We start from the raw sequence: 42,504 nt of genomic DNA on the forward strand, positions 1-42,504 counted from the left end.
GCCGGAAGGCTCCGGTTCGCGCCGGCGCCTGCGGCGCGGTTCGGCGCTCCGCGCCTCAGTCCTCAAACGCCGGACGGGCTGGGGTGGTGCTGCGGTCCCGCTGCAGCATCCAGTCCCGCCGGCGCCTGCGGCGCGGTTCGGCGCTCCGCGCCTCAGTCCTCAGACGCCGGACGGGCTGAGAGGGTGTCCCGGAGCCGCCGGAGCCCGCCGCCCCCCGCCGGAACCCAAGCGCACCCACCGAGCGTTCCTTATGGTGGGACTCATTGTCCGAAGGGGGCTTCGGTGGCATACGAACCATATGGCGCCCCCGGATCGCCGGGCCCGCCCGGCGACCGGGGTTCCTCGCGTCGTCCCGCGGGGTCGACGGCCGTGCGCGGGGCGGCGGTGCGGGCACGCCAGGCCGGCGTGCTCATGATCGTGTGGGTGTCGCTGCTGTGGATCCTGGAGAGCATCGACCGCGTCTCCGGCGGCGCGCTGGACACCTTCGGCATCCAGCCGCGTGACGCCTCGGAGCTGCGGGACGTGATCCCGGCGGCCTTCACGCACTTCGGCTTCGAGCATCTCGCCGCGAACACCCTGCCGCTGCTCGTGCTGGGCTTCCTGGCTGCGGCGCTGAGCGGGACGCGGCGGTTCCTCGGCGTCGTCCTGATGATCACGCTCGCCAGCGGTCTGGGCGTCTGGCTGGTCGCCCCGGACAACTCCAACACGGCCGGCGCCTCCGGCGTCGTCTTCGGCCTGTTCGGCTATCTCCTGGTGCGCGGCTTCGTCGACCGCCGGATCACGGACGTCCTGATCGGCGTGGTGGTGGCCGTCCTGTACGGCTCGATCCTGTGGGGCGTCCTGCCGACGAACCAGATGGTGTCGTGGCAGGGCCACCTCTTCGGCCTGCTGGGCGGCGTGGCGGCGGCGTTCTACTTCAGCGACCGCAAGGGCCGCGGAAGACCGCCGGCCCCGGCGGCCTAGGGCAGGCCAGGAGCAGCCCTAGAGCCCCAGCCCCCGCACCATCAGGTCCACCAGCGCGCACACGAAGAGCGCGATGCCGATGAAGCCGTTCACCGTGAAGAACGCCCGGTTCAGCCGGGACAGGTCGCCCGGCTTCACGATCGAGTGCTCGTACAGGAACGCCCCGGCCACGATCACCAGGCCGAACCAGAAGAACCCGCCCGCGTCCGTGGCCAGCGCGTACCAGACCAGCAGCGCCGTGGTCACGACGTGGCACGCCCGGGCCCCGTAGAGCGCCGCCGCGATGCCGAAGCGGGCCGGGACGGACCTCACGCCCTCCGCGCGGTCCGCGGCGACGTCCTGGCAGCCGAAGATCAGGTCGAAGCCGCCGATCCAGACGCCGACCGCCACGCCCAGGATCACCGCGTCCCAGGACCACTCCCCCGTCACCGCGATCCACGCGCCGATCGGGCCCATCGACTGGGCCAGGCCCAGGATGGCGTGCGGGAAGTTCGTGAAGCGCTTCCCGTACGGATAGACCACCATCGGGACCACGGCGAGCGGGGAGAGGAAGAAGCACAGGGGGTTGAGCAGCGCGGCCGAGCCCAGGAAGAACGCCAGGGCGATCAGCGCGCCCGTCCACGCCGACCGTACGGACACGACCCCGCTCGGGATCTCCCGGCCGGCCGTCCGCGGGTTACGGGCGTCGATCTCCCGGTCGATGATCCGGTTGCAGGCCATGGCGAAGGTGCGCAGGCCGACCATCGCGATGGTGACGAGCAGCAGCGTCCACCACTCGACGGTCCCGTCGCCCTGGAGGAACATCGCGGTGAGCGCGGCGATGTACGCGAAGGGCAGCGCGAAGACCGAGTGCTCGATCATCACCAGCCGCAGGAAGGGCTTGACCCTGCCCCCGGTGACCGGGGCGGGTTGCGCGGAGGCGGCGGCCATCACAGTCCGTACTCCTTCCAGCGCCGGCTGACCAGGTCCGCGGTGTCCGGATCCGACACCACCATCTCCGGCCACCCCCCGTCCCGCGTGTAGCCCTCCTCGGGCCACTTCGCCGTCGCGTCGATGCCCGCCTTGCCGCCCCAGAACTGCTGGTACGACGAGTGGTCGAGGTGGTCCACGGGACCCTCGACGACCGACATGTCCCGGGAGTAGTCCACGTTCCCCAGCGCCCGCCAGGCGACCTCGTGCAGGTCGTGGACGTCGCAGTCCGCGTCGACCACCACGATCAGCTTGGTCAGCGACATCATGTGCGCGCCCCAGATCGCGTGCATGACCTTCTGCGCGTGCTTGGGGTACTTCTTGTCGATCGAGACGATCGCGCAGTTGTGGAAGCCGCCCGCCTCGGGCAGGTGGTAGTCCACGATGTCCGGCACGATGATCTTCAGCAGGGGGAGGAAGAAGCGCTCCGTCGCCCGCCCCAGCGGGCCGTCCTCCGTCGGCGGCCGGCCGACGACGATGGACTGGAGCAGCGGCCGCTTGCGCATCGTCACGCAGTCGATGGTCAGCGCCGGGAACGGCTCCTGCGGCGTGTAGAAGCCGGTGTGGTCGCCGAAGGGACCCTCCGGAAGCGTCTTGCCGGGCTCCAGCCAGCCCTCCAGCACGACCTCCGCCTGCGCCGGGACCTGCAGCGGGACCGTCTTGCAGTCGACCATCTCGATCCGCTTGCCCGCGACGAAGCCCGCGAACAGGTACTCGTCGATGTCGCCGGGCAGCGGCGCCGTCGAGGCGTACGTGACGGCGGGCGGGCAGCCGAACGCGATCGCGACCGGCAGCCGCTCTCCCTTGCGAGCGGCCACCTGGTAGTGGTTGCGGCTGTCCTTGTGGATCTGCCAGTGCATGCCGATGGTGTTGCGGTCGTGCCGCTGCAGCCGGTACAGGCCGAGGTTGCGGATGCCCGTCTCGGGGTGCTTGGTGTGGGTCAGCCCGAGGTTGAAGAACGAGCCGCCGTCCTGGGGCCAGGTGAAGAGCGCGGGCAGCGCGTCGAGGTCGACGTCGTCGCCCTGCAGCACGACCTCCTGGACGGGGCCGTCCTTCACCTTCTTCGGCGGTACGTGCGTCATCCCGGCCAGCTTGCCGAACGCCTCCCGCACCCCGGTGAAGCCGTGCGGCAGCTCGGGCTTCAGCAGGCCGCCGATCTTGTCGCTGATATCGGCGTACGACGTGAGGCCCAGCGCCTTCAGCAGCCGGCGGTCGGTGCCGAAGACGTTCATGGCCAGCGGCATCGCCGAGCCCTTGACGTTCTCGAAGAGGAGGGCGGGGCCGCCGGCCTTGTTGACCCGGTCGGTGATCTCGCCGACCTCCAGATACGGGTCCACCTCGGCCTTGATCCGCTTGAGGTCGCCGTCGCGCTCCAGCGCCCGCAGCAGCGAGCGGAGATCGTCGTATGCCATAGGGGCAAGTATCCGCCAGAGGCCCCCGGGCCCCCGTCAGCGCCCCCGGCTTTCTCCGCGGAGTCCGCGCACGGTTGTCATGCCCAGCCGCTAACCTGGCGCGGTCATCGGGGCGTTGGCGCCCCGCCGTCTCTTGCCGTGGGGGATTCCGACGTGATCCGGTACGTCCCGTATCTGCTGTTCCTGGCGCTGTGGATCTACGCCTTCATCGACTGCCTGAACACGCCGGAGGAGGAGGTCAGGCATCTGCCGAAGGTCGGCTGGGTGCTGATCATCCTGTTCTTCGCGATGCTGGGCTCGATCGCCTGGCTGGTGGCCGGGAAGAACCGCGGGCCGGTCCCGGCGGGCGGCAGCACGCCGGCGGAGTGGCACCGCAACCACCGCCCGGGTCCGACCCTGGCGCCGGACGACGATCCGGAGTTCCTGGCCTCGCTGCGCGAGGAGAACAAGAAGGACGAGTCGCTGCTGAAGGACTGGGAGGCGGATCTGCGCCGCCGCGAGGATGAGCTGCGCCGCCGGGAGGGCGGCGAGGACTCGTCCGGTCAGCGCTGAACGGAGCGAACACCCCCATTTGCGGCCACATGCCCCCGTTACCCTGGTGGTAGCACCGCCGGGCCGTCCCCCGGCCCCGCACCACCGCGACGCAAGGGGTCCGCACCATGCTCAGGTTTCTGCCGTTCCTCGTGGTCCTGGCGCTGTGGATCTACGCCTTCATCGACTGTCTGAACACCCCCGAGGACAAGGTCCGCAACCTGCCCAAGGTCGCCTGGGTCGTCATCATCGTGCTCTTCGGCTATCTGCTCTTCGGCTCCGTCGCCTGGCTGATCGCCGGCCGGCCGCGCCGCGAGGCCCTGGCCGGCGGATCCGGCTCCTCCCGGGGCGGCGGGCGCTCGCGCGGCGGCTGGGTCGCCCCGGACGACAACCCGGACTTCCTGCGCTCCCTGGACCCGGACAAGCGCCCGGACACCCGCCCGGAGCAGCACCCGGACCAGCGCCCGGACGACGGCCCGGAGGACGAGCGGCGGCGGCGCGACTGATGCCGGTCCCCACGATCGACCTCGGCCCCTGGTTCTCCGGCGACGCGGCGGCGCGCGGGCGCGTCGCCGCGCGCGTGGACGAGGCCCTGCAGTCGGCGGGCTTCCTGCTGGTCACCGGCCACGGCGTCGATCCGGCGCTGCGCTCGGGGATCCGCAGCGCGGCGCGGGAGTTCTTCGCGCTGCCGGAGCCGGTCAAGCAGCCGTACGCGGTGACGGTCGGCGAGCGGGGCTGGCTCGGCCCCGGCGCGGAGGCCAACGGCTACGCGGAGGGGACGCAGACGCCACCGGACCTGAAGGAGTCGTTCTCCTTCGCCGCGTACGAGCCGACGGGCGTCGCGGCGGTCGACGCGGAGTGGTTCCTGCCGAACCGCTGGCCCGCGGAGGTCCCGGGGCTGCGGCCGCTGGTCGAGACGTACCTGGCCGAGATGCGGCGGCTGTCGGACCTGCTGCTGGAGCTGCTGGGCGTGGCGCTGGGCCAGGAGGCGGACTTCTTCACCGCCCACACCGGCCACCCCACCTGGGGGTTCAACATCAACTGGTACCCGGCCCACGACGTGACGGGCGCCCCCGAACCCGGCCAGTTCCGCATCGGCCCGCACACGGACTTCGGCACGGTGACCGTGCTGGACCGGGAGGACGGCGAGGGCGGTCTGCAGGTGTACACCGACGAGGAGGGCTGGCAGTCCGCGCCGTACGACCCGGCGGCCTTCACGGTGAACATCGGCGACCTGATGGCCCGCTGGACGGGCGACCGCTGGCGCTCGGGCCGCCACCGCGTGCTGCCTCCGCCGGCGTCTTCGCCGGCGGAGGAGCTGATGTCGCTGGTCTACTTCTACGAGTGCGATCCGGGCACCCAGGTGTCCTCGGTGCCCGCGCCCGCGGGGCGGGTGGGGTACGGGCCGGTGGACTCGCACGTGTACCTGCGGGGGAAGCTGGACGCGATCAGCGTCCCGCCTCCGGCCTGACGCCCGGCCCGGGGGCTGGGCTCAGCCGAGCGGCCGGGCCACCCGGTCCATCGGCATCACGTCCAGCACCGACCACCGCTCGAAGACGAACCCACGCTGTACGGGGCAGGGGCGGCTCGACTCGTCGTTCGGGTAGTCGTACACGTCCTTGGCGAAGGACAGGTTCTTGCCGTAGTAGAGCTTCGAGTCGGCCTCGAAGACCAGCTCCTCACGGGTGTTGCCGTCCTCGATGAGCCTGGCCAGTCCCGGCCCGCGCCGGCCCGCGCCGCCGTCGGCGTCCTCGATCAGGGTGACGCCAGGGATGCGGGCCGCGGCGGCGTAGAGCGCCACGCGCACTTCCTTCGGGGCCAGCAACGCCCGCTCGGCGATCATCTTCGCGGCCAGCCAGGCGGTGTCGTCGGTGCCGGACTCACCCGTCGGAGCGGCCTCGTAGAGGTACTGGAACATCCCGTCCGCGGTCGCGGGCAGCTTCTGCCAGTCCCGGTACGTGCCGGGGAACCCTGTGGAGCCGGGCTCCAGGTCGGTCTCGCTCACCATCCGATACGAATCGCCGCCGTCGGTCTCGACGTACTGCCGCAGCAGTCCAGTGTGCTTGCCGTCCACCGAGAGGTACTGGTCCGTCCGTTCGGAGGGCACGCTGTCGGAGACGGGCGGGCACGCCGCCTGTGAGGCGCTGTCGAGGAAGTTGTCGAGCTGGGTGTTGACCCAGATGAAGTGGTCGTCCTGGGGCCCCGGCGGGTCGGCCGGCAGCGAGCGCTCCGGCAGGCTCGGTGTCACGGTCGGCGGCTCGGGAATCTGCGAACCCGTGCCGTACCCCGGCCGCGCCGGGCGGTTGTCGTGATCGCCGGCCAGGGTGACGCCCGCGACGACCGCCGCCGTCAGCGCCGCAGCGAGCAGCGGGGCCATGAACGCCGGGCGGCGCAGGCGCGGGACAGCGGGCTGGGGTTCCGTCTGGAGGATCTCGCTCATCAGGTGCTCCCTCAGGACGTGTCGACGGCCCTCGGGAAGATCACGCTCGGGGGGTGGCGGGACCGCGCTCATCGGTTTCCCTCCGGTTCGGGCCGGGCCGCCGGACGGCGGCTGCCTCTTTTCTGTCCGCGGGGCTCCGGGGGTTCCGGCGGTGGCACCAGCAGCCGTTGCACCTCCGCCTCCAGCTTGCGGCGGGCCCGGGAGAGGCGGGAGCGCACCGTGCCGATGGGGATGGCGAGGGCCTCGGCGGTCTCCTCGTAACTCAGCGCCGACCAGACGCACAGCACGAAGACCTCGCGCTCGGCCGTGCGCAGCTTGGCCAGCACCTGGCGCACGACGTCGAGGCGCAACCGGTCGTCGATCCGGCCGACGAGTTCCTCCGCGAAGTCGGGCACCGCCCCCGGGTCCCGGGGCAGCCGTTCCATCGCGGCGGCGTGGCGGCGTGCCGCGCGCCAGCGGTTGCGCACCGTGTTGGTGGCGATGCCCAGCAGCCAGGGGCGCAGTGAGCCGCCCTCGGGCTCGACGCGCTCACGCAGCCGCCAGGCTTCGAGGAAGGTGAGCGAGACGGCCTCCTCGGCCTCCGCCCAGTGACCCGTCAGCCGGTACGCGTGGTTGTACACGGACCGCGCATGGTCGTCGAAGAGACGGCCGAACGCCTCGGCGTCCCCCGCCCTGATCTGCTCCCGGAGTATCGTCCCCACGCCCCTTACTGTCCGCGGGCGGGGGACGGTTCCCGGATTCGGCGAAGAAATCCCCGGGGATCAGACCCCGGCGTACGAGTGCAGCCCGGTCACGAACAGGTTGACCCCGTAGTAGTTGAAGAGGAAGCACAGGAACGCGACGATCGCGAGGTACGCCGCCTTGCGGCCCTTCCAGCCGGCCGTGGCGCGGGCGTGCAGGTAGCAGGCGTAGGCGACCCAGGTGATGAAGGACCAGACCTCCTTGGGGTCCCAGCCCCAGTAGCGGCCCCAGGCGTTCTCCGCCCAGATCGCGCCGGCCACGATGGTGAAGGTCCAGAAGGGGAAGACCGCCGCGTTGATGCGGTACGCGAACTTGTCGAGGGACGCCGCGGCGGGCAGCCGGGAGAGCACGGACTTCGCGAAGTCGCCGGGCTGCGGGCCGGCCGGGTCCGCGAGCTTGGCCTCGTAGCGGTCGCGGAATAGGTAGAGGACCGTGGCGACCATGCCGAGGTAGAACAGCGCGCCACAGGAGATGGCGAGCGAGACGTGGATCCACAGCCAGATCGAGTCGAGCGCGGGGACGAGCTGGTCGCTGTCGGTGTAGAGGACGGCGACCGCGAGGCCGAGGTCCAGCAGCACCGTGGTGACCAGCGGCAGGCCGATCCAGCGGATGTTCTTGCGCAGGGCGAGGAGCACCAGGTACGCGCCGACGATCACCATCGAGAAGGTGGTGGAGAACTCGTACATGTTGCCCCACGGGGCGCGCTCCACCGACAGCCCGCGGGAGAGCACCGAACCGGCGTGCAGCAGGAACGCCAGCGTGGTGAGCGAGACGGCCATCCGGCCGTAGAGGTCGCCCCGCTCGCTGCCGCCGGCCGCTCCCGGCCCGTCCTCGGCGTCGCGCGCGCCGGACGCGGGCTTGGTGACGACCGCGGGGCGCTCCAGGACCGTGGTGGAGCCGGCCTTCTTCACCTGTACGGCGACGGCGGGCGCGGCCGCCGTGGCGCCGGTCAGCGCCGCCGACGTCGTGGCGACGCGGCTGCGGCTGCCGAAGACCCACTCGGCGATGTGGGCGATGAAGGCGAGGGTGTAGACCGCCATCGCCGAATAGATCAGGTAGTTGCTGATGTCAGCGAGGTTCTCGTTGGTCGCGGCAGCGATGCTGGTCACGCTCGCGCTCCTTCTGCGGACGCTCCGGACTCTCCGGACTCGGACTCGGGGGCGGATTCGGGGCTGGGCGGTGCGGTGGTCTGCAGCTTCACGGCGAGGTCGGCCAGCTCCTCCGGGAGCTTGGCGCTCTCGCTGCGGCCGAGGCCCGCGAGTTCGACGACCGTGGCGCCGTCCTCGTCGCGCCGCGCCCGCACCCAGACCCGGCGGCGCTGGATGAACAGGGAGCCGGCCAGGCCGGCGATGGCCGTGAGTGCGCCGGTGAGGGCCCACCCGTTGCCGTACTGCTTGGAGATCTTGAAGGTGGCCCAGGGCTTGACGCCGTCGAAGGTGAGCGTGCCGGCGCCGTCGGGCAGGGTGAGGGTGTCGCCGACACCGAGGGACTGGGCGAACGGCTGGCCGTCCTTGTCCTTGAACTGCTTCAGCTTCGAGGTGTCGAGCTGGTACACGTTCTGCGGCGTGCCGTCGTCGAGCCCCAGGTCGCCCTGGTAGGCGGTGAGCAGCAGCCGCGGGTTGAGCAGCTCGGGGAACTGCGAGGCCATCTGGCCCGAGCCCTTGATGAACGTCGGCATCAGGAAGCCCTGGAAGCCGAGCTGGTTCTGCTTGCCGTTCTTGCCGACCGCGTCGGGGACCTTGATCGCGCCCTGCGAGGAGAGGTTCTTCTTCTCCATCGGGATCATGGCGACCGGGCCGCGGAAGGCGATGTTCCCCTTGCCGTCCTTGACGGTGACGACGGGGGCGTAGCCGTTGCTGAGCAGCCAGACCTTGGTGCCGTTGACGACGAGGGGCTTGTTGACCTCGATCGTGGTCTTCTTCCCCGGCCCGTCGCCCTGCCAGTACGTGATGTCGGCGCGGAAGACGCGGGGGGTGCCCTTCTGCGGGCCGGTCTTCTGGTAGCGGGCGGTGAACTTGTCCAGGGTGAAGCCGAAGGACTCCCGGTCCCCGGCGCCGTACACGCTCTCCTTGTAGTAGTCGTACTGGGTGAGCGTGTTGGAGAAGCTGTCGCCCTCGACGATCAGCTTGCCGCCCTCGACCTGGAAGAGCCGGCCGACGGCGAAGGCGATGAGCAGCAGGAACAGCGCCACGTGGAAGAGGAGGTTGCCGGCCTCGCGCAGATAGCCCTTCTCCGCGGAGACCGCGTCGCCCGCGGTGTACGACCGGAAGCGACGTTTCCGCAGCGTCTGCCGCGCGGCCTGGAGCACCTCCTCCGGCTCCGTGTCCGTGCGCCAGGTGGCGTACGCGGGCAGCCGGTTCAGCCGGCCGGGGGCCTTGGGCGGGCGGGCGCGCAGCTGGCCGACGAACTGCCAGGAGCGCGGGACGATGCAGCCGGCCAGGGAGACGAACAGCAGGATGTAGATCGCGGAGAACCACACCGAGCTGTAGACGTCGAACAGCTGCAGCTTGTCGTAGAGGGGCGCGAGGGTCTCGTGCTTCTGCCGGAAGGCGGCGACCTTGCTCTCGTCCACGGCGTTCTGCGGGATCAGCGAGCCCGGGATCGCGCCCAGCGAGAGCAGGAACAGCAGGATCAGCGCCACCCGCATCGAGGTGAGCTGGCGCCAGAACCAGCGGGTCCAGGCGACGATCTCCCTGCCCGGCGACAGCCCGGGCGCGGGCTGCTCGGCGCCGTCCTCGACGGGGGCGGTGGAGAGCTGCGACGCGGCGTCGGTCAGCTCGCGCTCGTCAGTGGTGGACATGCCGTATCAGACCCCAACGGTGAAGTTCGACGACCAGACCGTCATCTCGTACACGATCCGGTCCCAGCCCCCCGTGACCAGCAGGACGCCGACCGCGACGAGCATGCCGCCGCCGATCCGCATCACCCAGACATAGTGCCGCTTGACCCAGGCGAAGGCGCCCAGCGCACGGCGGAACGCGACGGCCGTGACGATGAACGGCACGCCAAGACCCAGGCAGTACGCCGCGGTGAGCAGCGCCCCGCGGCCGGCGCTGCCCTCGGAGAGGGCGAGCGTCTGTACGGCGGTGAGCGTCGGCCCGATGCAGGGCGTCCAGCCGATGCCGAAGACGACGCCCAGCATCGGCGCGCCGGCCAGACCCACGGCGGGCTTCCGGTGGAACCGGAACTCGCGCTGCCCGACGTTCGGCAGCAGGCCCATGAAGACGATGCCGAGCACTATGGTCAGCGACCCCAGCACCTTGTTGATCGTCTCGCGGTGCTCCAGCAGCGTGCCGCCGAAGCCGCCGAAGAGGGCGCCGCCGGAGACGAACACGGCGGTGAAGCCCAGCACGAACAGGGTCGCGCCGGCGACCATGCGGCCGCGCTTGGCCTCGGCCATGTCGGTGCCGCTGACGCCGGTGACATAGCTCAGATAGCCAGGTACGAGCGGCAGCACGCAGGGCGAGAAGAACGAGACCAGCCCGCCGAACAGGGCGACGGGGAAGGCCAGCAGCAGGGCACCGCTGAAGACGGTCTCGTTCATCTCTCGCTCACTCCCCGGTCACTTCTCGGCGATGACCGGGTCGAGCGCCGCGCGCAGCTCCAGGGCGTTGAGGCTCTTGAGCGCGCGTACGGCGATCCGTCCCTCGCGATCGATGATCAGCGTGGAGGGGATGGCCTGCGGGGAGAGGCTGTTCTTCGGGAACTTCAGCACGAGCTTCCCGGCGGGGTCGTACAGGCTCGGGTAGTCGATCTTGTACGTCCGGTCGAAGGCCTGGGCGTTGGCCACGTCGAGGTCCCGGGTGTTGATCCCGACGAACTGCACGCCGAGGTCCTTCGTGTCGTCCGCGACCTGCTTCAGGTGCGGGGCCTCCTTGCGGCAGGGCGCGCACCACGAGCCCCATACGTTGAGGACGACGACCTTGCCCTTGTAGTCGGCGAGGCTGAGCTGCTCGCCGTCGGTCGTCTCGCCCGAGATCTCGGGTACGGCGACGCGGTCGGCGGCCTTGACGGTGGTGATCTCGCCGGTGCCGGCGACGAACTTCGTGTCGTTGCCGCCGCTGCTCTTGGTGTCGCCGCCGCCGGAGCAGGCGCTGAGGGCGAGCGCGCCGCACAGCGCCAGCGCGGAGAGCGCGGTGGCGCGGCGGTGGGGGCTCCTCGCGAAAATCATGTGAAAAGTTTCCCATGCCTCGACGGGGGATCTTTGCCACCCCCTGGGTGCGTCCGCGATGCCCGTTGTGAAGACGGGGTCAGCACACACGGGCTCCGCCCAGGCTACGGTCTCGGCCCGCCCCCAACGCCCAACCCGCACGCGGCGCCCCGCGGCGGCTGGCCCCTGCGGAGCACCCCGCGGTGCGGGGCCGCAGCACAGCCGCTGGTCACGGCGGGCCCTTCGGGTGCGGGGCCGCAGCACAGCCGCTGGTCACGGCGGGCCCTTCGAGTGCGGGGCCGCTGCGCCCGCCCGTGCCGCCCCCTGGCGGCCCAGCCGCCCGCAGCGGTGCGCCCCGCAACGGCCCGCGGGGTGACCGCCCCAGGCGCACAAGCTGCGGGCCTGCGGGTCGGCGCGAGACGCGAGGCTGCGGGCAGGCGTGCCGCAGGGCGGCACGGGTGGGCGCAGCCGGACCGCACCGAGCGACGCAGACGCGACCACAGCCAACCCGGGGCCCGGGGCACACCCGAAACGCACAGGCTGCGGGCAGGCGTGCCGCAGGGCGGCACGGGTGGGCGTGGCCGGACCGCCGGCCGACGGCGGAAGGTGGCCACGGCCGGGCGCGCGGTGTGCAGGTGGTGGAGGGGCGGGGTCACGAGCGGTGGGGGGGCGGGGGCACGGGCCCCCGGGGGTGAGCGCTACGCGTGTGGCGGCTGCGCGTTGCTTGCCGCTCCGCGGACCGCGCCGCGCCCGAGCCGCCGTTGCGCCCCCGCGAGGAGATGCGCGGGCACGAGGTCGCGGGCCGGCTCGCTGTAGGACACGGACACGATCCGGTCACCCTCGTACGTGAAAGAGGTGAGCGAAGCGAGCGTGCACTCCCGCGACCGCGGGTCGTGCCACAGCCGCCGCTTCTCGGCGAAGCTCCGCACCGTCCAGATCGGCAGCTGGTGCGACACGCACAGCGCCTCGTGCCCGCGCGCCGCGTCCCTGGCCGCGTCGAGCGCGGCCATCATCCGCACGACGATCTCGACGTACGGCTCCCCCCACGACGGCCGGAACGGATTCGTGAAGTACCGCCAGTTCCCCGGCTTGCGCAGCGCCCCGTCGCCGACCCCGAAGGTCTTGCCCTCGAAGACGTTCCCCGCCTCGATGAGCCGCTCGTCGGTGGCGATGTCCAGCCCGTGGCTCTTGGCGACGGGCGCGGCCGTCTCCTGCGCCCGCTCGAGCGGCGAGGACACGACGTACGAGATGTCCCGCCCCTCCAGATGGTCCGCGACCCGGTCGGCCATCCGCCGCCCGAGCTCGGAGAGGTGGTAGCCGGGAGCGCGCCCGTACAGCACCCCGTCGGGGTTGTGCACCTCACCGTGGCGCATGAGGTGCACAACCGTGATGTCCGTGTCCTGCTTCTTCATGGGCTCCATCATTCAGCCGTGGCTTCCGCGGCGGCGCGCGCCGCGGCAGGGAGGGCGGCGGCGATCCGCTCGATCGCGGCGGGATCATCGGCATGGGCGGTCGAGACGAACCAGGACTCGAAGGCGGACGGCGGCAGGTAGACGCCGTTCGCGAGCATCGACTGGAAGAAGGCGGTGAAGCGGAACGCCTCCTGCGTCTTGGCCTCGGCGAAGTCGGTGACCGGCTGGTCGGTGAAGAAGACAGAGAACATGTTGCTCGCCGTCTGCAGCCGGTGGGCGACGCCCTCCTTGGTGAGCGCCTCGCCCACCAGCCCCTGGATCTCCCGGGACACCGCGTCGACCTTCTCGTACGCCGCGTCGTCCAGCAGCCGCAGCTGCGCGAGCCCGGCGGCGGTGGCGACGGGGTTACCGGACAGCGTGCCCGCCTGGTACACGGGCCCGGCGGGCGCGAGGTACGCCATGACGTCCGCCCGCCCGCCGAACGCGGCCGCGGGGAAGCCGCCGCCCATGACCTTGCCGAAGGTCATCAGGTCGGGGGCCACGCCGTCGACGCCGTACCAGCCGGCCTTCGACGTACGGAAGCCGGTCATGACCTCGTCGGAGATGTACAGCGCGCCGTTCGCGGCGCACAGGTCCTTCAGTCCCTGGTTGAAGCCGGGGCCGGGCGGGACGACGCCCATGTTGCCGGGGGACGCCTCGGTGATCACGCAGGCGATCTCGCCGGGGTGCGCCTCGAACGCCGCGCCCACGGATGCCAAATCGTTATACGGAAGTACGATCGTCTCACCCGCCTGCGCGCCGGTGACGCCGGGAGTGTCGGGGAGCCCGAACGTGGCGACGCCGGAACCGGCCGCGGCCAGCAGCGCGTCCACGTGACCGTGGTAACACCCGGCGAACTTGATCACCTTGGCGCGTCCCGTGAACCCGCGGGCGAGCCGGATCGCGGACATCGTCGCCTCGGTCCCGCTGGAGACCAGTCGCACCTGGTCAACGGGGGCGATACGGGAAACGATCTCCTCGGCGAGCTCGACCTCGCCCTGTCCGGGGGTGCCGAAGGAGGTGCCGCGGGCCACGGCCTTCTGCACCCTGGCGATCACCTCGGGGTGTGCGTGGCCGAGGATCATGGGTCCCCAGGAGCACACGAGGTCGACGTACTCCCGGCCGTCGGCGTCGGTCAGATACGGACCCGTACCGGACACCATGAAACGGGGCGTTCCCCCCACGGCACGGAAGGCGCGGACCGGAGAGTTGACCCCGCCTGGGGTCACGACGGCCGCGCGGTCGAAGAGCGTCTGCGAGACTGGAGCCTGGTACGAGTAAGTCACGCAGCCCAGTTTCTCAGAGCCGCGGACGAATCCCGGGCGGGGTGTTTCAGGGTCCTGGTGTTTCAGGGTCGCAGCGCTGGGGATGTCTCTGAGACGATGATCGGGTTGCGCGCGACGGGGGAAGCGTTGCCTGAGAAAGAGCGGTCGGGTGGAGATATGCATCGCGGTGGCGAAGTCGGCGAGGGCACGGAGGACCGAGGTCCCCGACGTTCCAAGCCTGGCCGCCATCGGCGCGACTCGGACGCCACGAGTGTGAGCAGGGGCGGCCGCATGGGCGTGACGTACCGCTACTTCGGAGCCCCCGACGGGGCGACGGCGGCGCGCGTCCCGATCTCGATGCGCCCGGACGAGCTCGGCGGCGACGAACTGGGCCAGGGCGGCCTCTTCTCCAAGATCAAGCCCGAGACGATGGCGGCGATGGTCCTCACGGGCATCGAGGGCATACCCCTGCACAAGGTCCCGCCGCTGGAGCTGGTGGTCCTCCACCCCGACTACGCGGTGGTCAAGCTCCCCATGACGGTGGTCGACCCCCTGCGCGGCATCGGCGAGGAGACGGTCGGCGCGGCGGCGTTCATCTGGTCGACGGTCCCGGATCGCGGGGGTCCGCGGGACGCGTTCGAGGTGTACCGCATGCTGCACGAGTGGCAGGACTTCGCGGAGCGGCTGCACGACGCGGGGCACCAGCTGTACTGCCTGGTGTGGCCCTGAACTGCCTGGTGTGAGCCTGAACTGCCTGGTGTGGCCCTGAGCCTTCTCCCCTGCCGCCGGCCCTGAGGGGTGGCGTACCCCGGCCGAAGCACCCCCCGCCGGGGTGGGTGAAGGGTGCTCCGGGAGGTGGTCCGTCAGTTCGCCGAGGTGCGGCGTCGGCGCACCGCGATGACGGCTCCCGTACCGAGGGCCGCCGCGGCGAGGCTCGTCAGGGCCAGCGGGCGCAGGGCCGAGGAGGCGCCCGTTTCGGCCAGGTCGCCCTCGGTGTCCACGGGGGTCTCCCGGTCGCCCTGGGTGGAGGTGTCCGGCTGCTCGTCCCCGGGGCGCGGGCGGTCCTCGTCGGGGACGTCGCCGGGCTCGGCGTCGTCGACGCCGCCCGTGTCGGTGCCCGCGGCCGCGACCTTGAACGCGTAGCTCTTCATCGGGCCCAGGAGGCACGGGTTGTACGCGTCGGAGGCGTCGGCGGCCAGCAGGGCGATGCCCTCCGCGCCGGTGGTCGCCTCGTCGTCCACCGTGAGGCGGATCTTCACGTCGCGCCGGTCGCCGGGCTTGACGGGGCTGATGGTCTCCAGGCGGTTGCCCCGGTCCAACTCCGTCCACCCTGATCCGTACGACCACTGCACCTTCATGTGGTCCCGCTCGGCGGTGGCGCGCAGGGTGATGAGGAACAGCGGGTCCACCGTGAGCGTGCGCGCCGTGCCGTTGACGATGTGGACCGTGAAGTCGGTCGTCGTACCCGCGTTGATCCGGGAGGGGAGCCCCTCGGCGAGGGTCGTCAGGCCGGTCAGGCGGGCGCACTCCCTGCGCTCGGCGAGCGCGGCGGCGGTCTGCTCCTTGGCCTGGCGGGCCGCCTCCTCCGGCTTCTTGCCCAGCTCGTAGTCCCGGGCGGTCTTGATACGCGCCTCCGTCAGCGCCTCCTGGGCGGCCTCGAGGGCGGCGTCCGCGGCATCCTTCTTCCCGGCGGCGGTCGCGGCGGCGGCCTCCGCCTCGTCGAGGGCCTTCTGCGCCTCGGCCTTCGCCGCGTCGTCCGCGGCTTCCTCCAGCCGGGTCCGGGCGTCCTCGACCGCCTTGTCCGCGGTGGCCTTCTCCTCGGCCGCGTCCAGGACCGCCTGCTGGGCGGAGAGCACGGCCGCCTTCAGCGGGTGCGTGTCCTCCTCCAGCGCCTTGAGCTCGTCCAGCAGGGCCTTCTGGGAGGCGACCGCCTCTTCGTACGCCTGCGCCGCGTCGGCGGCGGCCTGCTCCAGCTCCGCGTAGGTCTGCATGCCGGCCGTGTCGGCCGGGGCGGCCAGCGTGTCCGCGAGCGCGGGTGCGGAGGCGAGCAGCAGTGCGGGGGCGGTGACGGCGGCCACGGCGGCCGCCGCGTGCAGGAGTCGGCGTCTCATCAGCGGGAGTACCTCTCTGACCTGGTGAAGCTGCGAACCCCCGCCGGAAGTTGAACGGGGAACCTGTGCGGAGATGTTAGGGATCGGGTGCGACAGGGACAGGGGGCGTCTCGCCCGCGAGAGCCCTGGCGGGCGTCGGGGCGGGGCGGCAAACCGGTCATTCGCGCAGGGTTGTGCACGCTCGGTGCGCTTTCGTAGTGATCAACATCACAGCGGGTCGCGCTGCGGGGTGCGGTTTGCGCTGGCGCCTGCGGCGCGATTCGGCGCTCCGCGCCTCAGTCCTCAAACGCCGGACGGGCTGGGGGGGGGTGGTCCGGCCCCGCTGGAAACGTCCGGTCCCGCTGGCGCCTGCGGCGCGATTCGGCGCTCCGCGCCTCAGTCCTCAAACGCCGGACGGGCTGGAGGTGCGGTCGCGCCGGCTGACGCGCTTCGGGCTTCGCCCGAAGTCCTCAAACGCCGGACGGGCTGGAAAGGGGCCGGTCACGCTGGATGATTCCGGTCATTCTGGGTGAATGCTGATCAGGCTGGGTGAATGCTGATCAGGCTGGGTGAATGCCGGTCAGGCTGGATCAATGCCGGTCGGCCTGGAAGGGGACGCTTTTGCCGGCGTAGCGCGGCGGAGTCGGTCCACCCATACCGGCCCGCCATCGGCATTCCTCGGCGGAGCGCCGGCGGAGCGGCCCGGTCGCATCAGCCACCGCGCAGCGAGGCGGAGCCAGCGCCACCACACCGGCCGACCGCCGACAGCCCCCGGCGGCACGCTGTTGATCGAGACCGCTGAGCGTCAGGCTCCGCTGACCGTCGGGACTGAGGCGCGAAGCGCCGAACCGCGCCGCAGCGCACCACGCAGCACGACCGCAACACCCCACAGCCCGTCCGGCGCTTGAGGACTGAGGCGCGCAGCGCCGAACTGCGCCGTAGGCGCCACCGGGACCGGACGTTTCCACGGGGCCGGACCACCCCGTCAGCCCGTCCGGCGTTTGAGGACTGAGGCGCAGAGCGCCGAATCGCGCCGCAGGCGCCAGCGCTACCGGACGCTTCCAGCGGGACCGCAGCACCACCCCAGCCCGTCCGGCGTTTGAGGACGAGGCGCGCAGCGCCGATCTGCGGCAGCCGGCGCAACCGCAGCGCGCGGGGTCGACGGATCGGGCGATGACATCCGAGGAATCCGCCGCTCGGGGGGCCCGGGGGCGTTGCCGCCCACGGAACTCGGCGATTTCATCGGAGGTTTCCGGGGTCAACCCCTTCCATCCGACAAGCGCTTGCTGCACGCTCGGTGTGAGTTCCCCGAACTCACACCGGAGGCATCAGCGTGACCGACCTAACCCGCAGAGCGTTCACCGTCACCGCCGCCGCGGCCGCCGCCACCGCCTCGGTGCCCGCCGTCGCCCCATCCGCGGTCGCTGCCGATGGCGTCCTCGACATCGACGCCGACGGCGGAGCCTGGACCCGCGTTCTCGACGACGCCGATCTCGTCTGGCAGCGGATGCCGAAGACCTGGTACGAGGGGCCCTTCCTCGGCAACGCCTATCTCGGCTCCGGGATCTACGCCGAGCCCGGTCGCAACGCCGTGCGGTTCAACGTGCAGCACAGCGAGGTGCAGGACCACCGGCCCGAGCACGGGGCGCTGTTCGGGCTGGCGCGGCTGCCCATCGGGTACTTCACCCTGGAGCCCGTCGGCACCATCACCGGCGTCGACTGGCGGCTGCGGCTGCAGGACGCCGAGCTCACCGGCACCGTCACCACCGACGCCGGCACGCTCACGCTGCGGGCACTGGTCCACAACTCGCGTTCCGTCATGGCGGTGGAGATCGAAGCGAGCGCCGGCGAGCGGGACTTCGGCTGGGTGTTCCACCCCGCCGTGGCGATCAGCCCCCGCGCCGCGTCCCGTCCGCTGCCCGCCGGCTACGCCGCCAACCCGCCCGCGCAGCTCGGGGAGTACGACGGTGTGCACGCCGCCGTCCAGCCCCTCACCGCCGGCGGGCAGCACGTCACCGCCTGGCGCGAGAGCGCCCGGGGACCCCGTCGCACCCTGTACGTCAACGTCGCCCACTCCCACCCGGCCACGACCGCCCTCGGCCGCGCGCTGAAGGCCGTACGGGACGCCGCCGTACTCGACTACGAGGCCCTCGCCGCCACCCACCGGCCCTGGTGGCACGCGTACTACCGCAAGTCCTTCCTCTCCCTTCCCGACGCCCGGATGCAGTCCTTCTACTGGATCCAGCTCTACAAGACGGCCGCCGCCGCCCGCGCCGACGCGCCCCCGATGGCCACCTGCGGCCCCTGGCTGGAGCCGACCCCCTGGCCCAACACCTGGTGGAACCTGAACGTCCAGCTCGAGTACTGGCTGATCCACGGCTCCAACCACCTCGAACTCGACGCCGTGACCCGCTCGCTGGGCGAGTACCGCCAGACCCTCAGCGACGAGATCCTCGTCGAGTCCTACCGCGCCGACTCGGCCGGCATCGCCCGTACCACCGACGCCCGGCTGCGCAACGGCGCCGGCAACCCCGCCGACGCCTCCGGCTATCCCTGCGGCATCCCCGGCCAGGACCCGCCCTCCCCGGAGGTCGGCAACCTCACCTGGGCCCTGCACAACGTCTGGCTCAGCTACCGCCACACCATGGATATCGCCATCCTGCGCGATGTCCTCTTCCCCCTGCTCCGCAAGGCCGTCAACTACTACCTCCACTTCCTCACCCCGGGACCGGACGGCAGGCTCCACCTCCCCGCCACCTACTCCCCCGAGTACGGCGGCAGCGGCTCCTCCGGCAACTCGCCCGACACCAACTACGACCTCATGTTGCTGCGCTGGGGTTGTCTGACCCTTCTCGATTCATCCGAAAGGCTGGGCGTCGCCGACCCCCTCGCCGACCGCTGGCGCGAGGTCCTGCGCAAGCTCACGCCGTACCCGACGGACGAGAACGGCCTGATGATCGGCGCGACCGTCCCCTTCGCCAAGTCCCACCGCCACTACTCGCACCTCCTCGCCATCTACCCCCTGTACGAGATCACCTGGGAGGACCCCGCCCAGCGCGAGCTCATCGAGACCTCCCTCGACCACTGGGTCAGCTTCGAAGGCGCCCTCCAGGGCTACACGTTCACCGGCGCCGCCTCCATCTCCGCCGGGATGGGCCGCGGCGACCAGGCGCTGGCGTACCTGGGCGAGCTGATGAGCCGCTTCATCCAGGCCAACACCATGTACCGGGAGTCCGGCCCCGTCATCGAGACCCCGCTGTCGGCAGCCCAGTCGCTGCACGACATGGTCTGCCAGAGCTGGGGCGGCGTGATCCGCGTCTTCCCCGCGGTCCCCGCCGCCTGGCCGGACCTGGCCGTGCACGACTTCCGCACCCAGGGCGCCTTCCTGCTCAGCGCCTCGCGGCAGGCCGGCCGCACCCGCTGGGTCGCCCTGCGCAGCGAGGCGGGCGAACCCTGCGTCGTACGCCACGGCATCGAGGGCGCGGTCGACGTGCGCGACGGCGACGGCAGGCCGCTGCCGTACGAGGAGACCGCCCCGGGCACGATCCGGATCGACCTGCCACGGCACGCCCGGGCCGTGATCACCGCCCGCGGCGACGACCCGGACCTGGTCGTCGCCCCCGTACCGGCCGCCCCGGCGGCGCGCTGGGGGCTGCCCGCGTGAGCGGCGACTCCCTCGCCCCGTCCCGGGGAACACCCCACGCGTAACCACGCAATCGCGAACCTCCCGGCGTAACGGGAACCACGCGCGCTCCCCGGGCGTCCGTCCGTACAGGACGACCAAGATCGAGCACCACCCGGGGAGCACGCGTACATGACCGCCACGGCAGCCGCCGCCGAGACCTCCGCCGCCGCGGGGCGCCCCGCGGCCACCCGTCACCTCTATCTGGTCCGGCACGCCGAGGCGCTCGCCGACGAGAGCGGGCTCACCGACCGCGGCCGGTGGCAGGCGGAGCTGCTGGGGCGGCGGCTGCGCGACGTGCCGCTGGACGCCGTCCACCACGGTCCGCTGGAGCGGGCGCGGCAGACGGCGCGGCTGGTGGCGGGCGAGCTGGACGACGTCCCGGTGCGGTGCGACGAGGCGGCCGGGGACTACGTGCCGTACTTCCCCAGCCGCGACGAGCTGCCCGCGAAGTCCGCCGACCGCTATCTCACCTTCCTCGAGGGCGCGTCGGCCGAGGAGCGCCGGGACGGGCCGCGGCTCGCGCGCGAGGCGCTGGAGCGCTTCTCCGGGCCCGTCGCCGGCGACACCGAGCGGCACGAGCTGGTGGTCACGCACAACTTCCTGATCGGCTGGCTGGTCCGGGCCGCGATGGGCGCCCGCCCCTGGCGCTGGCTGGGCCTGAACAACGCCAACGCGGCCGTGACCATGATCCGTTACATGCCGGACCGCCCGGCGACCCTGCTGCTCCTGAACGACATGACCCATCTGCCGACGGACCTGCGCTGGACGGGCCTGCCCCGGGAGGCCACGGCGTGACGGGACGCGCTACGCGCGCACCCCGGCACGTGCGGAAAGCGGCGCCCCGTCACGTACCGGGAACGGCTCCGCGTCAGTAGTACTCCCGCATCAGCTCGCCCGCCCACTCCGGCTGTACGACCTCGCCCCGCGGCCCGAACTCCGCCATGTACGGCTTCACATCGAGCACCGGCGTGCCGTCGACCGCGTCCAGCCCCTCGACGTACAGCCGCAGGCCCTCGACCTTCAGCAGCCGGCAGCGGGAGACGCCGAGCCGGTTCGGGCGGTTCTTGCCGCGCTGGGCGAAGATGCCGATCAGCGGCCAGTCCGTGTTGCCGCGCGGATGCCGGGCGCCCGTCTCGATCTTCTCCTCCGGCACCCGGTCGAAGTGGTAGACGACCTCGACGTGCGAGAAGGAGTCCAGCCCGTACGCCGCCTCCGGCCCGAACCGCTCCGCGTCGAGCTCGATGACGGCCGCCACCTCCCCCCAGGCGTCGTCGAACACCTCGGCACGTCCGCCCCGGACATGCCCCACCGGCCGGGAGCTGATCTCTGTCATACGGTCTTCCCCTCCACGTTTCGCGACGCCGTCGTGACGAACGACATCACGCTCCATACGGAAACGATCTTCACGCCTCGTACGCAACGACCTTCACGCCTCGTACGGAACGATCTTCCGGTACTGAACCAGCTCACCGTACGGCTCCGTCTCCCCCGCCGGCAGCGTGGCCGGCCAGATCACGTCGGCCGCCGCCGCGTCCGGCGTCAGGGCCTGCGACATGTCGCTGAACCAGGGCCGGGAGGCGGCCGTGTCCACCAGCCCCGGGCACACCGCGTTCACGACCAGGTCGCGGGAGCGCGCGACCGGCGCCAGCTCGCGGGCCAGCAGCCGGGCCGACGTCACCTGGGCGACCTTGGACGGGATGTTGATCCAGTCGGGCCAGCCGGCCTCCGCCGCGGTCCCGGCCTCGACGGCGTCGACGTACTCCGCCATGACCCGGTCGACCTCCGCCAGGCTCCCGGCCTCCCGGAACCGCGGGCGCAGCCGCTCGTCGAGCTGCCCCAGCGTGCCGAAGAAGCTGGCCACGACGACGAACCGGCCGCCGTCGCGCAGCAGCGGGGCGAAGGACTCGATCATCCGCGTGGTGCCGTGGTTGTTGGTGTCGACGAAGCCGCGCACCTGCTGGGCGGCGGGAACGCCGGGGGAGATACGGGCGGCGGCGTTGGACAGCACGATGTCGATGCCGCCGTGTTCCGCGCGGATGGCGTCGGCCGCCTCCCGCACCCCGGCGGGGTCCGTCACGTCGATCAACCGCAGCCGGGGCCGCAGCCCTTCGGCCCGCAGCAGCTCTACGGCGGCCTCCCCGCGTTCACGGTCACGGGCCCCGAGGTGGACGACGCCGCCCTCCCCGAGCCGCAGGCACAACCGGCGTACGAGGGCTAACCCGAGCCCCTGGTTTCCCCCGGTCACCAGCGCGACCTTCGACATTCCTGACCTCCACGCATCGGCGGCTTCCACCTTCCGTCAGGGGCGCCCGCCGATCAAGGGCCACCAGGGTGATTCCCTTCTGTACAGGCGGTGTTGGCGTGTCCGCCACCGACCGGAAAGCCGCAGGCCGCGGAGGTGTTCAGCGCGTCGTGAACGCACCGCCGTTGACGTGGACGGTCTGGCCGGTGATGTGCCGGGCCCCGGCGGAGGCGAGGAAGTACGCCGTCTCCGCGATGTCCGCCGGGGTCCCCGCGCGCTTGTCGTGCGTCTCCGCGAGCAGCGCCGCGTGCCGCTCCTCGGTCATCGCGCCGCGGAAGAACTCCGTGCCCGCCACATAGCCGGCCGCGATCACGTTGCTGGTGACGCCGAGCGGCCCCGCCTCCGCGGAGTACGTCGCGTTCCACGCCGCGAGCGCCGCCTTCGCCGCGCCGTACGAGCCGCCGCGCCGCTCCGCGCCGATCGAGCCGATGCTGATCACCGAGCCGCCGCCGCCCGCCGTCAGGGCGTCGTGCAGGGCCGTCGTGGTGAGGACGGCGCCCAGCAGGTTCTGGGCCAGGCTGGAGCGCCACTGGGCGAGCAGCGCCTCCAGCGGGGTGCCCGAGCCGTCGGACTCCGGGAGTCCGCCGGCCGCGTTGACCAATACGTCCAGCTCCGGCAGCCGCGCCGCCAGGCCGGCCACCTGTACGGGGTCGGTCGCATCGCACACGGCGGCCCCGACGCCCAGCTCCTTCGCCGTCCGCTCGACGACCTCGGCGCGCCGCCCGGTGATCAGCACCGAGGCGCCCTCGGCGGCGAACCGTTCGGCGACGGCGCGGCCCAGGCCGCTCGAACCTCCGGTGACCAGCACGGTGCGGGGCATGGGACTCTCCAGACGTTCCGTTCCACTGCTACGTTTAGACCTAAACGTAAGCCGAGTGCGGAACCGAACGCAAGGGTGACCATGGACGACCAGCAGCCGGCCCCCTACCCCGCCGCCGACATCGCCGCCGCCTGGCGGCGCGAGCGGCCGGGCACCCCGACCGACTCCATTGAGATCGTCACCCCCCTCTGGCGCCTGGCCAAGCTCTTCTCCGACGACCGCGTCCGCGTCCTGCGCGCCGCCGGCATCGACGCCGCGACCCTCGACCTGCTCTCCGTGATCCGCCGCGGCGGCCCCCCGTACGCCCTGACCACCCGGGAGATCGCCGAGCGCACCCTCGTCACCGCCGGCGCGGTCTCCCAGCGCGTGGCCCGCGCCGAGGCGCAGGGGCTGGTGCGGCGCTCGCCGGGCGGCACCGGCCGGCGGACGGTCGTGGTGACGCTCACCACACCGGGACACGAGCTGATCGAGCGGTCCGTGGACCAGGTGCTGGGCCGGGAGGCGTCCCTGGTCGCCGGGCTGACGGCCGGGGAGCGGGAGACCCTGGTCGGGCTGCTGGCCAAGCTCGACGCCGACGTACGGCGGCGGCTGGCGTCCGGATAGCGAAACCCGTTTCGAACCCGCCTGCCCCGGATGTCACCCTGACCCCATGTTTGGTGTCACCGATCTCCCGACGTACCTCGCGGGCCTGGCCCTGATCGTCCTGCTGCCCGGGCCGAACTCGCTGTACGTCCTGTCCGTCGCCGCCCGCCGCGGGGTCCGCCCCGCCTATCGCGCGGTCGGCGGGGTGATGTGCGGCGACACGGTGCTGATGGTGCTCTCCGCGGGCGGGGTCGCCTCCCTGCTGCAGACCAGCCCGGCGGCGTTCGCCGTGGTGAAGTTCGCGGGCGCCGGCTATCTGTCGTGGCTGGCGATCGGGATGCTGCGGGGGGCGTGGCGGCTGTGGCGCGAGCGGGGCGCGCGGCTGGCACAGGCGGCGGGTGGTGAAGGGCAGCGCATGGAGCGGCCGTTCCGGCGGGCGTTCGGGGTGAGCCTGCTGAACCCGAAGGCGATCCTGTTCTTCGTCTCCTTCTTCGTCCAGTTCGTGGATCCGGCGTACGGCAAGCCCGCTCTGGCCTTCCTCGTCCTCGGTCTGTGGGCGCAGCTGTTCAGCCTCGCCTACCTGACGCTCCTGATCTTCGGCGGCTCCCGGCTGGCGGCGGTCTTCCGCTCCCGCCGCCGCCTCAAGGCGGGTGTCACCGCGGGCGCGGGCGCGGCGTTCCTGGGCTTCGCGGTGAAGCTGTCGCTGGCGGAGGCGGTCTAGGGGTTCCGCCGACGGCCCCTGTAACGCGGGCCGGAGTCCGTGGCGTCAGTGAGGTGTCACCGCACCGACGTCAGAAGGACACCGATCCATGCCCCGAGCACTCCTGCGCCCCGTGGCGGTCGCCACCCTCGGTCTCGCCGCCGCGCTCACCGCGGCGGCGCCCGCCGTCGCCTCCCCCGAGCCGTGGCGTGACGTCAGCCCGGCGGGCGCCGCCGACAGCGTCTTCTACGACGTGGAGTCCCGCGGCGGCGAGACCTGGGCCGTCGGCATCAGCATCGACGCCTCCAACGCGATGCACCCCTACGCCGCCCGCTGGACCGGCTCCGGCTGGGAGACCCCGGCGCAGCCCACGTCCGGGGAGGGGCGGCTCGACGAACTCGCGGTCGCCGGGCCGGACGACGCCTGGGCCGTGGGTTCCGCCTTCTCCGACAGGGCGAGCGAAGCCGTGCTGCAGCACTGGGACGGCACCGCGTGGACCCGGATCGGGCTCCCCCTGCCCGTGGACGCGTCGCACGCCGGCCTCAGCGCGGTCACCGTCGCCGGGGACGGCTCCGCCTGGATCGCGGCGAGCTACAGCACCGCCGAGGAGTTCCGCTACGCCGTGCTCCGCCGCGACGCCGACGGCTCGTGGAGCGAGGTGCCCGGCGGCGCGGAGCTCGGCTGGCTCTCGCAGCTGCAGACGGCGCCCGACGGCTCCGTGTACGCCATCACCAACACCGGCATCGTCCGCTTCGACGGCACACGCTGGACCGGCAGCCCGCTGCCCGCGCAGCTGGACGGCGCGCTGTACGACGCCGTCGAGGTGCGGTCCGCCGACGACGTCTGGGCCGTGGGCCATCTGCGCCACGAGGCGTTCTGGCGGCGCCCGGTGGTCATCCACTTCGACGGCCACGCCTGGCGCGAGGTCCGCACGCCCGCCGAGACCGGCCAGCTCTACGACATCGCCTTCGACCGGCAGGGCCGGCCGGTCGCCATCGGCGAGAGCCAGAACCCGGCGGTGAGCCCGAACGGCGACTACGTGCTGACCCTCGACAGAACCGGCCGCTTCACCCACACCGAGTCGGTGCCCGGCGCGGGCTATCTGCACGGTGCGACCGCCGACGAGAGCGGGCGGATCTGGGCGGTCGGCGGTACAAACGACCCCGCGGGACCGTCGGGCCTGCCGTACGCCTTCGCGGGCATCCGCGACTGAGGCGCGCCCGGGCCGAGGCAGCCGGGGGGAGAGAACCCGCCCGGCTGCCTCAGTAGTTCTGCCACTCGTCCAGCACGTACTCCAGCACCGCCGGATCCATCAGCGTGCTCGGCCGTACGTCCTGGCGGCGCCGGTCGACGGGGAAGACGGTCGCCGCCTCGAGCACCGCGTCGTCCAGATAGCGCAGCCGGGGCGCGTCCGGCGCCAGGCGCAGCGCCGGGGGCGCGCCGCCGCCCGGGACGGCCAGCACGTAACCCCAGTTGCCGAAGCTCGGCACGTCGACCTGGAACTCGGTCGTCGCGAAGCCTGCCTTCTCGACGGTCGCCACGATCGACCAGTACGTCTTCGGGGCGAAGAACGGCGACCCGCTCTGCACCACCACCCGGCTGTGCGGGGTCAGCACCTGCCCGAGCAGGTGGTAGAACTCCACCGAGTACAGCTTGGCGAGCGCCGCCGTGTCCGGATCGGGGAAGTCGATGATCACGGCGTCGTAGCGCTGCCGCGCCTCCCGCAGCCAGTTGAAGGCGTCGGCGTTCACCACCGTCACCCGCGGATCGTCCAACGACGCGCGGTTGAGCTCCCGCAACGGTGCGAAGTCCCGGGCCAGCCGCGTCATCGCCGGGTCCAGCTCGACCAGCGTGACCCGCCGCACCCCGTCGTACCGGAGCACCTCCCGCAGCGCCAGCCCGTCGCCGCCGCCCAGGATCAGCACGTTCTCCCGCCGGCCGGCGAGCGCCGGGTGCACCAGCGACTCGTGATAGCGGTACTCGTCGACCGAGCTGAACTGCAGATCGCCGTTGAGGAAGAGCCGGACGTCGGGCCCCCCGGTGAAGGCGGTGGAGCGGGTGACGACGATCTCCTGGTACGGCGTGGTCTCCGCGTGGATGATCGGATCCCGGTACATCTGCTGCCGCGCGGTCACCTCCAGATCGTCGGCCAGCGCGTACGCCGTGCCCAGCACGGTCAGCACCGCCGCCACCCCCGCGAGCAGCCCGAGCCGCACCCGGCGCCGCACCTGGCGGCGGAAGATGAGGACGACGACGATCACCCCGGCGACGGCGTTCACCACCCCCACCACCAGCGCGCCCTTCAGCTGGCCGAACGTCGGCAGCAGCACCAGCGGGAAGCACAGCCCGCCGACCAGGGCGCCGATGTAGTCCACCGCGAACAGGTCGGCGACCGCGCTGCCCGCCTCCTGCCGCCGGATGCGCTGCAGCAGCGTCATCAGCAGCGGGATCTCGGCGCCGATCAGCAGCCCCACGACCAGGGCGATCACGACCATCGCCGGCGTGTAGACCCGCAGCCAGGCGAAGGCCGCGTACAGGGTCAGCACGCTCAGCCCGCCGACCAGCGCCAGCACCCCCTCCACCAGCGCGAACGCGCCCACCGGACGGTGGCGCAGGGGTTTGGCGGCGAGCGAGCCGACCCCCATCGCGAAGACCATCACGGAGATGACGACGGAGGTCTGCAGGACGGAGTTGCCGATGAGGTAGCTGCCGAGCGCGGTGAGCGCCAGTTCGTAGACGAGCCCGCAGGCGGCGCAGAGGAAGACGGAGAACAGCAGCAGGAAGCGCGCCCCCCGGGAGTGCTCGGCCGGGGGGCGCGCCGCGGGTGCCGCGGTGGCGCGGTCGTGCAGGGAGGTGGTGCTCATGGTGTTACGACAGCGCCGCGCCGACCATGAACGCGGTGCCCAGATACATGCCGGCCTGCACCCACGCGGCCGGGTGCGGGCGGCCGTCCTCGGCGTCCTGGAGCACCTGCGCGCCCATCTGGCCGGGGGTGAGCACACCGATGACGACGCCGACGACGGTCATCACCAGCACTCCGGCCAGCCCGTAGAGCAGGGTGCTGACGAGGCCGTAGCCGAGGCCCTGTTCGGACTCGCTGGCCCGGATCGCCTCCATGATCACCAGACCGACGGCGACGGACTGGCTGCCCAGCAGCACCGCCGCGCCGCGGTTACGGTCCGTCCACACCACGTGGTAGAGCTTGCCGGGGGTGACCAGGTCGAGGGCGATGAAGCCCACGGCCATGACGGCGAGCCCCACGACTCCGTAGAGCAGGGCCTGGCCGGTGGACTCGAAGATCTCGGTCACTGCTGTGCCTTTCCTGGAAGCTGGGGGTGGGTGGGCTGCTTGCGGCCGCGGGGGCCGCCGGGGGTCACTTGCCTTCGCCGGGCCCGCCGCCGCGGAAGCTGTCGCTGTCCGGGTCGGGCCAGTTGGTGAGGTACCGCCGGTGCCGCTGGTAGCCGCCGCGGTAGTCCTCGATCTCTATCTGGCTGCCGCTCCGGTACGGGCTGACGGTCACCATGTCGTCGCCGTACCGCAGGAACTCCGCCCCGCCGCCGGACGAGCGGTCCAGGGCGTCGCGGTGGCCGTCGATCGCGTCGGCGACCGCGGCCGGGGCGCTGTCCGGGTCGGTCCAGCCGGCGCCGCCGCTGCTGTACGTCTTGCCGATCCAGTCGCGCGGTACGGCGTTGCCGTCGCCGGAACAGGCGGTGAGCAGGAACGCGGCCACCACGGCCGCCACCGCCCCGCGGATGACTCGGGCGCTGTTCATCGGGCCTCCAGCCGGGTGTACGTCGTCACGATCTGGCCGCTCTGCGGATAGGTGTGCCAGGTACGCCAGAGCAGCCCGGCGCCCTTGGCGCCGGGGGGCCGGTCGACCGCCTCGACGACCACCGCGGTGACCGCGTGGGGCGAGCCCGGGAAGATCCCGCACAGGCTGTGCTCCGCGCCGGCCACCCGCTCCAGGACCCGCGTCACCTGGGCGCCGAAGCCCTCCGGCGGCAGCCGCCGGGTGCTGGCGCTGAAGTCGTAGGTCCAGCCGGGTAAAGACCTGGTGTACGTCGCCGGCAGCCCCTCCACCGTGCCGCGCAGGCACGCCACGGTCTCCCGTACCGGCCCGGCGAACACCTGGTGCGAGGCGCCGAGCAGCCGCAGGGTCACGCCGAGCCCGCCGACGGTCACGGACTTCTCGGCCAGCGCCGGACGTTCCTCCAGATCCAGGGAGAAGCAGAGCTGATCCGCGTCGGTGTCCAGATAGGGGGTGTCCAGGGAAACGGCGTCCACGGGCCCCCCAGTCGGATATTGCTACGAGCGGCGCCGAGTATGGCACAGGGGGTGAGTGGGCTTTAAGTGGCGGGGACCCGGCCGATGTCCTTTCGTGACCGGACCTGTGGAAGCCGGCGTTCCGGCTCCGCGGACCGGCGCGGCCGCTCCGCGTGCGACAGGCTGACGGGCTCCCTCGTTCCGGCGAATCCGGCCCGGTGTGGTGGACTTCGCGGCATGACGACCGATGACGACGAGCTGCTCCGGCCCGCGCGCTATCCGAGATCCGCGGCGTACGACCCGGCCTGGCTGCTGCGGCTCGACATGGGGCCGCATCCCCTGTGGCTGCTGGAGGACCTCGCGCGGGACCTGAGGCTGCTGCCGGGGATGCGCGTGCTGGACCTCGGGTCCGGGAAGGGGGCCAGTTCGGTCTTCCTGGTACGGGAGTTCGGGGTGGAGGTCGTCGCCGCGGACTGGTGGGTCGCCGCGGAGGAGGCCCGTGCCGTGTTCGCCGAGGCCGGGGTCGAGGACCGGGTGACGGCCGTGCGCGCGGAGGCGCACCAGCTGCCCTTCGAGGCGGAGAGCTTCGACGCGATCGTCAGCATCGACGCCTTCGAGTACTTCGGCACGGCCGACGGCTATCTGCCGTATCTGCAGCGCTTCCTGCGCCCCGGCGGCCAGCTCGGCATCGCGACGCCCGCGCTGCGGCGCGAGGTGCGCGAGCTGGGGTCCGTACCGGAGCACATCCGCCAGGTCGTCGGCTGGGAGGCCGTCGCCTGGCACACGCCCGAGTGGTGGCGCTTCCAGTGGGAGGTCACGGAGCTCGTCGACGTCACCGCCGCCCGGATGCAGGAGCACGGCTGGGACGACTGGCTGCGCTGGTCGCGGGCGTGCGGGGACGACGCCGTGACCCGGATGCTGCTCGAGGACGGCGGCGAGCTGCTGGGCTTCGCGCTGGTGGCCGCGCGCAAGCGGTGAGCCCGCGAGCGAGCGGTGAGCCGGTCAGGCGCCGGGGATGCCGCCCGGCCACGCCATACGGAGCTTCACGGGCGCGCCGTTCAGCCGGGCCGGGTCGCCGCCGGGCGGCATGACGGCGGCGCGCTCGACGCGGACGCCGCCCTGGGCCTCGTAGAACCGCTGCGCCCGGTCGTTCTGCTCCAGCACCCACAGATACGCCGCCGGGGTGGCCGCCCGCTCGGTGATCGCCGCGCCGGCGTGGGCGAGCAGGGCGGTGCCGACGCCCGCGCGCTGACGGCCGGGAGCGACATGGAGGTTGTCGACGAGGCTGCCCCAGCCGGGGTCGTCGTCGAGGACGGCGTGGACGAAGCCGACGAGTGCGGCGCCCTCGCCCTCCGCCACGAACGTCGCGCTCGGCGCGGCGCCGTCCGCCAGTCGCGCCGCCCACACCGCGTGCCGGTCGGCGACGACGTCGCCGTCGAGGAACGCGTCGGCGTAGGCGCCCCGGTAGTGCCGGCGCCAGCTGTCCGCGTGCAGGCGCGCGATGGCAGGGGCGTCACCGGGCCCGGCGGGGCGTACCGCGGTCCCTGTCACCGGCGGGCCTGGGTGAAGCGCAGCAGATTGCCCGACGGGTCGCGGAACGCGCAGTCGCGCATCCCGTACGGCTGGTCCATCGGCTCCTGGACGACCTCCGCGCCCGACGCCTCGACGCGCTCGAACACCGCGTCGCAGTCCGGCGTACGGAACACCAGCCCGCGCAGCACGCCCTTGGCCAGCAGCTCCGTGAGCACCTGGCGGTCGGCGGGGGAGGCGTTCGGGTTCGCGCCCGGCGGCTCCAGGACGATCTCCACCTCCGGCTGGGCCGGGGTGACCAGGGTCACCCAGCGCATGCCCTCGGCGGTCACGTCCGTGCGTACCTTCAGGCCGAGCACGTCGCGGTAGAACGCGAGCGCCTCGTCGTGGTCGTGCACGGCGATGAAGCAGTGCGAGAGTGTGAGGTCCATGGGGCCACGCTAGAGGCCGAGCGGGGCCCGGGGCTTCTCCATTCTTGACCCTTCCGGACCGGAGGGGCTCATGCCTTCCCGCTGTTCCGCGGCGGCCGTGTGTAGATCTTGGCGTAGCACGGCGGTACCGGCTCGTCCGCGCCGTGCTCGCGGGCCCGGTAGGCGCTCGGCGTCTCGCCGACCAGCTCGGTGAAGCGGGAGGAGAACGAGCCCAGCGAGGAACACCCCACCGCCCAGCACACCTCGGTCACCGTCATGTCGCCGCGCCGCAGCAGCGCCTTGGCCCGCTCCACGCGCCGCGTCATCAGATAGCCGTACGGCGTCTCCCCGAACGCGGCCCGGAAGCTCCGGGAGAAGTGACCGGACGACATCATGGCCGTGGCGGCCAGCGCGGGCAGGTCGAGCGGCTGCTCGTACTCGCGGTCCATCCGGTCCCGGGCCCGGCGCAGCCGGACCAGATCGTCGATCGGAATCGGGCTCACGCCCCAAAGAATTCCATGTCGGACGGGGTGCGCCCAGTGATATGCAGGGATCCGTGAACTCCGATACGAACCTTGCCCCGGACCCCGCCGCGGACCGGGCCGCCGGCCTGGCCGCCCGGCTGCGCGCAGCGGGCTGCGTCTTCGCCGAGGACGAGGCGCGGCTGCTGCTCGAAACCGCCGACGGCCCCCAGGCGCTGGAGTCGATGGTCCGGCGCCGCGTCGAGGGCTTCCCGCTGGAGCACGTGCTGGGCTGGACGGAGTTCCGCGGGCTGCGGATCGCGGTGGACGAGGGCGTGTTCGTACCGCGGCGCCGCAGCGAGTTCCTGGCGGGGCTGGCGGTGTCCGCCGCCGCCCCCGGCGCGGTGGTCGTCGACCTGTGCTGCGGGGCCGGCGCGGTGGGCGCGGCGATCGCGGCCGAGGTCCCGGACGCCGACGTGTACGCCGCCGACCTGGACCCGGCGGCGGTGGCCTGCGCCCGCCGCAACCTGCCCGGCGGCCGGGTCCACGAGGGCGACCTGTACGCCGCGCTCCCGCCGGCTCTGCACGGCCGCGTCGACGTCCTGGTGGCCAACGCGCCGTACGTCCCCACGGACGAGATCCCCCTGCTGCCGGCGGAGGCCCGGCTGTACGAACCCCTCCCGTCCCTGGACGGCGGCCCGGACGGGCTCGCCGTCCAGCGCCGCATCACGCAGGGCGCGGGGCGGTGGCTCTCCCCCCAGGGCACCCTCCTGATCGAGACCAGCGCCCGCCAATCCCCCGAGACCGCCGCCGCGTTCGAACAGGCAGGGCTGACGGCCCGTATCGAAACCTGCGACGACCTGTGGGCGACGGTGGTGGTGGGGACGCGGGGTGCGGGCCGCTGAGCGCCCAACGCGAGGGCGCGCCCCGCCCCCACCCCTCAGACCGAGACAACGCCCACATGCACCCCGTGCAGGCTGGGACTCTCGACCTCGTCCAGGAGCGCCCGCGCGAAGTCCCCCTGCGTGATGCGGCTGTCGGCCGCCGCCGGGGCCCGGGTGTAACCGCCCGTGGCCCCGCCCTCGTGGTCGAAGTCTCCGGAAGGGCTCAGCACCGCCCAGTCCAGCGCGGCCGGAGCCGCATCCCGCAGGGCGTCCGTTCCCGCTCCATGACCGACGTAGAACTCCCGCCAGTCCTGCGGGTATCCGGGCGTGTCCATCAGCAGCTCCCCGCCCGACGTGGGCAGGACGGACGCCAGGCCGACGTACACCAGTCGCCGCACGCCCGCCGCGGGCAGGCCCTCCGCCAGCGCGCGGGCGACGGCGGGGAAGAAGTCGCCGGGCACCGCCCCGGCCTCGTACACCGCGACGACCGCCGCGTCGTGTCCGGCGGCGAGCCGTGCCACGACGGCCGGATCGGTCACGTCTCCGTCGGTCCGCCGGGCCTCGGTGACGTGATGGCCCCGCCGCCGTGCCTCCGCCACGGCCGCCCGGCCGACCCGGCCGCTCGCCCCGAACACAATGATCTTGCTGCTCTCGGTATCCATGACCGGGAGCGTAGAAGGAGGGCTGGTTTCCGATCGGGTACCTGCATACCGTGGAGATCATGACGAACCGACCGGCCGGACCCGCCCCGCTGGACCCCGAGATGTTCGACCCCGTGTGCCCGTCCCCCCTGGTGCCGTTCCGCGTGGGCGACAAGTGGGCGCCGCTGATCCTGCGCTGTCTCGAGGACGGCCCCCGCCGGTTCTCCGAGCTGAAGGTGCCGCTGCACGGCATCACCGCCAAGTCCCTGACGCAGTCGCTGCGCAGGCTGGAGCAGAGCGGTTTCGTCGTACGCGAGGAGTACGGGACGACGCCGCGCCGGGTCGAATACGCGCTGACCGCGCTGGGCCGCGGCCTGCTCGGCCCGCTGGACGCCGCGTGCGCGTGGACGCGGGAGCACTGGGACGAGCTGATCGACGCGTACGAGGAGGGCACCTCGGGGGCGGCCTGACCCCCGAGCCCCCCGCCGCCGCGGCCTCACACCGCACAGCCCCGCACCACCTCCCCCAGTGCTTCGTCCACAGCCTGGGGATCGCGCCGCGACCCGTCCCGCAGGCGCAGCGACACCTCGCCGGCCGCCGCCTCCTTCGGGCCGATCACCGCCTGGTAGGGCACGAGCCGCGCACCGCGGATCCGGGCGCCGAGGGTCCCCCGCACCGGTTCGAGCAGTTCGGCGCGCAGCCCGCGGTCCAGGCACCGCTGGACGAAGCCGGCCGCCGCCGGCACCTCCGCGTCGCCCAGCGGCACCACGGCCGCCTGCACCGGGGCCAGCCAGGCCGGGAAGCGGCCCTGGTGCACCTCGATGAGATGCGCCACGGCCCGCTCGATGCTGCCGACGATCGCCCGGTGCACCATCACCGGCCGGTGCCGGGCGCCGTCCGCCCCGACGTACTCCAGGCCGAACTGCTCCGGCTGGTGGAAGTCGACCTGGACGGTCGACAGGGTGAACTCCCGCCCGGCGGCGTCCTCCACCTGTACGTCGATCTTCGGCCCGTAGAAGGCCGCCTCGCCCACCCCGTCCTCGTACGGCAGCCCGGACGCGTCGAGTACGGACCGCAGGACGGCGACGGCCCGCTCCCACAGCCCGGGGTTGTCGACGTACTTGCCGCCCTCGCCCGGCAGCGACAGCCGGTAGCGGGCGGCCTTGACGCCGAGGTCCGCGTACGCCCGCTCGATGAGCCGCAGCGCGGCCAGGGCCTCCGCCTCGACCTGGTCCGGGGAGCAGAAGACGTGTGCGTCGTTGAGCTGCATGCCGCGCACGCGGGACAGGCCGCCGAGGACGCCGGACAGCTCGGAGCGGTGCTGGGCGCCGATCTCGGCGATCCGCAGCGGGAGTTCGCGGTAGCTGTGCTCGCGGGAGCGGTAGATGAGGGCGTGGTGCGGGCACAGGCTGGGGCGCAGCACGAAGTCCTCGCCGCCCCCCGCGGCGGAGCCGCTCTTGGGCAGAGCCATCGGCGGGAACATGTCCTCCGCGTAGTGCTGCCAGTGCCCGGAGACCTCGTACAGCTCGCGTTTGCCGAGGACGGGTGAGTAGACCCGGTGGTACCCGGCCCGGTGCTCGACGCCGGCGATGTACGACTCCAGCGCCTGGCGTACCGCGGCGCCGGCGGGCAGCCAGTAGGGCAGCCCGGAGCCGATGAGGGGGTCGGTGTCGAAGAGCTCCAGCTCGCGGCCGAGCCGGCGGTGGTCCTTGGGTGCGTTCATGGTGGTCTCTCCTCGCAAGGGGGGCGAGACACACCGGGCAACGAAGAACCCCGGGGCTCTCGCCCCGGGGCTTCGTGAGTTCGCTGCGCGCAGCGTCTACGCCGGGACGGTGTCCGGCGTCGTCGTGACGGCTGCGTATCGCTTCATGCCCCGAGGTTAACCCGCCCCGGCCCCAGGTGTCACGTGCGTTCGACGCCCCGTCCGGCGCACGGCACCGCCCGCCTGGGATCATGGGCCCATGACCGTCTCCCTGGTGACCGGTGGCAATCGCGGTATCGGCAAGGAGGTGTGCCGGCAGCTCGGGCGGCTCGGGCACACCGTGCTCCTAAGCGCCCGCGACGGCGAAGCCGCCGAGGAGGCCGCCGGTGGGCTGCGCGCCGAAGGGCTCGACGTGCGGGCGCTCACGCTCGACGTCTCCGACGCGGACAGCGTCGGGCGCGCCGCGCGGGAGGTCGGGGAACTCGACGTGCTCGTCAACAACGCCGCCATCCACTACGACACCTGGCAGCGGGCCACCACCGCCGACCTCGCGGTCGTCCACGAAGCCGCCGAGACCAACCTGTACGGCCCCTGGCGCTGCGTGCAGGCGTTCCTGCCGCAGCTGCGCCGCAGCGCGCACCCGCGCGTCGTGAACGTCAGCAGCGAGGCCGCCGCCTTCGGCAGCATGGGCGCGGGCACCCCCGCGTACACGACGACCAAGGCCGCCCTCAACGCCCTCACCGTCATGCTCGCCGCCGAACTGCGGCGCGACGGCGTGCTGGTCAACGCCGTGTGCCCGGGGTGGGTCGCGACCGACATGGGCGGGCCCGGCGGGCGGCCGGTCGAGGACGGGGCACAGAGCGTCGTATGGGCCGCCGTCCTCGCGGACGACGGCCCATCGGGCGGCTTCTTCCGGGACGGTCGGCCCCTCAGCTGGTGACTCCCCGGATCGTGAACGTTCCGGCGCGTACGGACCGGTAGAGGTCGGCGGTCTCCGCGCGGCGGCGGTAGGCGATCGCCGCGAAGGCCGCGCCCAGGATGACCGGGGTGTACCAGAAGGTGGTCTCCAGGTAGACCCAGGTGAAGACCTCCGCCCCGACCATGAGGGCGGTCAGCGCCGTGGCCGCCAGTCCCGCCAGCCGGGGGATCAGCAGCGCGATGCCGCCGGCGACCTCCAGGACGCCGACGGCGTACATGAACCAGTCGCCGTAGCCGATCGCGTCGAAGTTCTGCACGGCGGCCTCGACGGCGAAGAACTTGGGGACGCCGCTGGCCACGATCATGAAGGCGCCGAGCACGATCTGCGCGGCCCACAGCGCGACATGGCCCTTGCGGGTCGCGGCGGCGGAGGGGGCGAGGGGGGCGGCGGCGAGAGCGGTGTTCGTCATGATTCACAGGTCCTGTCCGGTGGTCGGGGGCCGCGTTCTGCGGTCAACGGGATAGACCCGGGACCCCGCGGAAACTCATCGGAAGCGGACCGGAGGAACACTCGTCGGCGGCGGAACCGAGGAACTACGCCGCGGCCGCCGCCCGGTGCTCCTGCGGGCTGACACCCCGCACCCGTTTGAACGCCGTGCTCAGCGCGAACCCGGTGCCGTACCCGACCTTGCGCGCCACCGCCCCCACCGTGGCGTCCGGTTCGCGCAGCAGGTCCGCCGCCAGGTCCAGCCGCCAGCCGGTGAGGTAGGCCATCGGCGGCTCGCCCACCAGGTCCGTGAAGCGGCGGGCCAGCGCCGCGCGGGAGACGCCGGTGGCGGTGGCGAGGGAGGCGACCGTCCACGGTTGGGAAGGGTTGTTGTGCAGCAGCCGCAGCGCCCGGCCCACGACGGGGTCGGACTGCGCCTCGTACCAGCCGGGCGCCTGCCCGCCGGGCCGGGCGAACCACTGGCGCAGCGCCGAGATGAGCACCAGGTCGAGCAGCCGGTCCAGCACCGCCGACTGCCCGGGTTCGTCGCGGGTGATCTCCGCCATCAGCAGCGGTACGAGCGGGCTGTCCCAGTCCCCGGCCCGCAGCACGATCAGCGGCGGCAGCGCGCCGAGCAGCCGGCGGCCGAGTTCGCTGGGGTTCTCGTACGCGCCGATGAGCATGGTCGTACCGCCGTCCTCGGCGTTGCCCCAACTGCGCACGCCCAGGCTCATGGCCTCCTTCAGCGGCTCCCCGGTCAGCGTGCAGCACTCCTGTCCGGGGAGGATCCGCACCTGCGGCGGGGTGTCGGGGGCGTCGGCCACCGTGTACGGGTCCGGCCCGCGCATGATCGCCAGATCGCCGGCCGTCAGGCGCACCGGCTCCGGCCCGCCCTCGTCGTAACGGACCCGACTCTCGCCTGCGACCACGGCGCAGACCGCCAACGGGGCGTGGTCCTCGACGCGTACGGAGAACGGCGGGCGCATCGTCACGCGCATCAGGAAGGCTCCGCGGGCCCGTGGCCCCTCCAGCATTCCGGCGAGAGTGTCCATGCCTCCAGCGTAGACGCCGGCGTATGCCGTCGAGCTTCTGAACCATGGATCGTCCAGGTCTGCGGCGCTTCACTTATGCCATGACCTTCAACGAGACGAACCAGAACCGGAACATCACCCTCGTCACCGGCGGCACCGGCAAGACCGGCCGCCGAGTGGTGGAGCGGCTCGCCGCCCGCGGCGTCGAGACCCGGGTCGGCTCCCGCTCCGGCGACGTGCCGTTCGACTGGCACGAGCCGGCCACCTGGGCCCCGGCCCTCGACGGCGTCGACGCGGCGTACCTCGTCTACTACCCGGACCTGGCCGCGCCCGAGGCGGCGCCCGCGATCCGCGCGTTCAGCGAGCTGGCGGCGCGGAGCGGGGTGCGGCGGCTGGTGCTGCTGTCGGGGCGCGGCGAGGAGCAGACGGAGCCGAGCGAAAAGGCCGTGCGCGAGTCGGGACTTCAGTGGACCATCATCAAGTGCTCATGGTTCATGCAGAACTTCAGCGAGGACTTCCTGCTGGAGCCGGTGCTCGCCGGCGAGCTGGTGCTGCCCGCCGGGCAGGTGCCGGAGCCCTTCGTGGACGCCGAGGACATCGCCGACGTGGCGGTGGCGGCGCTGACGGAGGACGGGCACGCGGGACAGACGTACGAGCTGACCGGCCCGCGGGCACTGACCTTCGGCGAGATCGCGGCCGAGCTGGCCGCGGCGACGGACCGCGAGGTCACGTACCGCCCGGTGTCCTCCGCGGACTACGGCACCTATCTGGGGCAGCACCTGCCGGCCGAGTACGTGCCGCTGTTCGTGGACCTGTTCGCCCGGGTCCTGGACGGGCGCAACGCCGAGCCGCAGGACGGCGTGCGGCGCGCGCTCGGGCGTGAGCCGCGGGACTTCGCGTCGTACGCCCGGGCGGCGGCCGCCGCCGGGGCCTGGAAGTAAGCCAGGGATCCACCGCCCACCGCCCATCACCTGCCACCCACCGCCACCACCCATCGCACCACCCACCGAACACAGGGGGAACATCATGCAGTTCAACGGCCGCGCTCTCGCGCTGACCACCGCCACCGTGCTGACCGGGCTCAGCGCCGGCCTCTACGCCGCCTTCGGGTACGCCGTGATGCCGGGCCTGGCGCAGGCGGACGACCGGACCTTCGTGGTGGCCATGCAGGAGATCAACCAGGCGATCCAGAACGGCTGGTTCATGATCATATTCGCCGGTTCGCTGCTGGCCCTGGTGTCCGCCGCCGTCCTGCACCGCGGCACCCGCACGCTGCCGTGGATCCTGGCGGCGCTGGTGCTGTACGTCGTGGTCCTGGCCACCACGATGGGCGTGAACGTCCCGCTCAACGACGATCTGGACACGGCCCGGGGCGGCTTCGCGAAGGCCCGCGCCGACTTCGAGGACGACTGGGTGACGTGGAACACGGTGCGCACGGTGGTGAACCTGGCCGTGTTCGGGCTGACGGCCTGGGCCCTGCGGCTGTCCGGCGCCGCTCAGCGCGGATCGCGGCCGGAGAGCGCGAGCGCGCGCTCGAACGCGGTGGCCCCGGCGGGCGGTTCGACCGGCTCCGCGAACCCGTCGTACTGACGGTAGATCTCGGCGTGCTCCTCGACGACGCGCAGGACGGCCTCCCCGGCCCGGTCCGACACGGTCAGCTGCTGGCCGGTCGACCGGGCCACGTCCCATCCGTGGACGGCCATCTCCTTGACGACGAGCGAGGCGATCTCCGCCGCCGGCATCGTCGTGAACCCCAGATCGATCTCGCCCTCCCACACCGCCGGATCGGCCCAGGCGCCCACGGCCTTGTCCAGCTGTGCGGCGTAGGCGTCCGCCCAGCCGGCGTCGGCGGTGAAGTCGCGTCCGGTCAGCTCCTCGGGGAGCTGCTCGCGCCGGGCGCGGTGCTCCAGGCCGTGCGAGGTGTACAGGACCCAGTGGTTGACCAGGGTCCGCACATCCCAGTCCGTACAGGGCGTCGGATCCGCCAGCTGGTCCTCCCGTACGCCGTGGGCGACGCGGGCGGCCTCGGCGGCGACTTCCTTCATGTGCTGGTGCGTCTCGTTCATGCGTCCCACGCTAGGATCCGGGCCCGCGTCCGTCTTGAACAAACGCGACAGGCCCGCGACCTGCGGAATACGCTGGCCGCGTGACCGAGTCCGACCACCCCCGCGGCGTCCTGCACCCCGACGAGCAGGCCCGCGTGGCGACCGTGCGGCAGCATCCGCCGGGGGCGCGGGCCGCCGCCTTCGTCGAGTTCTACTGGCATGTCGCCTGGCATGTGGCCGGCCCCGCCCCGTACGAGACGAAGGTCCTCTCCCACCCCAACGTCCACCTCGTCTTCGAGGAGCCCGAGCCCCTCGTCTACGGCGTGGACCGCGGGCTTTTCACCCGGCGGCTGGAGGGGGACGGGCAGGTGCTGGGGATCAAGTTCCGGCCGGGCGCGTTCCGCGCGTTCACGGACGGACCGGTGTCCGCCCTCGCGGACCGGCGGGTCCCGGCGGTGGAGTTCTTCGGCGCCGCGGTGGCCGGCGCGAGCCGGGAGATCCTCGCGCTGCGCGACGGCGCCGCCATGGCCCGGGCGGCGGAGGACTTCCTGCGCGGGCGGCTGCCGGACGACCCGGACCCCGCCGCCGTACAGGCCGATCAGGCGGTGCGGCTGGCGGCCGGGGACACCTCGCTCGTACGGGTGGACCAGCTCGCCGGGGCGACGGGGCTGTCCGTGCGCGGACTGCAGCGGCTGTTCGCCGAGTACGTGGGCGCGAGCCCGAAGTGGGTGCTGCGCCGGGCGCGGCTGCACGAGGCCGCGGCGCGGGCGGACGCCGGCGCCGGGGTGGACTGGGCGGGGCTGGCGGCCGACCTCGGCTACGCCGACCAGGCCCACTTCACCCGGGACTTCACGGCGGCGGTGGGGGTGGCTCCGACGCGGTACGCCGCGTGACCGGGCTCCCGGTGGAGGTGGCTGAGCGAGTCCGGCGAAGCCCGCCTCCGATCCGCACCCCCCTCTCACCCGACCACCCTGGTCCCGGGGGTCCGGGGGCGAAGCCCCCGCGAGTTCTCCGGCCGCGCACCCCGGCGGAGGCACTTTGCGGCGGTACGGGCCGTGTGTGCAAATGCCGCGCGTTAGGCTGCGGCTGACGCTTGCCCCGACGAACACGTAAGGGACACCGTGCGAGACATCGCCGTATTCAGTGGCAGCGCCCATCCCGAACTGGCCGCGGAGGTCTGTGCCCACCTCGGCGTCCCCCTCCTCCCCGTCCACGTCGACCGTTACGCGAACGACTGCCTCGGCGTCCAGCTGCAGGCCAACTGCCGCGGCCGCGACGTCTTCCTGATCCAGCCCCTGGTCCGTCCCGTGCAGGAGCACCTCGTCGAGCTGCTGCTGATGCTCGACGCGGCACGGGGCGCGTCCGCCGCGCGGATCACCGTCGTGCTCCCCCACTACTCCTACGCCCGCTCCGACAAGAAGGACGCCCCGCGGATCTCCATCGGGGGGCGGCTCGTGGCCGATCTGCTCGCCACGGCGGGCGCCGGGCGGGTGCTGGCGATGACGCTGCACTCGCCGCAGGTGCACGGGTTCTTCTCGGTGCCCGTGGACCATCTGCACGCGCTGCGGGAACTCGCCGCGCACTTCTCCCGCTACGACCTGTCCAACGCGGTGGCCGTCTCCCCGGACCTCGGCAACGCCAAGGAGGCCGCGCACTTCGCGCGGCTGCTCGGCATTCCCGTGGCGGCCGGGGCGAAGCAGCGGTTCGCGGACGACCGGGTGCAGATCAGCGCGGTCATCGGCGACGTGGCGGGCAAGGACGTCATCATCCTGGATGACGAGATCGCCAAGGGGTCGACGGTCGTGGAGTTGCTGCGGCTGCTGCGCGAGCAGGGCGCGGCGTCGGTGCGGGTGGCGTGCACGCACGGGCTGTTCTCCGGCGGGGCGTTGAAGCGGATCGGGGACCAGCCGGAGGTGCGGGAGATCGTGTGTACGAACACGGTGCCCGTACGGGACGAGGAGCGGACCGAGAAGCTCCACGTGCTGTCGATCGCCCCGGCGCTGGCGGAGGCCATACGGCGTATCCACAACGGGGAGTCGGTGAGCGCGCTCTTCGACGCGCAGGCGTAACCGTCGGGTCCGGCCGCCCGCTGCTCGTGAGCGGGCGGCCGGTGTCGTCTCAGGCCCGGCGGCCGAGGAATCCCAGAAGGCGCTCCCCCGCCGCCGCGTCGTGCGGCACCCGTACCGGGTCGGCGAAGCGGACCGGGCGGTCCAGCGGGTGGACGAAGTGCGGCGCCAGGTCGAGGAGTTCCTCCGCGAGGGGTGCGGGCAGCGGACGGTCCGCACCGCACGCGCGGGCGATGTCCCAGCCGTGGACGGCTATCTCGATCGCGCCCGTACCGGTCACGATCGCCGACGACAGCGGCAGCCCGCCCACGTCGATCACCTCGTGCTCCCCGTCGTCGCAGCTCCAGGCCGCGATCAGCCGCCGGCACAGATCGCGTACGGACCCGACGAGCCGCGCCGCGTCCGTGTCCGCGTCCGGACCCGGGGGCGGCGCTCCGGCGCCGCAGTCGACGGAGGCGGAGACGGAGACGGAGACATGACCGCAGTCGACCGCCTCGTTGAGCGCGGCCAGGGAGTCCTCCAGATGCACCAGCAGCAGCCGCAGATCCCACCGCTCGCACGGCGTGGCCCGGCCGAGCGCCTCGTCCGTCACGAGCGGCAGCACCCCGAGGGTGTAGCCGACCGCCCGTTCCAGCAGGCTGACCCCCGCGCGGACCTCCGTGGACGCGCCGTTCATCGCTCTGCGGGGAGCACGGCGGGCAGGCCGAACGCCTCGAACAGGCTCTTCTCGAAGAACGCCACGCAGTGCCGGACCTTGCCGTCGACGATGTCGAGGACCTGGATCTGGAACGGCTTGTGGTCGCCTGTCTCCGGGTCGATCATGTACAGGCCGAACGCGGGCTGCCCGTTGGCCATGGTCGGGATCATCCGCTGGTCGCCGGGGCCCTGCGCCGGGCACGACGTGTCGATCAGCTCGCCGATGGTCTCCGGGCCCTGGTACCAGCCGATGAACGGCGGCATCTCCCAGACCGCGTCCTCCGTGAACAGCTTCACGATCCCCGGCACGTCCTTGGCCTCGAACGCCGCCATCCACCGGTCGAGGAGCCGGCGCTGCTCGGGATCCTCGGGCTCCTGCACGGAGTCCTCCGTCAGCGCGGCCTTGCCCATGGCCGCGTGGGCGCGCTGCAGCGCGGAGTTGACCGCGGCGGTGCTCAGCTCCAGCTGCTCCGCCACCTCGGACGCCTTCCACTTCATGACGTCGCGCAGGATCAGCACGGCGCGCTGCTTGGGCGGCAGGTGCTGCAGGGCGGCGATGAACGCCAGGCGTACGGACTCCCGCGAGCCGACGACCGTCGCCGGGTCCACCGTGCCGCCGCCGTCGATCATCGTGTCCGGGAGCGGCTCCAGCCAGGGCACCTCGTCCTGGGTGATCAGTTCGTCGGCGGGGGACGAGGAGGGCGCGCCGAGCCCCGTGGGCAGCGGGCGCCGGCCGCGGCTCTCCAGGGCGGTGAGGCAGGCGCGGGTGGCGATCGTGTGCAGCCAGGTGCGCAGGCTGGAGCGGCCCTCGAACTTGTCGTAGGCGCGCCAGGCCCGCAGATACGTCTCCTGCACCAGGTCCTCGGCGTCGTGGACGGAGCCGAGCATGCGGTAGCAGTGAGCCAGCAGCTCCCTGCGGTAGGGGTCCGCGAGCTGCGGGAAGTCCTGCTCTGCCAGCTTCTCTGCCATCGATCTGCCTCTCGTCCCCGGCGGTCGTCACCGCCCTCATCCGTGTAGACCGCGCGCGTCGCGCCGACTCATCGGCTCGGCGCGGACTTTCTTCGGCCGGGGGTTCGTGTGCGTGACCGGCACGGAGCCGTGCGTACCCCCGGACGGGGCTCCGTGTGCACGACCAGACTGCCATCAGGGACCGACAACCGCAGGGCCCCGGCGCGGCCCGCGCGGGGAAGGGCCCCTAGGGCCTGTCTTCAAACTCCCGTCTGCGCCGCCCGCCGCCCGCACGACGGGAGGTAGTAGCCCCGGCCCGGG

At 72.6% G+C, this 42,504-nt stretch carries 46 protein-coding genes; 18 read left to right on the forward strand and 28 right to left on the reverse strand.

The annotated features are described in order from the left end of the window. Positions 1-411 precede the first annotated feature (411 nt). Positions 412-963 carry a rhomboid family intramembrane serine protease gene (locus AB0M28_RS26060; protein WP_365409792.1) on the forward strand — a complete coding sequence of 184 codons (552 nt, stop codon included), beginning with the start codon at positions 412-414 and terminating at the stop codon, positions 961-963. Positions 964-981: 18 nt separating this feature from the next. Here AB0M28_RS26060 and mqnP read toward each other — a convergent pair whose 3' ends face one another. After that, the gene (mqnP, locus tag AB0M28_RS26065; RefSeq protein ID WP_365409664.1) at positions 982-1,893 is read right to left on the reverse strand and encodes a menaquinone biosynthesis prenyltransferase MqnP; all 912 of its coding nucleotides are present in this window, start codon (positions 1,891-1,893) and stop codon (positions 982-984) included. Next, positions 1,893-3,344: a menaquinone biosynthesis decarboxylase gene (locus tag AB0M28_RS26070; protein WP_365409667.1), complete on the reverse strand. Its 1,452-nt coding sequence runs from the start codon at positions 3,342-3,344 to the stop codon at positions 1,893-1,895. Before AB0M28_RS26070 ends, mqnP begins: the two co-directional genes overlap by 1 nt. Before the next feature lie 153 nt (positions 3,345-3,497). Here AB0M28_RS26070 and AB0M28_RS26075 point away from each other — a divergent pair, with 153 nt between their 5' ends. The 3 genes from AB0M28_RS26075 to AB0M28_RS26085 all read left to right on the forward strand — a co-directional run bounded on the left by AB0M28_RS26075 (position 3,498) and on the right by AB0M28_RS26085 (position 5,346). After that, entirely contained in the window at positions 3,498-3,896 is a 399-nt protein-coding gene (locus AB0M28_RS26075) for a PLD nuclease N-terminal domain-containing protein (protein ID WP_365409670.1), read from the forward strand. 107 nt (positions 3,897-4,003) lie between these two features. Then, positions 4,004-4,381, forward strand: coding sequence for a PLDc N-terminal domain-containing protein (locus tag AB0M28_RS26080; RefSeq protein ID WP_365409672.1), 378 nt, complete (start codon positions 4,004-4,006; stop codon positions 4,379-4,381). Beyond that, positions 4,381-5,346 carry a 2-oxoglutarate and iron-dependent oxygenase domain-containing protein gene (locus AB0M28_RS26085; RefSeq protein ID WP_365409675.1) on the forward strand — a complete coding sequence of 322 codons (966 nt, stop codon included), beginning with the start codon at positions 4,381-4,383 and terminating at the stop codon, positions 5,344-5,346. Before AB0M28_RS26080 ends, AB0M28_RS26085 begins: the two co-directional genes overlap by 1 nt. A 21-nt stretch (positions 5,347-5,367) precedes the next feature. Here the strand turns inward: AB0M28_RS26085 and AB0M28_RS26090 are convergent, their stop codons facing one another. From AB0M28_RS26090 to hemL, 8 genes are all read right to left on the reverse strand, one after another. Then, positions 5,368-6,387, reverse strand: coding sequence for a CU044_5270 family protein (locus tag AB0M28_RS26090; protein ID WP_365409678.1), 1,020 nt, complete (start codon positions 6,385-6,387; stop codon positions 5,368-5,370). After that, a complete protein-coding gene (locus tag AB0M28_RS26095; protein ID WP_365409680.1) occupies positions 6,384-7,016 on the reverse strand; it encodes an RNA polymerase sigma factor in 633 nt (210 codons plus the stop codon). The genes AB0M28_RS26090 and AB0M28_RS26095 overlap by 4 nt, the downstream gene beginning before the upstream one ends. A gap of 60 nt (positions 7,017-7,076) precedes the next feature. Beyond that, positions 7,077-8,165 (reverse strand): c-type cytochrome biogenesis protein CcsB, encoded by a 1,089-nt coding sequence (gene ccsB, locus AB0M28_RS26100; RefSeq protein WP_365409683.1) that lies wholly within the window; start codon positions 8,163-8,165, stop codon positions 7,077-7,079. Further along, positions 8,162-9,856 carry a cytochrome c biogenesis protein ResB gene (locus AB0M28_RS26105; protein WP_365409686.1) on the reverse strand — a complete coding sequence of 565 codons (1,695 nt, stop codon included), beginning with the start codon at positions 9,854-9,856 and terminating at the stop codon, positions 8,162-8,164. Before AB0M28_RS26105 ends, ccsB begins: the two co-directional genes overlap by 4 nt. Positions 9,857-9,862: 6 nt before the next feature. Beyond that, positions 9,863-10,600 carry a cytochrome c biogenesis protein CcdA gene (locus AB0M28_RS26110; protein WP_365409689.1) on the reverse strand — a complete coding sequence of 246 codons (738 nt, stop codon included), beginning with the start codon at positions 10,598-10,600 and terminating at the stop codon, positions 9,863-9,865. Between the two features lie 18 nt (positions 10,601-10,618). Further along, positions 10,619-11,227 (reverse strand): TlpA disulfide reductase family protein, encoded by a 609-nt coding sequence (locus AB0M28_RS26115; protein WP_365409692.1) that lies wholly within the window; start codon positions 11,225-11,227, stop codon positions 10,619-10,621. Between the two features lie 677 nt (positions 11,228-11,904). Then, positions 11,905-12,618, reverse strand: coding sequence for a histidine phosphatase family protein (locus tag AB0M28_RS26120; RefSeq protein ID WP_365409695.1), 714 nt, complete (start codon positions 12,616-12,618; stop codon positions 11,905-11,907). A gap of 8 nt (positions 12,619-12,626) precedes the next feature. Beyond that, positions 12,627-13,943, reverse strand: a complete 1,317-nt coding sequence (gene hemL, locus AB0M28_RS26125) for a glutamate-1-semialdehyde 2,1-aminomutase (RefSeq protein ID WP_365409698.1) — start codon at positions 13,941-13,943, stop codon at positions 12,627-12,629. A gap of 156 nt (positions 13,944-14,099) precedes the next feature. Between hemL and AB0M28_RS26130 the strand changes: the two genes are divergently transcribed. Further along, positions 14,100-14,651, forward strand: a complete 552-nt coding sequence (locus tag AB0M28_RS26130; RefSeq protein WP_365409701.1) for a hypothetical protein — start codon at positions 14,100-14,102, stop codon at positions 14,649-14,651. 134 nt (positions 14,652-14,785) lie between these two features. Here the strand turns inward: AB0M28_RS26130 and AB0M28_RS26135 are convergent, their stop codons facing one another. Next, complete coding sequence (locus AB0M28_RS26135) at positions 14,786-16,033, reverse strand: hypothetical protein (protein ID WP_365409704.1); 1,248 nt, start codon at positions 16,031-16,033, stop codon at positions 14,786-14,788. Positions 16,034-17,519: 1,486 nt separating this feature from the next. Here AB0M28_RS26135 and AB0M28_RS26140 point away from each other — a divergent pair. After that, the gene (locus tag AB0M28_RS26140; RefSeq protein ID WP_365409795.1) at positions 17,520-19,676 is read left to right on the forward strand and encodes a glycoside hydrolase family 95-like protein; all 2,157 of its coding nucleotides are present in this window, start codon (positions 17,520-17,522) and stop codon (positions 19,674-19,676) included. Between the two features lie 150 nt (positions 19,677-19,826). Next, the gene (locus tag AB0M28_RS26145) at positions 19,827-20,492 is read left to right on the forward strand and encodes a histidine phosphatase family protein (RefSeq protein ID WP_365409707.1); all 666 of its coding nucleotides are present in this window, start codon (positions 19,827-19,829) and stop codon (positions 20,490-20,492) included. 73 nt (positions 20,493-20,565) lie between these two features. On the opposite strand, the gene AB0M28_RS26150 is transcribed toward AB0M28_RS26145, so the two are convergent. The 3 genes from AB0M28_RS26150 to AB0M28_RS26160 form a co-directional block, all read right to left on the reverse strand. Then, positions 20,566-21,030, reverse strand: coding sequence for an SAM-dependent methyltransferase (locus AB0M28_RS26150; protein WP_365409710.1), 465 nt, complete (start codon positions 21,028-21,030; stop codon positions 20,566-20,568). Between the two features lie 93 nt (positions 21,031-21,123). Further along, positions 21,124-21,960: an SDR family NAD(P)-dependent oxidoreductase gene (locus AB0M28_RS26155; protein ID WP_365409713.1), complete on the reverse strand. Its 837-nt coding sequence runs from the start codon at positions 21,958-21,960 to the stop codon at positions 21,124-21,126. Positions 21,961-22,099: 139 nt separating this feature from the next. Further along, the gene (locus tag AB0M28_RS26160; protein WP_365409716.1) at positions 22,100-22,819 is read right to left on the reverse strand and encodes an SDR family oxidoreductase; all 720 of its coding nucleotides are present in this window, start codon (positions 22,817-22,819) and stop codon (positions 22,100-22,102) included. A gap of 81 nt (positions 22,820-22,900) precedes the next feature. Between AB0M28_RS26160 and AB0M28_RS26165 the strand changes: the two genes are divergently transcribed. The 3 genes from AB0M28_RS26165 to AB0M28_RS26175 all read left to right on the forward strand — a co-directional run bounded on the left by AB0M28_RS26165 (position 22,901) and on the right by AB0M28_RS26175 (position 25,314). Then, the gene (locus AB0M28_RS26165) at positions 22,901-23,422 is read left to right on the forward strand and encodes a MarR family transcriptional regulator (protein ID WP_365409719.1); all 522 of its coding nucleotides are present in this window, start codon (positions 22,901-22,903) and stop codon (positions 23,420-23,422) included. 46 nt (positions 23,423-23,468) lie between these two features. Beyond that, complete coding sequence (gene leuE / locus AB0M28_RS26170; RefSeq protein ID WP_365409722.1) at positions 23,469-24,122, forward strand: leucine efflux protein LeuE; 654 nt, start codon at positions 23,469-23,471, stop codon at positions 24,120-24,122. A gap of 88 nt (positions 24,123-24,210) precedes the next feature. Next, positions 24,211-25,314, forward strand: a complete 1,104-nt coding sequence (locus AB0M28_RS26175) for a hypothetical protein (RefSeq protein ID WP_365409725.1) — start codon at positions 24,211-24,213, stop codon at positions 25,312-25,314. A 49-nt stretch (positions 25,315-25,363) separates the two neighbouring features. Here the strand turns inward: AB0M28_RS26175 and AB0M28_RS26180 are convergent, their stop codons facing one another. The 4 genes from AB0M28_RS26180 to AB0M28_RS26195 form a co-directional block, all read right to left on the reverse strand. Next, positions 25,364-26,965, reverse strand: a complete 1,602-nt coding sequence (locus tag AB0M28_RS26180; RefSeq protein ID WP_365409728.1) for a polyamine aminopropyltransferase — start codon at positions 26,963-26,965, stop codon at positions 25,364-25,366. Between the two features lie 4 nt (positions 26,966-26,969). Continuing rightward, positions 26,970-27,410 (reverse strand): DUF350 domain-containing protein, encoded by a 441-nt coding sequence (locus tag AB0M28_RS26185; protein ID WP_365409731.1) that lies wholly within the window; start codon positions 27,408-27,410, stop codon positions 26,970-26,972. A 64-nt stretch (positions 27,411-27,474) separates the two neighbouring features. Then, positions 27,475-27,873: a DUF4247 domain-containing protein gene (locus tag AB0M28_RS26190; RefSeq protein ID WP_365409734.1), complete on the reverse strand. Its 399-nt coding sequence runs from the start codon at positions 27,871-27,873 to the stop codon at positions 27,475-27,477. Continuing rightward, positions 27,870-28,385: a DUF2617 family protein gene (locus AB0M28_RS26195; protein ID WP_365409737.1), complete on the reverse strand. Its 516-nt coding sequence runs from the start codon at positions 28,383-28,385 to the stop codon at positions 27,870-27,872. The genes AB0M28_RS26190 and AB0M28_RS26195 overlap by 4 nt, the downstream gene beginning before the upstream one ends. 216 nt (positions 28,386-28,601) lie before the next feature. Between AB0M28_RS26195 and AB0M28_RS26200 the strand changes: the two genes are divergently transcribed. Then, positions 28,602-29,342 carry a methyltransferase domain-containing protein gene (locus tag AB0M28_RS26200; protein WP_365409740.1) on the forward strand — a complete coding sequence of 247 codons (741 nt, stop codon included), beginning with the start codon at positions 28,602-28,604 and terminating at the stop codon, positions 29,340-29,342. A 24-nt stretch (positions 29,343-29,366) separates the two neighbouring features. Here AB0M28_RS26200 and AB0M28_RS26205 read toward each other — a convergent pair whose 3' ends face one another. From AB0M28_RS26205 to AB0M28_RS26215, 3 genes are all read right to left on the reverse strand, one after another. Beyond that, positions 29,367-29,915, reverse strand: a complete 549-nt coding sequence (locus tag AB0M28_RS26205) for an N-acetyltransferase (RefSeq protein WP_365409743.1) — start codon at positions 29,913-29,915, stop codon at positions 29,367-29,369. Beyond that, a complete protein-coding gene (locus AB0M28_RS26210; RefSeq protein WP_365409746.1) occupies positions 29,912-30,325 on the reverse strand; it encodes a VOC family protein in 414 nt (137 codons plus the stop codon). Before AB0M28_RS26210 ends, AB0M28_RS26205 begins: the two co-directional genes overlap by 4 nt. A gap of 68 nt (positions 30,326-30,393) precedes the next feature. Next, complete coding sequence (locus AB0M28_RS26215; RefSeq protein ID WP_365409798.1) at positions 30,394-30,798, reverse strand: helix-turn-helix transcriptional regulator; 405 nt, start codon at positions 30,796-30,798, stop codon at positions 30,394-30,396. 62 nt (positions 30,799-30,860) lie between these two features. Here AB0M28_RS26215 and AB0M28_RS26220 point away from each other — a divergent pair, with 62 nt between their 5' ends. After that, positions 30,861-31,670 (forward strand): putative protein N(5)-glutamine methyltransferase, encoded by an 810-nt coding sequence (locus AB0M28_RS26220; protein WP_365409749.1) that lies wholly within the window; start codon positions 30,861-30,863, stop codon positions 31,668-31,670. A 35-nt stretch (positions 31,671-31,705) separates the two neighbouring features. Here AB0M28_RS26220 and AB0M28_RS26225 read toward each other — a convergent pair whose 3' ends face one another. After that, a complete protein-coding gene (locus AB0M28_RS26225; RefSeq protein WP_365409752.1) occupies positions 31,706-32,311 on the reverse strand; it encodes an NAD(P)H-binding protein in 606 nt (201 codons plus the stop codon). A gap of 59 nt (positions 32,312-32,370) precedes the next feature. On the opposite strand from AB0M28_RS26225, the gene AB0M28_RS26230 reads away from it, so the two are divergent. Then, positions 32,371-32,760 (forward strand): helix-turn-helix domain-containing protein, encoded by a 390-nt coding sequence (locus tag AB0M28_RS26230; protein WP_365409755.1) that lies wholly within the window; start codon positions 32,371-32,373, stop codon positions 32,758-32,760. Between the two features lie 26 nt (positions 32,761-32,786). On the opposite strand, the gene thrS is transcribed toward AB0M28_RS26230, so the two are convergent. Beyond that, positions 32,787-34,013 (reverse strand): threonine--tRNA ligase, encoded by a 1,227-nt coding sequence (thrS, locus tag AB0M28_RS26235; protein WP_365409758.1) that lies wholly within the window; start codon positions 34,011-34,013, stop codon positions 32,787-32,789. Positions 34,014-34,251: 238 nt separating this feature from the next. On the opposite strand from thrS, the gene AB0M28_RS26240 reads away from it, so the two are divergent. Beyond that, positions 34,252-34,932: an SDR family oxidoreductase gene (locus AB0M28_RS26240; RefSeq protein ID WP_365409761.1), complete on the forward strand. Its 681-nt coding sequence runs from the start codon at positions 34,252-34,254 to the stop codon at positions 34,930-34,932. On the opposite strand, the gene AB0M28_RS26245 is transcribed toward AB0M28_RS26240, so the two are convergent. Beyond that, positions 34,922-35,380 carry a DoxX family protein gene (locus AB0M28_RS26245; RefSeq protein ID WP_365409764.1) on the reverse strand — a complete coding sequence of 153 codons (459 nt, stop codon included), beginning with the start codon at positions 35,378-35,380 and terminating at the stop codon, positions 34,922-34,924. The two genes, AB0M28_RS26240 and AB0M28_RS26245, sit on opposite strands and share 11 nt — an antisense overlap. A gap of 124 nt (positions 35,381-35,504) precedes the next feature. Beyond that, positions 35,505-36,449, reverse strand: a complete 945-nt coding sequence (locus AB0M28_RS26250) for an AraC family transcriptional regulator (RefSeq protein WP_365409767.1) — start codon at positions 36,447-36,449, stop codon at positions 35,505-35,507. Positions 36,450-36,529: 80 nt separating this feature from the next. On the opposite strand from AB0M28_RS26250, the gene AB0M28_RS26255 reads away from it, so the two are divergent. Both AB0M28_RS26255 and AB0M28_RS26260 read left to right on the forward strand, forming a co-directional pair. Further along, complete coding sequence (locus AB0M28_RS26255) at positions 36,530-37,369, forward strand: NAD(P)H-binding protein (RefSeq protein ID WP_365409770.1); 840 nt, start codon at positions 36,530-36,532, stop codon at positions 37,367-37,369. Between the two features lie 85 nt (positions 37,370-37,454). Further along, the gene (locus AB0M28_RS26260) at positions 37,455-38,018 is read left to right on the forward strand and encodes an anthrone oxygenase family protein (RefSeq protein WP_365409774.1); all 564 of its coding nucleotides are present in this window, start codon (positions 37,455-37,457) and stop codon (positions 38,016-38,018) included. Here the strand turns inward: AB0M28_RS26260 and AB0M28_RS26265 are convergent. Further along, positions 37,925-38,494, reverse strand: coding sequence for a TIGR03086 family metal-binding protein (locus tag AB0M28_RS26265; protein WP_365409777.1), 570 nt, complete (start codon positions 38,492-38,494; stop codon positions 37,925-37,927). The two genes, AB0M28_RS26260 and AB0M28_RS26265, sit on opposite strands and share 94 nt — an antisense overlap. Positions 38,495-38,574: 80 nt before the next feature. On the opposite strand from AB0M28_RS26265, the gene AB0M28_RS26270 reads away from it, so the two are divergent. Then, on the forward strand, positions 38,575-39,366 hold the full coding sequence (locus AB0M28_RS26270; protein ID WP_365409780.1) for a helix-turn-helix domain-containing protein: 792 nt from the start codon (positions 38,575-38,577) through the stop codon (positions 39,364-39,366). Positions 39,367-39,594: 228 nt separating this feature from the next. Next, positions 39,595-40,542: a ribose-phosphate pyrophosphokinase gene (locus AB0M28_RS26275; RefSeq protein ID WP_365409783.1), complete on the forward strand. Its 948-nt coding sequence runs from the start codon at positions 39,595-39,597 to the stop codon at positions 40,540-40,542. Between the two features lie 49 nt (positions 40,543-40,591). Here the strand turns inward: AB0M28_RS26275 and AB0M28_RS26280 are convergent, their stop codons facing one another. Together AB0M28_RS26280 and AB0M28_RS26285 are read right to left on the reverse strand one after the other, a co-directional pair. Continuing rightward, the gene (locus tag AB0M28_RS26280; protein WP_365409786.1) at positions 40,592-41,215 is read right to left on the reverse strand and encodes a TIGR03086 family metal-binding protein; all 624 of its coding nucleotides are present in this window, start codon (positions 41,213-41,215) and stop codon (positions 40,592-40,594) included. Beyond that, positions 41,212-42,204 carry a sigma-70 family RNA polymerase sigma factor gene (locus tag AB0M28_RS26285; RefSeq protein ID WP_365409789.1) on the reverse strand — a complete coding sequence of 331 codons (993 nt, stop codon included), beginning with the start codon at positions 42,202-42,204 and terminating at the stop codon, positions 41,212-41,214. The genes AB0M28_RS26280 and AB0M28_RS26285 overlap by 4 nt, the downstream gene beginning before the upstream one ends. Positions 42,205-42,504: the final 300 nt, after the last annotated feature.

The organism is Streptomyces sp. NPDC051940 (assembly GCF_040680895.1).
Classification (GTDB): domain Bacteria; phylum Actinomycetota; class Actinomycetes; order Streptomycetales; family Streptomycetaceae; genus Streptomyces.

Excerpts from the sequence above, each read along its gene's own strand:
- AB0M28_RS26200 (WP_365409740.1), top strand. The coding sequence starts at position 28,602 with ATGACGACCGATGACGACGAGCTGCTCCGGCCCGCGCGCTATCCGAGA.
- AB0M28_RS26070 (WP_365409667.1), bottom strand. The coding sequence starts at position 3,344 with ATGGCATACGACGATCTCCGCTCGCTGCTGCGGGCGCTGGAGCGCGAC.
- AB0M28_RS26180 (WP_365409728.1), bottom strand. The coding sequence starts at position 26,965 with ATGAGCACCACCTCCCTGCACGACCGCGCCACCGCGGCACCCGCGGCG.
- AB0M28_RS26085 (WP_365409675.1), top strand. The coding sequence starts at position 4,381 with ATGCCGGTCCCCACGATCGACCTCGGCCCCTGGTTCTCCGGCGACGCG.
- AB0M28_RS26160 (WP_365409716.1), bottom strand. The coding sequence starts at position 22,819 with ATGCCCCGCACCGTGCTGGTCACCGGAGGTTCGAGCGGCCTGGGCCGC.
- AB0M28_RS26260 (WP_365409774.1), top strand. The coding sequence starts at position 37,455 with ATGCAGTTCAACGGCCGCGCTCTCGCGCTGACCACCGCCACCGTGCTG.
- AB0M28_RS26190 (WP_365409734.1), bottom strand. The coding sequence starts at position 27,873 with ATGAACAGCGCCCGAGTCATCCGCGGGGCGGTGGCGGCCGTGGTGGCC.
- AB0M28_RS26240 (WP_365409761.1), top strand. The coding sequence starts at position 34,252 with ATGACCGTCTCCCTGGTGACCGGTGGCAATCGCGGTATCGGCAAGGAG.
- AB0M28_RS26265 (WP_365409777.1), bottom strand. The coding sequence starts at position 38,494 with ATGAACGAGACGCACCAGCACATGAAGGAAGTCGCCGCCGAGGCCGCC.
- AB0M28_RS26115 (WP_365409692.1), bottom strand. The coding sequence starts at position 11,227 with ATGATTTTCGCGAGGAGCCCCCACCGCCGCGCCACCGCGCTCTCCGCG.
- AB0M28_RS26120 (WP_365409695.1), bottom strand. The coding sequence starts at position 12,618 with ATGAAGAAGCAGGACACGGACATCACGGTTGTGCACCTCATGCGCCAC.
- mqnP (WP_365409664.1), bottom strand. The coding sequence starts at position 1,893 with ATGGCCGCCGCCTCCGCGCAACCCGCCCCGGTCACCGGGGGCAGGGTC.
- AB0M28_RS26060 (WP_365409792.1), top strand. The coding sequence starts at position 412 with ATGATCGTGTGGGTGTCGCTGCTGTGGATCCTGGAGAGCATCGACCGC.
- AB0M28_RS26080 (WP_365409672.1), top strand. The coding sequence starts at position 4,004 with ATGCTCAGGTTTCTGCCGTTCCTCGTGGTCCTGGCGCTGTGGATCTAC.
- AB0M28_RS26130 (WP_365409701.1), top strand. The coding sequence starts at position 14,100 with ATGCATCGCGGTGGCGAAGTCGGCGAGGGCACGGAGGACCGAGGTCCC.
- AB0M28_RS26280 (WP_365409786.1), bottom strand. The coding sequence starts at position 41,215 with ATGAACGGCGCGTCCACGGAGGTCCGCGCGGGGGTCAGCCTGCTGGAA.
- AB0M28_RS26090 (WP_365409678.1), bottom strand. The coding sequence starts at position 6,387 with ATGAGCGCGGTCCCGCCACCCCCCGAGCGTGATCTTCCCGAGGGCCGT.
- AB0M28_RS26110 (WP_365409689.1), bottom strand. The coding sequence starts at position 10,600 with ATGAACGAGACCGTCTTCAGCGGTGCCCTGCTGCTGGCCTTCCCCGTC.
- AB0M28_RS26135 (WP_365409704.1), bottom strand. The coding sequence starts at position 16,033 with ATGAGACGCCGACTCCTGCACGCGGCGGCCGCCGTGGCCGCCGTCACC.
- AB0M28_RS26210 (WP_365409746.1), bottom strand. The coding sequence starts at position 30,325 with ATGGACCTCACACTCTCGCACTGCTTCATCGCCGTGCACGACCACGAC.
- AB0M28_RS26250 (WP_365409767.1), bottom strand. The coding sequence starts at position 36,449 with ATGGACACTCTCGCCGGAATGCTGGAGGGGCCACGGGCCCGCGGAGCC.
- AB0M28_RS26140 (WP_365409795.1), top strand. The coding sequence starts at position 17,520 with ATGCCGAAGACCTGGTACGAGGGGCCCTTCCTCGGCAACGCCTATCTC.
- AB0M28_RS26230 (WP_365409755.1), top strand. The coding sequence starts at position 32,371 with ATGACGAACCGACCGGCCGGACCCGCCCCGCTGGACCCCGAGATGTTC.
- leuE (WP_365409722.1), top strand. The coding sequence starts at position 23,469 with ATGTTTGGTGTCACCGATCTCCCGACGTACCTCGCGGGCCTGGCCCTG.
- AB0M28_RS26155 (WP_365409713.1), bottom strand. The coding sequence starts at position 21,960 with ATGTCGAAGGTCGCGCTGGTGACCGGGGGAAACCAGGGGCTCGGGTTA.
- AB0M28_RS26285 (WP_365409789.1), bottom strand. The coding sequence starts at position 42,204 with ATGGCAGAGAAGCTGGCAGAGCAGGACTTCCCGCAGCTCGCGGACCCC.
- AB0M28_RS26175 (WP_365409725.1), top strand. The coding sequence starts at position 24,211 with ATGCCCCGAGCACTCCTGCGCCCCGTGGCGGTCGCCACCCTCGGTCTC.
- AB0M28_RS26150 (WP_365409710.1), bottom strand. The coding sequence starts at position 21,030 with ATGACAGAGATCAGCTCCCGGCCGGTGGGGCATGTCCGGGGCGGACGT.
- AB0M28_RS26165 (WP_365409719.1), top strand. The coding sequence starts at position 22,901 with ATGGACGACCAGCAGCCGGCCCCCTACCCCGCCGCCGACATCGCCGCC.
- AB0M28_RS26225 (WP_365409752.1), bottom strand. The coding sequence starts at position 32,311 with ATGGATACCGAGAGCAGCAAGATCATTGTGTTCGGGGCGAGCGGCCGG.
- thrS (WP_365409758.1), bottom strand. The coding sequence starts at position 34,013 with ATGAACGCACCCAAGGACCACCGCCGGCTCGGCCGCGAGCTGGAGCTC.
- AB0M28_RS26145 (WP_365409707.1), top strand. The coding sequence starts at position 19,827 with ATGACCGCCACGGCAGCCGCCGCCGAGACCTCCGCCGCCGCGGGGCGC.
- AB0M28_RS26255 (WP_365409770.1), top strand. The coding sequence starts at position 36,530 with ATGACCTTCAACGAGACGAACCAGAACCGGAACATCACCCTCGTCACC.
- AB0M28_RS26105 (WP_365409686.1), bottom strand. The coding sequence starts at position 9,856 with ATGTCCACCACTGACGAGCGCGAGCTGACCGACGCCGCGTCGCAGCTC.
- AB0M28_RS26245 (WP_365409764.1), bottom strand. The coding sequence starts at position 35,380 with ATGACGAACACCGCTCTCGCCGCCGCCCCCCTCGCCCCCTCCGCCGCC.